The sequence below is a fragment of the Methylobacterium sp. E-065 genome (genome assembly GCF_022829605.1).
Classification (GTDB): Bacteria; Pseudomonadota; Alphaproteobacteria; order Rhizobiales; family Beijerinckiaceae; genus Methylobacterium.
In genome coordinates this window covers 1-47393 of the sequence record NZ_JAKSYD010000220.1, presented here as the reverse complement: position 1 = coordinate 47393, position 47393 = coordinate 1, and the positions used below count along the sequence as shown (strand labels likewise).

Here is a 47393-nt window from a genome sequence, read left to right as displayed (position 1 = left end):
GCTGATCAGCGCATCCGGCGTGATCGATTTGCGGATCTGAGCGGGGGTCTGCTTGTCGACCATAGGGGCGGCCGGAGCGGCACCCTGGCTGAGACCGGCCAGCGCGGTGTGAACGCCGGAGAGCAGGTCCGGCAGATCGCCCATTCCAACGCCTTTTGACACTTCGGCCGCGAGCACCGCATCGCTGCAACACGTCCTCACCCACTTGCCGCGCCTCGACGGCGTGGCGGTGATCGTCGTCCTTCAGCATCGGGACGCGCTCGACGAGGACGGGTTTCGGCGGTCGCTGACGGCGGCCGGCATCGATCTGGCGGAGGTCCTGAACGATGCTCCGATCGAGGGCGGCCGCGTCTACCTCATAGGCGTCGATCTCGTCGTGACCGTCGAGATGGGACGCTTTCGTACCCAACCGGCGGATAAGATCGGAGGCCGAGGTGTCATCGATAGCTTCCTGGTCTCGCTCGCGCACGACGAGGAACGGCGCAGCATCGCGGTCGCTTTCGCCGGCACCGGCGGGGATGGGACGCTCGGTTTCAAGGTCATCAAGGAAGCGGGCGGCCTGACGCTCGCCGAGGAGACCCATGAGACGAGAGCGGGAGAACTCGCTTCCAGCGACAGCCCGGCGGCCCTGGCCGACGCCATCCTGCCATCCGATGATCTCGTCGCGCGCGTATCGACCGCTACGCACCAGCTCGCCGCTCAGGGCGACGTCGCCCCGGATGCATCCAAGCCCGCGCTCAAGGCGATCGCAGGGGCGCTGCGCAACAGGACCGGCCACGACTTCCATGGCTACAAGCCCGGGACTTTCTTGCGCCGGGTCCAGCGCCGGATGCAGGTCCTCTCGCTGGCGAAGATCGAGGATTACGTTGATACTCTGCGTGAGCACCCCGAGGAGGCGCAGGAGCTTTTCAACGATCTGCTGATCGGCGTTACCCAGTTCTTCCGCGACCCGAAAGAGTTCGAGCTCCTTGAACGCGAGGTGATCCCGAAGCTCTTCGCCGACAAGACGCGCGACGACCAGATCCGGGTCTGGGTGATCGGTTGCTCGACCGGTGAGGAAGCCTACTCGCTGGCGATTCTGCTGCGCGAGCACATGGCCACCCTCGACCACACGCCTCAGGTCCAGATCTTCGCGACCGACCTCGACGGACGGGCGCTGGCCTCGGCGCGAGCCGCGCGGTTCGCGAACACGATCAGCGAGGCGATGTCGGCGGAGCGGTTGGCCCGATGGTTCGTAAAGGAGGGCAACACCTACTGTCTCGTCAAGGAGCTGCGCGAAATGTGCATCTTCTCGCAGCATTCGATCATCAAGGACCCGCCGTTCTCACGGCTCGATCTGATCTCATGCCGCAACCTGCTGATCTATCTCGACGCCGATCTGCAAGGACGGGTCATCCCCCTGTTTCACTTTGCCCTGAAGCCTGACGGAACCTTGTTCCTCGGAAATTCCGAGAACGTCTCGCGCCACATCGATCTGTTCGCCCCGATCGACAGCCGCTCGCGCATCTTCCGCCGTCGAGAGACTGGCACGCGCATCCTGCCGGATTTCCCGTTCGTGACGCCGAACCGTCAGATCGGGGCCGCGGGTCGCACTGAGGAACGAGCTCGACCGAATGGGATGGCGCTGACACGACGTGCCGAGCGGTTGGCGGAGCGTTACGCGCCGGCCTACGTGATCACCGATGCTGCGTACAACGTGCTGCACTTCTCCGGGCGGACCGGCCGCTACATCGACCCGGCCGGTGGCGCCGCCAGCCTGAACCTGCTGCAGCTCGCCCATCCGGATCTGCGGCTCGACCTACGATCGGCGCTGGTCAAAGCTGAGGAAACTGCTCAGACCGTGCAGGTTGACGGCTTGCAAGTCGGCCAGAACGGGTCCCGCCTCGCGGTCGACCTCGTCGTTGAGCCCATGCGCGACGATCCGAATGCGCGCGGTTACTTCGTGCTGTTCAAGGATGGTTTCGTATCGGCCGCCGAGCGCGCCGACGGCGCAGATGCTGCGGCCGGGCTTGAGCACACCCGACGCCTCGAAGCCGAGCTGGGGGTCACACGCGAGCGCCTGCAGGCCACCATCGAGGAGTTGGAGAGCACCAACGAGGAGCTGAAATCCTCGAACGAGGAGTACCAATCGCTCAATGAGGAGTTGCAATCGACCAACGAGGAGCTGCAGACTTCGAAGGAGGAGCAGCAATCCGTCAACGAGGAACTGACCACGGTCAATGGCGAGCTCGGCCATCGGGTCCAAGAGCTGGGCCGCGCCAACAGCGACCTGAAGAACTTCCTGGAGAGCACGCAGATCGCAACGATCTTCCTCGATAACGAGCTGCGGATCACCAATCACACGCCTGCCGTCACCGAGATCTTCCACCTTATCGAGACCGACGCGGGCCGGCCGATCAGCCACATCAAGTCGCGCATCGCCTATGAGGAGCTGCAGGACGACGCGCGGCGTGTGTTGCGCACCCTGAGCGTGGTCGAGCGCGAGATCACCAACTCGACGACGGGCGCGCAGTACCTCGTTCGGGTCTTACCCTACCGTAGCGTCGACAACTTCATCGCTGGCGTCGTGATCACGTTCGTCGACATCACGGAGCGCAAGCGCGCCGAGGAGCGACAGCGTGCGAGCGAGCGCCGGCTCCTCGCCCTGGTCGAGGGCATCCCGCAATTGGTCTGGCGGGCGGCCGAGGATGGACGCTGGACCTGGGCGAGCCCGCAATGGTCCGCCTACACCGGTCAAAGCGAGGCGCACAGCCGAAACCACGGCTGGCTTGATGCCTTGCATCCCAATGATCGTGCGCTCGCTGTCGAGGCTTGGCGCGAGGCCACGTCGACTGGTGTTCTGCAGATGGAAGGCCGCCTGCGCAACGCCGTCGACGGTGGCTACCGCTGGTTCCAGACGCGCGCGATGCCGGTGCGCGGCGAGCGCGGCGAAGTGGTCGAGTGGCTTGGTACATCGACCGACATCGACGATCTGCGCAGGATGCAGGAGCAGCAGCGGGTTCTGGTTGCGGAGTTGCAGCACCGCACCCGGAATTTGATCAACGTCGTGCACTCGATCGCGCAGCAGACCCTAGCGGCGAGCGACACGCTGGATGCGTTCGGGGTGGCGTTCAACGAGCGGTTGGCCGCACTCTCGCGCGTACAGGGACTGCTTTCGCGCGCGGGCGATGAGCCGATCATGTTGAGTTCCCTGATCCGGAACGAACTCGACGCGCTCGGCGCCTCCGATCTGCAGGAGCGCGTCGTGTTGGAAGGTCCCGACGTCCGTATCCGCAAGGCGACGGTGCAGACGTTCGCGCTTGCTCTGCACGAGTTGGCCACCAACGCGCGCAAGTACGGCGCGCTCTCCAATTCGCACGGCCAACTCAGCGTGACGTGGTGGACGCACGAGAGCGATGGGCAGGAACCACGGCTCACGCTCGAATGGGTCGAGACCGGCATTGAGCGACAGCACGCGACGGGAAGCGGGGGCCTGAAGAACGGTTATGGACGTGAGCTGATCGAGAAGGCGCTGCCGTACGCGCTCGACGCCATGACGCGCTACGAACTCGGAGAGACCGAGGTACGTTGTCTGATCGAGCTCCCGTTGGCTTAAAGCTTGATTCGAAGGGACAGATCACGATGGCCACACCGAGCCATGAAATCGACGCGCTGTCCGGCCATACGGTGCTCCTCGTTGAGGACGACTACTTCATCGCCACCGAGATGCGACGAATGTTGTCGAGGAGCGGCGCAGAGGTTCTCGGTCCCGTAGCGAGCGTCGACAGGGCCTTGGCGTTGATTTCCTCCAATTCCGCGATTGATGCGGCCGTGCTCGACGTCAACCTGCGGGATGTCATGGTCTTTCCGGTGGCGGACGCCCTGACCACGCGCGGTGTGCCGTTTATCTTCGCCACCGGTTATGAGGGCACGATCATCCCCAAGCGCTACGCGCACGTTCAGCGCTGTGAGAAGCCGGTGGAGATGGATACGCTCGCGCGGGTGCTGTCGACCCAAGTCAGCTGCGCTTGAAATGCTTGCGCATACGCAAAGGAGCAACGCCTCCGCGCTTGTATGTCGCGCATTAATTTCGCGGGTCGCACAAGCGTGATCTGTTTTGTTCAGTAAATCGAGATGCTTATTGGGCATACTTTATCTGAGTACCGGCACCTCGGATGGCTGCTTTCGCTGCTGAAAATACGAGCGCTCTCCCCTCCGACAAGATCCCTCACCCCTGCCCGTGGGCTATCCGCGCGAGGTAGTCTTCATGCTGGCGCTGGATGTCCTTAAAGGTAACGAGGAGGGTCTCGGCATCGTGGAACGGCCAACCATTTGTCTTAAAACGAGCGACTAACGCACGTTGCCTCTCGATATGCTTGGCACCTTCCTCGACGTGCCGCCTAACCATCTCACGTTCGGTCTCGCGCTTACACATCGCGGCCCTCCAAATGGCGCGTTACGACGTACAAGTGTCAGTTCGCCGTTCAACCTGCCAAGGCTGAAAGCTTATCAGTCTAGCTCATGTTCAAGGATCATACCCGCCCGCTATGACATTGTCGCGCCTGTGTGCGAGTTGTCGAAAAGGGTAAATTCGTTCGCATGATCACCGTCGATGCCCTCGAGGACGAAGGCTTCACGGTGTTGGAGGCCGCGCCTACCGATGACGCATGGCCGCTCATCGCACGCCACGGCGACATCGGGGTGTGATCCACCGACGTAGCTGTGCCTGGGCAGACGGATGATCCCGCAGTCGTCGCGCGGTTCGCCGAGCATTGGTCAACCATTCGCGAGATCCTAATCTCTGAGCGCTAGGGTCTCAGCATCCGCTGGATCGCGGTTAACGGACAATGCATTCGGTCCCGTACCATCATTATTATTCGATCAGAGCAGTAGTTCATGCAATCTGGTCAAGTTGAATACTCGGATCCGAGATTTGGCAAGAAAGTGAGGTGACTTACAATCACTATGGTTGCGATCGACATCCGGCCATTCGCCTATTACGGATGTCGGGTCGGACAGCAACTCGGACGCTATCTGCGCCGCATCCAGACCGGCATCGTGCGATCGAGGCAGATCCGGCAACGAACCCAAAAGGAGTCGATATGCGATGCGATGCCTGCTCCAACTTGGCCTTGGGTGCTGCCGTCGGATACGGCTATGGCGACCCCTCCAGTGATGGTTACGCTCCGGCTGGGTACTATGCGAGCCCGTTTGGCGACGGCCGCGGCTACTATGGCCGGGGTTACTACGGCTACTGAGATCGGCCTACGGGTGCCGTACACGCACCCGTAACCGCATTGCGGCATCATACTGACGGGCCACGTTGCGTACCGGCCCACGCTGGTGAGATCGGATGCTCCCCTGCCCCGTGATCAGATCGGGGTGGGGCCGAGCGGCCCTTAGATCAGCGCCTGAGGGTGCGGTGTCGGCGTACCGGTGTACGTCTCGGGCTTGAGCGGGCAACCAGTGTGTGATCGGCGGTGCTGCAGCTTGAGACTGCCCGCGCCGGAATAGATCCCGGCGATGATGATTTGCCCCTGACAGGCGGGGCAACGCTTTTGCGCCATCATGTACCGACTACGGGCCTCCGCGAAGGTGGCGGCCTGCCACGCGCCATCCACCTTTACTTCGCACGCCTGCTGACTGATCGTTGGCATGCCTATTCCACTCGGTGTTGCGACATCGGTCTGCAATCAAGCGGATAGGTTGGAGCGGATATAGTTAACGAGGCGTTGCTTTACCTACCATAATCCGGTCGAGCGACAGTAGGTTCGACCATCTCGCGTCCTACGCCTGGCCGAAGTGACGCATCACCAGAGTAGCCTCACTCGACAGTTTGGCCTCGGCAGAGCGGAGTCTCGACCGCCCTCCTATCAAGGCGATCCCGACCAAAACGTATGACCCGGCAAGGGCCACGAAAGCGCACCACCAGAACAAGGCATCGAACATGGCTGAAGGCGGGCCTCCGATTGTAAGCGGATCCTCAACGGACATGGTGAATGCTTCGTTAAGGCCGCCCTTGGCCCAACCTGTGAGGGTCGATATCGGCTCTGGCGCCGACTGATCGCCACTCGCCGACAAGAAGAGCTACGGGCGCTGGTCGGCTATGCACAACCGGCTTGCAACCGCCCGTGACACTCAATCATTGGAGGAACAGAGCCGTAGTGACACTCCAAAGGTCCACCATGTTGCTGATCTCGTCCCTAGTGGCGGGCACGTTCATGCTCGCCACGTCGTTCTCGCTCATCGCTGTGCTGACGGACTAGGCCACCGCGGCAAGCCGTCCGGTACCGCGCTCGCGACGACCGCATCTCCGCCTGTTATAGCGTTGGCACCCACTGCTGATCCACCTGAGGTGGTCGCGACCCACACGGTGCTTGTTGCAGGCGGGCATGTGGCGACAGATGGGTGTGGACCAGTCCCCTGTACCTTGCTCGTGAGGCCTCGGCCGGGCAGCGGCGTGAGCAGCGGCGCATGCGGGGGCGGGGGAACTGGACACCCCGCCGCGCCGGCCCACGGCGTTTAAAGGCGATACGAGGCTATCCAGCTGGGCGCCAGGATGTCGCCAGCGTCTGTTATGATCCACGGCCTGGCATCGCCCGTATCCATCGCCTCGGTCGCGGCAGCGAGTGCCGCGCGCAAGGTCGGAAAGCGATGCCCTTGTGCGGTGTGAGCTGGGGCGCGGCTGGACCAGAGGGTCAGTTCAGCGGGTTTGTTGAGGTCGGCTAGCGTCATGAGTGCGTGTTCCGCTCGATAGGAGCGGGGCCTGTGTTGAGCGTGCCAGGGAAGGGCTGCGGACTGTAGGTGAAGGCGCCCGGCCTATGGCGCGATTACGTGTGCGCGTGTCCTGTCGAAGATGGGCATAAGCTGATGCGATCTCAAGCCGTCCAGGGCCGAGGCCGCGGCACTACGATCTCGACAGTTTGGCCGGTGAGCGGGTTGAGGATCAGCATGGCCGCTGGTCTCCGGTGGGTGTGCCAGTACAACGACGGCCAGGGGCGAGGAGATTAGGGCGTTCGGTGCAATTGCGCACATCTGGTAAATAGTCCGTTTACCCTGGCTTCCCGTTGGATCAGCGCCGCAGCGCCTCGATCCAGGCCGCCACGGGATCCACCACGAACGACACGTATGCGGCCCACGTCCGAGCCCAGCCGTTCATGGGGGTGTCGGCATCGTTGGGGCGGGCAGCCATCAGGGCGGACACGTAGCGGTCCTCGTGTGGCTTGCACTCATCGAGCGCGTTGCGCTCCCGGCCAGCCCGGCTGCCACGGTCCTGCTGGCCGTCGTACGCCTGGCGCACGCAGACGTGCCACGCCTGTTCCAGCGCTGGCAGATCGGCCGGCTCAGCCGCCAGGGCCGAGACTGGCCCGAGAGTCACCAGCGCGATCACGCCGGTTATGTGCACCTGCCGGTTCACCGGATTGCGCCGGTGGTCTGCACGATCTCTGTTGCCGGCAGCGTAGCCATCTCGCCCGCGGCCTGCTGCAGTTGCTGACGGACTATGCTGTCAGCCAACGCCACAAGGCCGATGAGCAGCAGCCCGATGAAGGCGCTACGGACCAGGATCGAGCGGTTGAGCATGGAGGGCGCCTTGATGACGTTGGCACCATAGCTGAGCCGTTCGGGACTGGCTGCTACACTGCTGCAACAGCCAGTACGGAAAGCGAACAGCGCCTGCTGCAAAGGGGCCGCTCTGTCCTACTCGCAGACGCGCGCACGCCGAATGTGTTCGACGCCGTAGGGATCGATGAAGCCGCGGCGCTCGATGTGGCAGACCTCCTCGACGTACACCGGCGGTGGCGCGCGATAGACCGGGCGGCCCAGGCAGTAGCCATCATTGGCCGAGGCAATTGCGTCACCGACCGCAAGGCCGCCAATCGCGCCCTGTGCCGCCGCACCACCCACCCCAATGCCACCGCCAGCCTGAGCGGCAGGCAGTGTGCCACACAGCGGGAGACCGACCAGGGCCACCGCGCCGTTGGACCTCAGCAGAGGCTTCCGCATACGGACCTCCGATATCGCTCGCAGGTCACCACAGGCACGTAAACGCAGGATTTCTGCCGCTCGGAGGAGATGCCGGATCTGACAGCTACGCGTAGGGGCTGCCGAAAAGGTCCCAAAGCGCCTGCCGCCGAAACAGCGTGCGCCGGCGTCGTCTCTGATGCTCTGGCCGGTCGTGAACACTGGTACAAGGCGTCAGGTCTGAGAACTGCGGTAGATCGCACAGGTACTAAGAGGCGATGCTCGCGCCGTATCAGCACCCTGGCGCATCGCGCTGCCCGTCGCGAAGAATGCGCTGCAGCGCAGTATCGATTGTAATCTTCGCCGTAGGATCAGTATTACTTCTCCGGCGTTCGCCACATTGGTGCTGAATACCGCTGGGAGAACGCCATGGGTCTGACCGCTTTTGTTGTTTTCGTCGTGCCGTGGATGGTGCTTGCGGCTTGGCTGTTCACCCTACCCAGCGCAATCCGCTTGGGTGCGCCGTCCACACCTTGGCGGCAGCTCTACCGCTTTCCCGATACGTCCCGCGATCAGCACCCCAATCGGCAACAAGAGGTCAACAGCTACAAACGTGGTGCCCACGTCGGATCGGGGCTGACCGGCGGGGACAAGCACGAGCCAGTTTCCAAGCCTACGGCTGGAGTGCTGGGCACGAGCGTGGAGGCGACCGAGCCAGACGACAAGATTTAACTGATCGCTTATCGCAGAGTAGCGAGGCCCTGCGTCGGCCCCGATGAGCTCGACGCGGGTTGACTCCCCTGTAACCTGTAGAAGGCTTGCCCATGCCACAGATGTTCGATTGGATCTTCTTCGCGATCGTGATCCCATTCCCGGCATTCCTGCTCTGGGATTTCTATCGGAACCGCGACGCATCCAGGAACGTCCGGCAGCACTAGCTGTTCAATCTTGGAGGCGCGTTTCAACACGACAAGCGGAGGGAGACCGCCATCGCCGCCGGTCACCTGCATGCCCGCATCGAGGCGACACAGGACGAGCGGGATGCGTGGCGAAAGGAGGCTGAGCGGCTGCAGATGGGATCCATACGATCCGCTTGATGCAAACTGTTCTCGTAGCTGTTGAGCGGCGCAACGGTTCGCTAACCGACAGCCCCCAGCATCTCCGCCATGCCCAAGCGAACACTTCGAACCCTAAAAGGCGCGTTCTGGATCGTCGTTCTAGGCGTCTGCTGCTTCTCGGCAGCTATGCTGGTGGAAGCCAATCGCCCCGCAGAACCAGCCGTGGCGCACCTGCCGTCTGCGGATCCTGTCACGACCGCAGCTATCAATCGTGCTCCTATCCGGTGGTGTGGTGCTGCCTCTTGGTGCCGCTAAACCGAGGATCAAGCAGCGCCGATCTCGATCATCGGCCGACTATCACTCTACCCATTACCCCCGTTACTCCTAGCCATCACGTGATCGGAGCGCTTGCGCTTCCCGATTAAAAGCGCCTACCGGAACCGTTTGATCTGATTGCGTGCAATGAGGCTGGTGAAGGCTTCGTAGATGCCTGCACGGCGCTCGCAGCGCACGGGCAGCCGGCGGTAGCGGTTGAACCAAGCGTGCGTGCGCTCCACCACCCATCGGTGCCGGCCCAGCCGCTCGCTGCTCTCGATGCCCGGGCGTGCGATGCGTGGCATGATCCCCCGCGCTCGGTACTCGTGGCGTCGGCGCCGGGCGTCGTAGGCTTTATCGGCATGCAGCTTGTCTGGACGCCGTCGCGGCCGCCCGCGCCGACCACTCCGCAGGGGCGGGATGGCATCGAGAGTAGCCGCCATCATGACGCTCTCGTGCCGGTTGGCCCCGCTAGGCAGAAGCCGAGCGGCGTGCCGCGCGCGTCGGTGACGAGGTGGCGCTTCGTATCCGCCTTGCCCCAGTCCGTCGGGTTCGGGCCGGTGGCAGCCCCCCCCATTTGCGGGGACAGAGGCGCTGTCCAGGCAAGCCCGGCGCCAGTCGATCTGTCCGGCTGCGTGCAGGCGGCTCCACACACCCGCCGCCTGCCAATCCCGCAGCAAGCGCCAGCAGCTTATGTCCGAGCCGCAGCCCATCTCGGCCGGCAGCATCCCCCAGGGTAGCCCCGAGCATAACACGAACAGGATACCCGTCAGTGCGGCGCGGTTCGCGATCGGGCTACCCCCACCTGCCGGACGAGGTCGAGACGGCAGGGGGAGCGGAGCGATCTTATCCCAGAGGTATCATTGCGGAGAAGCGGTCTGGCCATGCCAAACCAACGCGGCACATCCAGCGCAGTGCCGTTCTGTTAGGCGCTCTCAGACGCACGCGTTCTACGCGGCATGTTTGATGCCATCCGCCATGGGGGCCGGCACTCCTGCGCCATGTTGCTTGAGCGGCCGGTTGCCCGATAGGCGGCGAAGCAGCACGTAAAAGACTGGAGTAAGGAACAGGCCGAAGGCCGTAACGCCGATCATCCCGGAAAAGACCGCTACGCCCATGGCGCTGCGCATCTCCGATCCGGCCCCAGTGGCGGTGACAAGCGGTAGCACGCCCATGATGAAGGCCATCGAGGTCATCAAGATCGGGCGCAGCCGCAGGCGACTGGCCTCAATGGCCGCCTGGACCGGGCTCCGACCGGCAAATTCCAGTTCGCGGGCGAATTCCACGATCAGGATGGCGTTCTTCGCCGAGAGTCCGACCAGCACGATCAGACCGATCTGGGTGAAGACGTTGTTGTCTCCCGCCGAGAGCCAGACCCCGAACATCGCCGCGAGCAATCCCATCGGCACGATCAGCAGGATGGCGAGCGGCAGGGCAAGGCTCTCGTACTGGGCGGCAAGCACGAGGAACACGAGGAGGAGTGCCAGCGGGAAGACCCAGACGCCCGAATTGCCCGCGATGAACTCCTGATAGGTCAGGTCGGTCCACTCGAAGGCGAAGCCCCGTGGCAGCGTCTCGGCGGCGATGCGGGCCGCCGCGTCCTGGGCCTGACCCGAGGAGTAGCCGGGGGCGGCGCCCGCGTTGATGTCGGCGGACAGGAAGCCGTTGTAGCGCATGGCCCGCTCCGGCCCCGCCGTCTGGCGGACGCGCAGTAGGGCCGAGAGCGGCACCATCTCGCCTGATCCAGCGCGGACCTTCAACTGGCCGATATCGTCCTGGCGAGCACGGAACGGCGCGTCGGCCTGGACGCGGACCGAGTAGGTCCGGCCGAACTTGTTGAAGTCGTTGACGTAGAGCGAGCCCAGATAGATCTGCAGCGTGTCGAACACATCCGTCACCGGGATGCGGAGTTGGCGCGCCTTTGTCCGGTCTATATCGGCAAAGAGCTGCGGGACGTTCATCTGGAAGCTGGAGAACAGACCGACCAGCTCGGGCGCCTTTGCGGCCTTCGCCATGAACGCCTTGGTCGCCTCGTTGAGGGCCTCGTAGCCGAGGCCGGCGCGATCTTCGATCTGAAGCTTGAAGCCGCCGATCGTGCCTAGGCCGTTCACCGGCGGGGGCGGAAACATGACGATAAAGGCGTCGGGAATTGCGGCGTACTTCTTGTTCAGGGATTGTGCGATGGCCGCCCCGTTCAGATCCGGCCCCTTCCGTTCGTCGAACGACTTCAGAGTTGAGAACACGATCCCCGAGTTCGAGCTGTTGGTGAAGCCGTTGATCGAGAGGCCGGGGAAGGCCACCGCGCTTTCAACGCCGGGCTCCTTCAAGGCAATCTCGCTCATCCGACGGATCACCTCCTCGGTTCGGTCGAGGGTGGCGCCGTCGGGAAGCTGCGCGAAGCCGACGAGGTACTGCTTGTCCTGGCCGGGCACGAAGCCGCCGGGGATCTGGCGGAATAGCGCCACCGTCACGCCCACGAGGACCAGGTAGACGACCAGCATCGCGCCCTTGCGTGAGACAACGCCGCCGACGCCTCGCCCATAACCGTCGGAGGCAGCCCCGAAGGCGCGGTTGAAGCGGCGGAAGAACCATCCGAGCAGGGCGTCGAGGACCCGGGTCAGTCGGTCCTTCGGGGCGTGGTGATCCCTCAGGAGCAGCGCCGAGAGGGCCGGCGACAGGGTCAGCGAGTTGATCGCGGAGATCACAGTCGAGATCGCGATGGTCAGAGCGAACTGCTTGTAGAACTGGCCGGTCAGCCCGCTGATGAAGGCCAGCGGCACGAAGACAGCGACCAACACGAGGGCGATGGCGATGATCGGCCCCGAGACCTCGCGCATGGCCTGGTAGCTCGCCTCCCTCGGAGACAAGCCCGCCTCGATATTGCGCTCGACGTTCTCGACCACGACGATGGCGTCGTCCACGACGATGCCGATGGCGAGGACGAGGCCGAACAGGCTCAGCGCGTTGATCGAGAAGCCGAAGACATGCATCACCGCGAATGTACCGACGATGGAGACCGGCACGGCGAGCAGCGGGATGATCGAGGCCCGCCACGTCTGCAGGAACAGGATCACCACGAGGACGACGAGGGCGATGGCCTCGAGCAGCGTGTGGATCACCGCCTCGATCGAGGCGCGTACGAACTGCGTGGGGTCGTAGACGATCTGGTAATCGACCCCCTCCGGCATGTTGGTCTTGATCTCGGCCATGGTCCGGCGAACCGCGTCCGAGATCTGGATCGCGTTCGAGCCCGGCGATTGCGAGATCGGGATCGCCACGGCCGACTTGTTGTCGAGGAGCGAACGCAGGGCATAGTCCGAGGCGCCGAGCTCGACCCGGGCGATGTCGCGCAGCCGCGTGATCTCGCCGTTCTCCCCGGTCTTCACGACGATGTCGCCGAACTGCTCCTCGCCGGTGAGCCGGCCCTCGGCGTTGAGGGACAGTTGAAGGTCGAGGCCGGGCACAGCGGGCGACGCACCGATGACGCCCGCCGCCGCCTCGACGTTCTGCGCCTGAATCTCGCGCACCACATCGCCCGCTGAGAGGCCGTGCTCGGCGACCTTCTGCGGATCGAGCCAGATCCGCATCGCGTAGTCGCCCGAGCCAAACAGCTGCACTTGGCCGACGCCGTCGAGGCGGGCCAGCCGGTCCCTGATGTTGAGCACCGCGTAGTTGCGCAGGTACGTCATGTCGTAGCGCCCGTTGGGCGAAACGAGATGCACCACCATCGTGAGATCAGGAGACGACTTCACCGTGACGATGCCGAGCTGGCGCACGATGGCCGGCAGGCGCGGCTCGGCCTGCGAAACCCGGTTCTGGACGAGCTGCTGCGCCTTGTCGGGATCGGTGCCGAGTCGGAACGTGACGGTCAGCGTCATGATGCCGTCGGTCGTGGCTTGGCTCGACATGTAGAGCATGCCCTCGACGCCGTTGATCTGCTCCTCGATCGGAGTGGCCACGGTTTCGACGATGACCTTGGGATTGGCGCCGGGGAAGGTCGCCCGCACCACGACGGAGGGCGGCACCACGTCCGGATACTCGGAGATCGGCATCGCGAAGAGCGAGATGAGGCCGCCGATGAAGATGAGAACCGAGAGCACGCCCGCGAAGATCGGGCGGTCGATGAAGAACTTGGACAGGTTCATGGCGCCCTCGGGGATCAGGCACAGGGGGACCGGGCGGCCACCCATGGGGCGGTCGCGGGGAGGCATCCGGGGGAGTGGGGGCGCTCGGACGCGGTCAGCGCTCGGCGAACCGGCGCGGGGTGCCTGGACGAAGGCCCATCGCCACCGGCTCGGGGCGCAGGAGCATGCCGGGGCGCAGCCGCTGCAGGCCGTTGACGACGATGCGCTCGCCGCCAGACAGCCCCGAGGTGACGACGCGCAGGCCATCGACCGCGCGCCCGAGGGCGATGGCGCGGAACTCGGCGCGGTTGTCCGGCCCGACGACGAGGACGAACTTTTTGTCCTGATCGGTGCCCACGGCGCGCTCATCCACGAGGAGCAGAGGTTCGGGTCTGGCCTGGCCCAGCCGCATCCGTGCGAATTGGCCGGGGATGAGGTGGCCGTCGCCATTGGCGAAGGTGGCCCGCACCCGGACGGTGCCGCTTCGGGCATCCACCTTGTTGTCGATGAACTGCAGGTGCCCCCGGGCTCGGGTGCCCTCCACCGTCTCCATCTCAACGGGGATGCGGTCGAGCTTACCACGTCCGCCTGCCGGCCCGACAATGGAGGAGAGGGCCTTCAGGACGACGCCCTCGTCCGCGTCGAAGCTCGCGTAGACGGGATCGACGGAGACGAGGGTCGTGAGCACCGCGGCTCCCGCACCCGTTGCCACGAGATTGCCCGGCGTGATCTCCCGACGGCCGACGCGGCCGCTTACCGCCGCCCGAACCTGCGTGAAGCTCAGGTTCAGCCGCGCCGCCTCCAAAGCCGCCTTTGCCGCATCGAGGCTGGCCTTCGCCTCCTTGAAGGCGTTGGCGCGGACATCGAGGTCACGGGCCGTAACGATCTGCTGGTCAGAGAGCCTGCGCCCACGCTCCCAGTCGCTCGACGTGAGGGCGACCCGCGCCTCGGCCCCAGCCACCTGGGCCTCCAGGCGCTGAACCTCCGCCGCGTAGGGCGCCGGATCGATGGTCACGAGAAGGTCGCCGGCCGCCACCAGTTCGCCCTCCACGAAGTGCGTCGCCTGGATCGCGCCGCCGACCCGGGCCCGCACGTCGATGCGCTCGACGGCCTCGAGGCGGCCCGAGAACTCGTCCCACAGGATCACGTCGCGGGGCTGGATGGTGGCGACCGGAACCGCCACCGCCTGTTCGGCCTCGGGCGTCGCGGCGACCGCCGGGCCGTCCGGAGCGAGCGTGGCAGGGGCCAGCCGGTAGGCCACACCCGCCAGCAGGGCGAGGGCCAAGCCGATCCCGACACTGCGCCGGACGGGAGAGTGTGTTCGAGAAGCGTCGCGACGGGGGTCCACAGGCGACTCCGACATCTGTATAGTTCGCTACACATGTCGGCATGGACGCGGCGCGTCAAGTGACTTATCTACCACTCGATACAAAAGCTGGAGCCGGCAGACAATGGTGATGGGGCGGCCCCGGTCATTCGACACGGACAAGGCCCTCGACGAGGCGATGGAGGTGTTCTGGCGCCACGGCTACGACGGCGCGAGCCTCACGATGCTGACCCGAGCGATGGGCATCAAGGCGCCGAGCCTCTACGCGGCCTTCGGCAGCAAGGAGGGGCTCCTACGGGCGGCCCTCGACCGGTATGCCCTGCGCCGGTCCGAGCACATGCGCTACGTGTTAGCGGGAACGAGTGCCCGCGAGGTTGCAGAACGGTTCCTGAATAGCATCGCCGAGAGCCACACCGATCCTGCCAACCCACCCGGGTGCCTATTGGTGCAAGGTGGGCTCGCCTGCGGCGAGGGTTCGGAGAACATCCCCTTCGAATTGGCTTCTCGGCGCGCGTTGACCGAGACCGAACTGCGTGAGCGATTCATCCGGGCCCAAGATGATGGAGACCTTGCAGAAGCCTCCGACCCAGCCGCGCTAGCACGGTTCCTTTCGACGGTTGCCTCGGGCATGGGTGTCCTGGCCTCGTCTGGCGCTGATCGAGACGCTCTGCGCGAAGTCGCACGCGTATCGCTCAGCGCATTTCCGGATCCAAGCACTCGTGTATCAACCAAATCATGAATTTGGACGACTATAGAAGTTATCGGGAGAACGCAGAGCAGCACCAATGGGGTCGCGATCGGTTCGTGTCCCGTCGGGTTATAGTTTTTTGCAAATGGCGGCATGATGGCACATGAAAGCCGTCGCGTCCGCCCCACAGCATCAACCGTAAGACCCTGAATCAAAGAGTTGAGCCCGCAGGAGGCTGTCTGCTTTTCTTGGGGAGGTCTTTAAAGCGGACACGCTGCTTCACGGCCAGCTTCGGTTATGAATGCGGGCTCCTCTGGACGGCAGGGTTGGGTGGATTTCCGCGGGTCTGATTCGGGGAGGCAGATACATCGAAGTGGATGTAGCCGCGGGGACCGCTCGCGGCCCTGTACAGACACTCTGTAGGTCCGCTTCAAGTCATCCTTGGGCGTAAAAATCTATGCTCGCTTGCGGTCTCAAATCTCGCGTTATGGTGCACGATCAGGGCCGCCAACCGCGCTGGCTACCTCACCCTTCCCAAATCATCCGCGACGAACGTCTTCAGTCGTTACCAGCGATAGCGAAGAGTCGCGAGGATCGTCTGCCTGTTTCCGTAGAAGCAGCCGGTCGCAGCGATGCACGTCGTGACGTAAGTTTTGTCGAAGAGGTTCGTCGCGTTGAGCGCAAGATCGACGCCCTTCAGTTCGGGATGGCGATACCCAAAATCATAGCGGACAGCCGCATCGACGAGCGTGACCGCAGGTGTTCGGTAGAGGTTTGCGTTGTCGCCGACCGAGACGCCAACGTAGCGCACGCCTGCGCCCAGACCGAGGCCGGCCCAGTCCCCCGTTCGGATCGTGTAGTCGAGCCAGACCGAGGCCTGATGGCGGGGAACGAAGGGCAGTTCGTTCCCGACGATGCTGACACCTGCCGCGTTGGCGTTGGCCTTGGTGAACCGGCTGTTCATGGCAGCGTAGGAGGCGACCATGTCGAGGCTGTCGGTGAGGCTGGCCTTCGCCTCGAGTTCCAGCCCGCGGACCCTTGCTTCGCCAGCCTGGGTGTTGAACCGGAAGTCGAGGGCGTCCGGCGTCAGCACATTCTGCTGTTTGAGATCGAACACCGCACCGGTCAGCAAGAGGTTCGTACCTGTCGGCTGCACCTTGATACCGCCCTCGATCTGGTCTCCGGTGGTCGGAGCGAAGGGCGTGCCGAGGCGGTTGGTGCCGGAGGTGGGCTGGAACGACGTCGCGTAGCTCACGTAAGGGGCCAAGCCGCCCTCGAAGAGGTAGCTCAGGCCAACGCGGCCGGTAAAGGCGGCATCGTCCTGCTTCACCTGTGACAACGCGCCGGTCGACACCGCCCGGGTCCGAGTAGTGGCTTCGGCCCAGTCCTGGCGTCCGCTCAGCGTGAGACTGAAGCCGCCGACGCGGATCTCGTCCTGCGCGTACAGACCGGTCTGATTGCGCCCTTGTGTGATCCGCGTGCCGATCGGCGGCCGGGTGACGCTCCCGGCATAAACTGGGGCGAAGATGTCGATCGACGGGACGATCCGCAGGTTAGATTCGTCATAGCGTGCATCCTCACGCAGGTAATCCGCGCCGAACAGGAGCGTGTGGGCGAAAGGCCCCGTGAGGAAGCGCGCTTCCAGCTGATTGTCGACGTTGAAGAGGTTCGAGCGTTCCGGGAATGCCCAAGCATAACGGGACAGTGTTCGATCATCGGCCGCGAGGCCGATCGCCTGGACGCGCTGGGTGTCGGCTTCCACATGCGCAAATCGCAGGTTCTGGCGCACAGTCCAGACATCATCGAAGCGATGCTCGAAGGCGTAGCCGATAAAGCTTTGGTCGAGCTTGAACCGGTCGTAATTCGGCTCGCCGATGAAGAGTCTCGTGGGAATGCGCCCGCGCGGGTTCGTGTACAGGGTGCCGAGGGTCGGGAGGCCCTGGGGCGCTCCGCCGCCGGGCGAGTCGATGTGTAGGTACTGCGACAGGATCGTGAAGGACGTGTCGGCATCCGGTCGGAACGCGACGCTCGGTGCGATGAAGACCCGGTCTTCCTCCAGGTAATCCACCTGGGTTCCGGTGGTCCGAGTGAGCCCGGTCAGGCGATACAGGATCCGGCCGTCGGGATCGACGGGACCGGACAGGTCGAAGGCAGCCTGAGCACGTCCGAAGCTGCCAGTCTGGAGTTGGATCTCGTGCAAAGGCACGGCGCTCGGACGTTTGCTGACGAGGTTGAGCAGGCCACCCGGCGAGTTCTGCCCGTAGAGTCCCGATGATGGGCCCTTCAGCAACTCGATGCGCTCCAGGCCGTACGACTCGATGAGTGGCTGCGAGTAGCCCCGTGCGCCGAACGGCAAGCGCAGGCCATCGAGGTAGCGTCCGGGCACAAAGCCGCGGACGTAGAGCCAATCGTAGCGCAGGTCCGTGCCGTACTGCGTGAGCACGCCCGGCGTGTAGAGCAGCGCTTGGCGCACGTTCTGCGCCTGCCGATCCTCAATTTCCTTCCGGCCGACCACGTTGATCGCCTGCGGCGTTTCCAGGATCGACGTGCCGGTCTTCGTCGCCGTCGCGCTGCGTCTGGCGACGTAGCCATTGACTGGCCCGAGGGCTGTATCGGCTGTTACCTCCAAGGCGTCGAGGGCGACGGTGCCGTCTTGGAGACTATCGATCTCGGCCTGTGCGACGAGGCCGACGATGGTCGCCGAGCGCTTGGCCGTGAAGTGCGGCACCAGACCGGTGCCCGCAAGCAGTTGCCGCAAGCCTTCTCTAAGGTCGTAGCGCCCGGCGAGCGGTGTCGAGCGCAGGCGGCGGCTGGCGTTGCTGTCGTAGATCAGTTGCACGCCGCTGACGGTGCCATAAGACGCCAGAGCCTCGTCGAGGGGCTGCTCGGCAATCAGGAAGTCGAGGGACTCGTCCATATCCGGATTGGGCGATGCCACGCGGACGACCCGCGCCTCGACCTTCGCCCCGGTCAGACCCTCGGGGGCGATAGCCGCCGAAGTCTGCGTCGGCAGGGCCAACACGAGCGCCGCGACCCCACTCAATCCCATCGCCATCCGGTAGCCGTCTCCCGTCCGATGCCGCCCGCGTCCTTCCGCCATCGTCGTGCCCCACGTCATCTTGCGGCTTGTCTCCGCTGCCCGACGGGTCGTGATCGCCCGTCTGACTCCTCAGACGCGCGCCGGGCGGCGAGCCCGCAAAAAAAACGTCGTGCCCTTCTCGGTCCGACGCGACTGGGCGGCGCTCAGCGCAGGACGACGAGACGGTCGCCGAACCTGACCTCCGATAGGGCTAGGGCGGTGCGGATGCTGCCGAGAGCTTCCTCCGGTCGCGCGAGGTGGAACACGCCCGTCACCCGCCGGGCGGCCGTGGCCGAACTGGCGACGACGATCCGGCCCGGCCGGTACCGGTTGAGATCGTCCACGACCTGCGACAGCGGCGTATCGCGGAAGACGAGCAGGCCCCGCCTCCAAGCGGCCGTGGCGGCGACGTCGATGGCGTGGGGGCTGCGGGCATCCGGTCCGATCTCGACCTCCTGTCCGGCCGCGAGGCGCGTCGCAGGAATGCCCGGTGCGGCAACGACGGTGACTCGGCCGAACAGGCAGGCCACGTCGACATCCTGGCCGCCGACCCAGCCGGACAGGCCTCCGCGAGGCCTGCACCGAATGACAACCTCCGCCGGCTCGCTCGGCTCGGTGATGAGGCGCACCTCGCCCACGACCATCGTGAGAGGAGCACGGGTGGCTGGAACGGTGACGGCCGCCGAGCCGGCATGCAGAACGATGGCCTGCCGCATGTCGTCGAGCTGAGCGTCCAGGGCCGTCTCGGCATCCAGCTCGATGCGGATGCCGGCCGGCAGGGTCACCGTCCGGATTTCGCCTATGCCCGTCCGGTATGCAGCACGCAGGGTCGGCAACCGCAACACAAGCGTCGCGCCCGCGGCTGCGATGGAGGCCGTCGCGACCCCGCCGGCGGCCACTCGGCCGAGCATGCGCCGCCGGGTCATCCCGCGCGGCGCCTCCCGGGCAATTGCCGGCCCGGCCGTGGACGCAAGGGCGTCGCCCGCCCGCCGCCATAGTCCAGCGGCAGCTCGGAATGCGGCGTCGTGCTCGGGCGTGGAGCGCCAAGCGGCGAGGGCCTGGGCGTCATCCTGCGTCGCCGTTCCCGAGGTCAGGTGGACGACCCAGGCGTGCGCCTGCCGACGGACGCTGTGATCGTCGCCGTTTGTAGCCGTATGCTGTTGGTTCGGCTCGCTCATTCTTTACTCGCCGGTCGGCGGATGCGTTTCGCGCCATCGCACGGAAAGAGCATCCTGCAGCAAGACGTTTCGATGCACGGCATCCCGCAATCAATCCGGGATCCGGCTTGGTCGGAGACGGTCCGCACAATGATCAAGCGCCATACTGACCTCGGCCTCCACCGTTCGAAGTGATACGCCGAGGCGCGCGGCGATGGATGCGTGGCTCAAGCCTTCGATCCGGCTGAGGCGGAAGGCCTCGGCGCGCCGGGGCGGAAGTTCGCGCAGGGCCGCACCGAGCCTCTGCAGGTCGAGGCGGCCCTGTGCCTGCCGGTCTGGGCCCGGTCCCTCGTCGGCGACAGCCAGAAGATCGTCGATCTCGACGGGCATGAGCAGCCGGGACCGGCGCATCTGCGCCCTGTTGTGATCCACGGCCAAGTTCGCCGCGATCTGAAACAGGAAGGCGCGTTCGTTGTGAAGAACGATCTGGTCCTGCTCGGACCGCGCCACTCGGATGAAGGCCTCATGCATCAGGTCGGACGCCTCGTGTCGACCGACCTTTCGGCTCAGAAATCGCAGCAAGGCCTCGTAATGGCTGCGATAAAGACTCGCCAATCGGCTCGCAGGCCCATCAGGGGCGGGATCGACGGCAGGCATGGACCTCTGCCTGTGAGAGACGGCTGGGGTGACTTGGCTATGCCTTTGCGTATCGCGACGATAGACGTTGGAGCAAGAACATAAAAGTCACTCCCAAGATACATCGCACTAGTTTTAAATTTTTCTATTTAATAAAACTGCTGCCGACTTACGATTACCCCAGTCACAAGCGATGTTGTTCGATGCGGTGATGCGATCTCCAACGGAAGCGCGCAGACGGTCTTCTTACAGGTGGCTTTGGAGAGAACCGCAAGAAGATTTGGCAAAGGAATGGATGTCCGGTTGCCGCCATGGCGGTAAAGGCCGTCTCCCGGCCTAAGCAGACCAACTGGAGCTCGACGGCACGACCCTCACGCCTGCGCCACCGGCAACTCGCCGACCTGCGTCGTGTAGCGCGGCGTACGCATCGCGAACTTCGTGTTCCACTCGCGGCCGCTGAGCAGCCCCGCCCGCGCCGGTACCACGGCGCCCCGGCCCCAGCGCGCGTTGCATGCGTCCATCGCCGCGACCCGTCATCTTATCATAGGGAATCAGGAAAAAGACGTCGCGTGGTCGGAACGTGATCCGACCTCAGCCGGTGGTCCAAGTTCTTAGAGTCTGTTTGAGGCGGTTCTTTCCAAGCTGGGTTGTTGAGGCCGTCGGCAGCCGTGAGGCTGGTGACGGAGGCGAAGCGGGTGAAGGCTTCGGAGATGTCGGCGCATCGCTCGTAGCGGACGGGCAGGCGGCGGAAGCGGTTGAACCACGCGCGGGTGCGCTTGACGACCCCGCGATGGCGGCCGAGCCGCTCGCTGCTCTCGATGCCGCGGCGGGCGATGCGCGGCATGATCCCCCGCGCTCGGCACACCCCGGCGTCGGGGCTTGGCGTCGTAGGCCTTGTCGGCGTGCAGTTTGTCCGGGCGATGTCGCGGCCGGCCCCGCCGACCGTTGCGCAGGGCTGGGATGGCATCGAGGGTCGGTGCCATCATCACGCTGTCGTGCCGGTCGGCGCCGCTCAGGCCGAAGCCGAGCGGTGTACCGCGCGCATCGGTGACAAGGTGGTGCTTCGTGCCCGGCTTACCCGGGCCCGTCGCAGAGCCCCTTTTTCGCCGGGACAGGCTCGCTGTCCCGGGCTCGCCCGGCTCCAGTCGATCTCACCCGCCGCGTGCAGGCGCTCCAGCAGGACCTGATGCAGGCGCACCCACACCCCTGCCTCCCGCCAGTCGCGCAGGCGCCGCCAGCAACTCATCCCGCCGCCGCAGCCCATCTTGGCGGGCAGTATCTCCCAGGGCAGGCCCGAGCGCAGCACGAACAGGATCCCGGTCGGCGCCGCCTGGTTCTCGATCGGTCGTCGCCCGCCCTTCGGACGGGGCCGGGGCGGCGGAAGGAGCGGGGCGATCGCGTCCCAGAGATCAGCGGGAAGAAGCGGGCGTGCCATACCCACCAACGCCCGCCCAAACGATCCGTGGCCGTTCTGTCAGGCGCTCCAAGCCCGTCCATCCAAGCATCCGCAAGCCCGGACCCGCGCGGAACCGATCGAGCTAATCGGTCATACTTGCACTTACTTCTCTCGTTTCATTCGTCCAAGAAATGTTCGACGTAATAAATTCGCTCTTCGCGTGCACGGCATCATTATGCGTTGGCTCTATACCCAGCTACTCCTGGATTCACTCGCTCGCCTCGACGGTAGTCGAGGCCGCTTCGCCGAGCGTGGGATCGAGCAGATTCGTTGCCGGTCCGCTCAACCGCCACGGCTTTGGGACGATTTCAGGGAACCAAGTCCAAGCCGGGTCGCAGGGGGCAGATGATACAAGACAGAACCGTTGCGTCGGGAAAACCGCCCGGGCCGCGTCGAGACCATAGGCGTCAAGCCCAGGTCGAGTGCTCGAAGCACCTCAAAAATCCATCGCTGCGGACAGCAGGACGGTGCGTGGCGTACCTTGGCTGAGGATGCCGCGGCCAGTCGAGGCCCAATAGTTCTTACCTGTCACGTTGACGACATTCGCGCGCAGCGTCAGCGGATGATCCTGGATCGTGGTGGCGTAGCGCAACCCGAGATCCAGTGTAGCCCAATCCGGGATTTTCTGGCTGTTGGCCAGATCGTAGTACTGCTTCGCGGTGTAGATCACCCGGCCCGTCAATGCCAGGCCAGGGATGAGATGTTGCGGCAGATCGTACTCGCCATAGAGGTTGAGCTGTACGTCCGGCACGCCGACCGCGACCCGGCCCACGTTGCGCGGATCCTGTGAGCGGACCTGCACGCCGTCGAGCAGGCTGACGCCACCGAGGAGGCGGATACCGGGTGTCGGCTCGCCGAACAGCGTGAGTTCGACGCCGCGGTTGCGCTGACGCCCGTCGACCGAGAACACGAGCGTGCGGGCGTCGAGGAAGCCGAAGGGCTGCTCGATCTCGAACGCCGCGAACCCGACACCGACGCTCCCGAAATCGTATTTTGCGCCCGCCTCGGTCTGGCGGGAGACCGCGGCCGAAAAGGCAGTGGAGGCGTTGACGGCGTTCACCGGCGGGGCCGGCGAGGTCAGTCCCTCGACGTAGTTGGCGTAGAGTGAGAGCCGCTCCCACGGTTTCACCACGAGTCCGATACCGGGCGAGAAGGCGCCGCTCTCGCTGGCGCCGGTGCGAAAGCCCGAAACCGGAGAGTAGGAATTCACGTCGAGGCTCTGCCAGCGGCCACCGAGGGTGAGCAACACGCGGTCGTCGAGAATCGACAGGGTGTCGGCGATGGCGATGCTGCGGTTGATGCGGCTCGAGGTGCGCGGCGTCGCGTTCGAGAGACCCGCGGTCGAGCGGGGCGCGACATAGACCGGATCGTACAGGTTCGACACGATGGTCGCGCCGACAGTCTGCGCCGGTGGCTGGGCGAGGTTCTGCCAGAACCCGACCGCGGCAAGGCCGAAGCTGTGCTTGACCGGCCCGGTCTCGACGGTGCCGCGCAGACCCGCCTCGGCCGTCTGGTTGACGATGTGGAACGGCAGATAGCTGACGGGATCGCGGTAATCGCCGCGTGTGTTGAAGATCGTCAAGACGCCGCCGAGGTATTCCTGCCGGAAGTTCGAGCGGCCGTAGGCACCGTACACGGTGAGGTCCGGGCTCAGATCGTGTTCGATGCGCGTGGCGATCTGCTGGCTGGCGCTGTCGCGGTCCTCCCAGGGCTGATGCTGGTTCAGGGTCAGATCAGGCGCGCGCGGAATGCGCACGCCCGCCGCGACGGCGCGGTTGCGGAGCGGGGCGGCGAAGTCGAGTTCCTGATAACCGAGGTCGAGGCTCGCACGGACGCGCTCGCCGCGATAGTCGAGGACGAGGGCGGCAACGCCGAAGTGGATGGTCTGATTGTCGATCGGCGTGTGGCCGTTGTTGAAGGCGCCGTTAAAACGAAGGCCCCATTCTTTCGCGTCACCGAACCGGCGGCCGATATCCACGGCTTTGTAGACCTGGGCATCGGATCCATAGCCGAGCGTTGCCCGGGTGAGCGGTTGGTCTTCGGCCCGCTTCGGGATCAGGTTGATGATGCCGCCGATATTGCCGAAGGGCGGGACGCCCGAGAGCAGCGTCGAGGGGCCACGGAGCACTTCCACGCGCTCGATCGGCTCGATCGCCGGATTGAAGGCGTCGGCGACGCCGAACAAGCCGTTGAAGCCGATGTCCTGGGCAAAGACCGGGAATCCGCGGATGAAGAAGCCCAGGATGCCGGAGAAGGCCGGCACGTTGGTGCGGATAGAGGGGTCGTTGTTGACCACATCCTGCACGTTGCGCGCCTGCTGATCGCGAATAAGCTTTTCCGTGTAGCTGGTCGAGCTGAAGGGTTGATCGAAGACGTTGCGATTGCCGAGCAGACCGAGCCGCGAGCCTGAGCCGACGTCGCCGCCGGAAAAAGCCGGCGGCGGCGGCCCCACGACTGCGTTCCGGTTGGTCGGCAAAGGCTGACCGTTGCCACGCGCCTCCACCGAAATCTCGTCGAGCCGGATCTCCTCCCGCGCGACCGCTCCGGCAACGAGGCAGGGAACCGTCAGCGCAGCAAGACCGAGGCTCATCTCGACCCGCCGACGGGCTCCGAAGCGAAAGTGTCGGACGCGCGACATGCAAATACAACTCTGGTTTGATGTGCCGGAGAGACGGAACTCCGCAGCAACGACAGCATTCTCAGGATCTGATCCGAATGTCTCTGCAGGTGCAACACCTCAGCCTCGCAGTTTATCGCATGATCAGACTCTTGTTGCTCATACAGCACGCTCTAGAAATAGAACATCTCTAGATTATTCGTCTGGAGTTTGACTTTAACGATCATCGCGTCGGCACCTTCCACAGCCTCCGCTCGCCCCGCGGCGTTCGCCCAGGCCTGAGACGGCTCGGCCGCGGACGCGAACCTGACCCGCGCCTGGATGGTCAACGCGCTGGAAAACAGAACCAATTCTTCGAACAATTGAATTGTTTTACAAACAAAACTGCTGGCATACCGGGTATTTAGTCTAATTACATTTCTTTTGTTTGGCAATATCATCAAAAACATTTGCAAGAAGACGGCCATCGGATATGTCCGATGCGGATTGGCCCTGCATCTTCTGTGTGGGTGGCGGATGTTCAGACTCGCCTGCGCCGCCAGTGCTTTTCGACGGTCCAAGAGACTGTGGGACGTTACACATGCATTCATTGCTCGAAGTCCGCGTCGGCAACACACCGCTCGTACCTCTGGACAGGATGTTCCCTCCGGACATCGTCCCCGTCTTCGCCAAGCTGGAGATGCTCAACATCGGCGGCAGCGTGAAGGATCGCACCGCGCACTACATGGTCTCCCAAGCCATCGCGGCCGGGCGGCTCACACGACAGAGCCATCTGGTCGAGAGCTCATCGGGCAACCTCGCGATCGCGCTGGCGATGATCGCGCAACGCTGCGGCATTCCCTTCACGGCCGTTGTCGATCCCAATATTGCGCCGACGAACCGGCGGCTCATCGAAGCCTTCGGCGGGAAGATCGATTTGGTGAAGGAGAAGGACGCGGAGGGCGGCTACCTGCACACCCGGGTGCGACGGGTGGCGGAATTGTCCCGCATCCTCCCCGGCGCCGTCTGGCTCAACCAGTATGCCAACCCCGATAATTGGCGCGCGCACTATCACGGCATCGGCGCCGAGATCGTGCGCGACCTGCCGGTCGAGCCGACTCACGTCGTGGCAGCCGTCTCGACCTGCGGGACCTTGATGGGCCTCGCACGCCGCCTGCGTGAGCGCTGGCCCCGCATCGAGGTCGTGGCCGTCGATATCGATGGGTCCGTCATCTTCGGCGCGCCGGGCGGACGGCGGGACATTCCCGGCATCGGAGCCAGTCGCGTCCCGGAGCAGCTCGCCCTGCCCGAGGTCGATGCGGTGGTGTACGCGACGGACTGGGAATCCGCGCTCGGCTGCCGCAGGTTGGTGGAGACCCAGGGGATCCTCGCTGGCGGCTCCTCCGGCACCGTCGTCGCGGCGATCGCGAAGCTGATCCCGCACCTCGACCGAGGCGCGCGCATCGTGACGCTGCTTCCCGATCGGGGCGAGCGCTATCTCGATACGGTCTACGATCCGGATTGGCCCGCCGCCGACCGGCGCACGACCCAATCCTTCGAGACCTCCTATCGGCGCCTGCTGTCACGGCCCGAAGCCGCCTGACGCCAGCCTTCCGATGCCGTGCGTCCGCGCGAAGCGGACGCCGCCTCATGGTCGCGCGGCCTGACCGCCAGGTGGCGCTTTGTCGAACGACAACGCTAAGGATCACCGTCATGGGCTCGACCAGCCTGCGCTACCTGTCGCGCACCGATATCGCCGCGATCGGAGGAGAGCACTCCGACCTCTACATGGCAGCCGTCGAGGAGGGCTTCCGCCTGCACGCGGCGGGCGACTTCGTCCAACCGCTGAAGCCGTACCTGCGCAGCCCCCGCTCGACCCACATCGCCGATCGGATCATCGCCATGCCGGCCTGGATCGGCGGGGAGCGGCCAGCCGCCGGCCTCAAGTGGATCGGCTCGAAGCACGACAATCCGGCCGCGCGCGGCCTCGAACGGGCCAGTGCCCTGATCGTGCTCAACGATCCCGGGACCAACTATCCGATCGCGGTCTTGGAGGCGGGTCTCATCAGCGCTATGCGCACCGCGGCCGTCACCGGGATCGCGGTCCGCCATCTCGCGCGACCGGATTTCTCGGAGGTCGCGCTCATCGGCTGCGGCCCCATCGCGGCGCGGCAGGCCCAGACCCTGGCCGAGCAGTTCCCGGGCCTGACCCGGCTGCGCCTGTTCGATGTGCGCGAGAGCGCGGCCGAGGATCTCGCCGCGCGCCTACGCGACAGCTTTCCGCGCCTGAAGACCGTCATCGCGGCGAGCGCGGAGGCGGCGGTGCGCGAATGCCCCGTCGTCGTCACCTGCACGGTGACCGACCGACCCTACCTGCCCTTCCACTGGCTCAGCCTCGGAACGTTGCTCGCCAACGTCTCGATCATGGATGTCGAGCGTGACGTCTTCCTCAAGGCCGACAAGGTCGTCGTCGACGACTGGGATCAGTGCAACCGCGAGAAGAAGATCTTCAATCTCCTCGTCGAGGCCGGCGAATTCTCGCGCGAGAAACTGCACGCCGAGCTCGGTGAGGTCGTGGTCGGGCGCAAGCCCGGGCGGGAGAATGATCGCGAGATCATCTTGCTCAACCCGATGGGCATGGCGATCGACGACATCGCCTGCGCCCGTGCCGTCCTGCGCCGGGCGGAAGAGAGCGGAGCCGGCACCGTGCTGCCGTTGTTCTGAGGACTGGCCTCATGTCCTCATCGACGGTCGCCCCAGCGCCTCCCTTGGACCGCGCGCAGGACCTGTGCGCCGAGCTTTTCGATGCGCTCTGGATCGAGGATGTCGCCGGCTTCCGGAGCCGCTCGGCCCTCGGTGCGGGCCATCTCCGGGCCCGCGTGCGGCCGGACGGTTGGCGGGACGGTTTCAGGCTCGCCAGCGCGGCACGTTTCGAGACGGCCTCGACCCGCGCGGAACTCGACGCGTCGGCATTGCTGGCGCTCGTGCTCGACGGCCTGCCCGATCTCCCTCAAGCCATCCGCGCCCGGACCCTGGCCGAGATGACGCGGATCGGCGACGAGCTCCCCATGCGGGAGGCGTGGATCGACACGCTCCTGACGGAGACACATCCGGACGATTCGATCGTTTGGGAGCGCCTTGCGGCTTGGCGGGACCGGCCGTTCCATCCCCTGTCCCGCTCCCGGCACGGCCTCGACCGCGCGCAGGTTCTCGCCTACGGCACGGAGGCGGGCCGGTTCTTCGCCCTGTCCTGGTGCGCGCTCGCGCGCGATCACCTCGCTTGTGCGCCCGATGCCGGTCATCCGGAGCCGGCGACCGCCATCCTCGACCCGCAGCAACACACCCTGCTCGGGCAGGAGATGGCGAGACGCGGTCTCGCGGCCTCTCACGTCGCTCTGCCCATCCATCCCTGGCAGGCCGCCCATGTGCTCCCCAAGCCCTTCGGTCCCGAACTCGGCGACGGGCGCATCGTCGCCCTCGACTTCCGGGGGCCCCTCGTCGCCGCGACCTCGTCGCTCCGCACGGTCGCATTCCCCGCCCGGCCCGGCCTGCATCTGAAGCTGCCCCTCGACGTGCGCACGCTCGGCGTGCGCCGCCTGCTGCCGCCGCAATCGCTTCACAACGGTCTGCACGGTGCCGGCCTCCTGGCCGCCGGGCTCGCGCGCGATCCGTGGCTCTGCCGGTCCGTCGCGCTCGCGGATGAGACGGCCTTCTGGCATTTCGCCGAACGGGACGGCGACCTCTTCGCCGAGCGCCCGGCCCTCCTCGGCTGCGCCCTGCGCCACATCCCTGAGGGCGGCGCGGCGGTGATCCCCCTCGCGAGCCTGGCGGTCGCGCCGCGCGGCGGCGTGCCACCGGCCGCGCGGGCCGTGACGGGGGACGCGCCCGACCTCGCGGACCTGTTCTCGGAGATCGCCGGTCTCGTCCTCGGGACGGTTCTCCGAAGTGCCTGCCTCGGCTTCGTTCCGGAACTGCACGGCCAGAACGCCCTGCTGGCATTCGGGGCCGGGCGGCCCTGCCGCCTGATCCTGCGCGATCACGACACCGTGCGGTGTGTACCCGATTGGCTGGTCGAGAGCGGGCTGACCGTCCCCGCCTACCTGATCACCGATCCGCACCGGAACTCGTTGCTGCTGCCCCGTCCGGACGAACTCCTTGCCTACGCCCAGACGCTCGCGATCGATGTCGCCCTGCGCGCCATCGCCGAAGCCTTCGCGGCGGCGGGAACGGGCTTCACCCTCGATGCGGGCCGTCGGATCCTCGTGGCCACCGTCCGGGGCGTGCTCGCCGAGGCGGACGCACCCAGCGCGCGCAAGGCGCTCGTCGCCGCATGTCTTCTTGACCGTCCGACGGCGCCGTTCAAGGAGGTACTGACTCCGCTCCTCGCCGCCTCGACGCTCACCACCTCGATGCCGAGCCGGCTCGGACGCGCCGCAAACCCGCTCGTTCTGGGAGGGCGTTCGTGACGGCCGTGACGAGCCCGCGGATCGGGGTCGCCGGCCTCGCGGCCCTGGTGCTGCTGCAGCTCGCGGTGACGGCGGCACCGCTGGCCCTGCTCCCCTTTCTCGGCCTCCATATCGCGCGGATGGGTGCGGCGCCGACCTTCTGGACCGCCGCGGCGCTCGCCGCGCCCGCCGTAACCACCCTGGCCATGACGCCGGCCTGGACCGGGCTCGCGCGGCGGTTCTCGCTGCCGACGCTGACCGGCTGGACCGGAGGGCTGAGTGCGGCGAGCTGCGTGCTGATCGCGCTCGCCGCCGATCCGCTGATGCTGCTCGTCGCCCGCTTCGTCCAGGGCCTGGCGGGCGGCGGCGTCGTGCTGGCCCTCGCCTTCCGGGCGGCGAGCCGTACCCCCGGCCGCGGCTTCGCGCTGATGCAGCAGGCGGTCTCGGCGGGTTGCCTGCTCGGACCGCTCGCCGGCGGGCTCGCCTTCGAGCGCGGCTGTCTCGGCCCTCTGATGCTCGGCTGCGGCGGCCTCCTCCTGGCAGTGACGCTCGCCGCCGCGGCAGCCGGCCGCCGGTTGCGGGCCGAGCCCGACGGCGTGTCCCCGAACGATCGGCCCAGGCGCCGGGAGCTGTCCCTGCTCTGTGCCGGGATGTGCGGGAGCGCCGGGGCGTTCGCGTTCGTCGCCTTCTTCCCGGCCTGGGCGACCGCGCACGATCCCGCTGTCTACACCCCCGGTCTGATCGGCCTGCTGCACAGCCTGAGCTGGCTCGTCGCCCTGCTGGTCCTGCCCCTCTGGGCCCGTGGACTCGACGGCGCCTCGCCTGGGATTGCCCTGGGGCTGTCGCTGATCGGCTGCGGTCTGACCTTCGCGGCCGTGCCGCTCGGCACCGGCCTCGCCGGCATCGTCGCGCTTCGTCTCCTCCAGGGTGCGCTGTTCGCCGGTCAGGCGCCCGCGCTCTTCGCTGCCGTCGAGGCGCTCGGCCCGAGCCGCACCGTCGCGGTGGCCCGTGCGCGGGCCAGCCTGACGGTGGGTCAGCTCATCGGCCCCTTCGCGGCGGGGCTCGCCCTCGCCTCCCTCGGCCCGTCCGGCACCGTCTTCGCGGCAGCCGGACTCTCGCTCGCCGGCGCCGCTGCACTGGCTGCAGCGGCCCATCGTCCTCGGAGTGCCCGGTACCCGACACCATGAGGCGTTCGCCTGCCGCCCGCCCCTCGACGGATGCCGTCGCCGCCGTCCACGCCGCTCTCGCCGTCGAGCGCCTGCTCAACACGTGGTTGCGGGAATACGCTCCGGACATCGATCCGGCCGAAGGGGCGATCTGCGCGATCCCGCTCGGCGCGGAGACCGTGTCGGTGCCCTGCCTGCGCCGCTCGCCCGGCGGGTTCCACGCGTGGGGCGATCCAGTTCAGCTACGGACCGCCGAGGGTCGGCTCGTGAATCTGGACGATCCCGCCGCGCTGGCGCGCCGGATGCTCGACGCCGCGGCTCCCGAGGCGACGCCGGTGCGTGAGGCGACGAGGCGGCGCCTTCTCGACAGCCTCGGCCGCTCCCGCGCGCATGCCCGCGCCTGCGCCACCCGGCCATTCGACCGGGCACCCGTGGCATTGGAGCAAGGCCTCTGGCACGGCCACCCGTTCCATCCGCTGGCAAAAAGCGTCGATGGCTTCTCGGAAGCCGACACCGATCGCTACGCGTCCGAACGCGCGGCGTCGTTCCGCCTGCGCTGGCTGATCGCATCTCCCGATCTTGCCGCGGCCCTGTGGCGCGACCCGGGGAGCGAGCGACAGGTCGGCGCCGCCCTCGCGCTCCTGTCGGGGCTGCCCGACGCGCAGCTTGCGGGCCGCGTCCTGATCCCGTGCCATCCCTGGCAGGCGTCCCGGCTCGAGGCCGACCCGGATATCGCCGCCCTCGTCGCCGCGGGCCGCCTGACCCTCACGCCTCCCTCCGGCGACCCCGTGACGCCGACCTCCTCTGTGCGCACCGTCTTCGCACACCGGGAGAACCTGTTCCTCAAGCTGCCGATGGCGGCGCGCATCACCAATTTCGCCCGCACCAACAGCCGCGAGCACCTCGCCCGCAGCATGGCCGCCTCGCGGGCGCTCGCCTCCGTCCGGGACACCGTGTCCGCCTGCGGCCTGGACATCCTGGGCGAGCCGGGAGCCCTCCGGCTCGATCACGATGCGCTCGATGCGGTGACGGGCGTCCTGGTGCGGGAGGGGCCGGCGCGGCCCGCCTTCGTGGTCGCGGGCCTGCTCGAGCCCGCGCCGCGCGACGGGCTGCCGATCCTGACCGCGATGGGGTGTCCCCTGGCAACGGCCGTTGAGGCTGAACAATGGTTGCGCGCCTACACGCGGATTGCCCTCCTGCCACCGCTACGCCTGTTCGCCCGGACCGGCATCAGCCTCGAGGCACACGCGCAGAACAGCCTTCTCGTCCTTGAGGATGGCCAGCCGGCGCGCCTCGTCGTGCGCGACCTCGAAGGTGCCAGCATCGATTCCGGGCGCTTCGCGCGTCTCGCCCCTGGTCTCGATCTCGATCCGCGCGAGCTCGATCCGGCGGTGCTCTATGGCGCGCAGGAAGCGTGGGAACGCCTGCTCTACTACCTCGTCGTCAACCAAGTCGCCCATGTGGTCGCGACCGTCGCACGGGCGGCGCGCAGCGGCGAGGCACCCCTCTGGCGCGTCGTTGCCGAGACCCTCGCTGATGCGGTCGAGGATGACGCGACCGCAGAGCTCGTCTCGCGGCTTCTGCGCGCCCCGACCCTTCCGGCCAAGGCCAACCTCGCGAGTTGCCTCGCCGGTCGTGGAGAACGGCCCACCTACGTCGCGCTCGCCAATCCGCTGCGCCGCGCGGACGCCCGGACCGGACCGCGAGCCTGGGACGAAGCGGGCCAGCGCGTCGCCACGCAACTGCTCGGCGCCCTGCTGCACGAGCATCTTCTGCCCGAGGCCATGGTCGGTCTCGACGGCACCGACCGCCGCCTGGATGTCACGATCACCCCGTCGATCCGCCGGACGACCTATCGAGCCCGGGCGCGGCGCATGAGCGCCTACGGGCGCATCCTGGTCGAGCCCGGCAGCCTCGTCGAGGGTGGCGAGCCCGTCACCGACGCCTCGGCCTTCCTGGCGGACCTGCTGCCGGATCTGCCGGGCGAGGCGGACACGCACGGGCACTTCGCGGAGGAACTAGCGCGCACGCAGGGGAACCACGCCGCACCACTCGCACACGGAACGGGCGGCGGCCTCGCCGACCTCTCCTACGAGACGCTGGAAGGTGCCTTGCAGGATGGGCATCGCTACCATCCCTGCTTCAAATCCCGCATCGGCTTCACGCCGGCCGACAACCGCGCCTACGGCCCGGAATTCGGGCGCCCGATCCGTCCGCTCTGGATCGCGGCCCACCGCTCCATCGCCGTGGCCGGCTCGATCGCGGCGGGCGACCGGCAAGACGGGGACCTGATCGCGCAGAGCCTCGACCCGCGCACGCGATCGGCCTTCGAGGCCCGCCTCGAAGGCCGATCGGACGAGTTCTTCCTTTTGCCGGTCCACCCGTGGCAGTGGCGCCGCGTGGTCGAGGGCGGCACCGAGGAGCACCGGAATTCCGGGCGCCTCGTCCTCGTCGGTCCATCGCCGCATGCCTACGGCGCGCAGCAATCGATCCGTACGCTCGCGGATCGCACGGTACCCGAGGCCCCCTCGCTGAAGCTGGCGCTCTCGATCCGCAACACCTCGACGGCGCGCACGCTGGCTCCCCACACGGTGCTCAACGCTCCGATCATCAGCGCCTGGCTCGCTCGGATCGCCGCGGACGATGCCTATCTACGCGCGAGCGGCACCGTGCTCCTGGCCGAGCGCATGGGCGTCGCGGTCACCGCCCTTCCGAGCTGGGATCGGGCCGGCACGCTACGCGGGGCTCTCGCGGCGATCTGGCGAGATCCGGTGACGCCGCAATTGCGCGCCGGGGAACGGGCCGTGCCGTTCACGGCCGTGACGCATCGCGACGGGGAGAAACCTGTCGTCGCCGGCTGGATCGCACGGTACGGGATCGAGCCCTGGCTGGACCGGCTTCTTGCCGTTGCGATGCTCCCGGTCGTGCATCTCCTCCTGGCCAACGGCGTCGCGGTCGAGAGCCACCAGCAGAACATGGTGCTCTTCCACCAGGAAGGCTGGCCGAGCCGCGTCGCCCTCAAGGACTTCCACGACGGGATCCGTTTCATTCCTGAGCACCTGGACCGGCGGCCAGCCCTGACGCCGACGCCACCCGAACACACCCGCGTCAATGCCAACTCCTACGTCGAGGCCCGGGACGTCGAGGATGTGCGCGACTTCATGGTCGATGCCTTGTTTGGCGTGAACCTGGCCGAGATCGGCTACTGCCTCGACCGCTGGTTCGGCTATCCGGAGATCCGTTTCTGGGCGCGCGTGATCGCGGCCCTCGCGGAGCATTGCGCCCTGCATCCCGCCGCCCGGGCCGGCGCTCTGCGCTACCGTCTCGCCGCCGAGACGCTCGTCGTCGAGGATCTCGCCCGACGCTTCATCGATCCGGCGAACGCCCACGGCCGTCGCGTTGCCAACCCTCTGGCGCCGCTTGCACGGGCTCTGGCATGAGCGCCCGCCTGCGCTTGAAATCGCGGCTCGATGCCGGACAGGCGGCCGGCGGCCTGTTCATGTCGATCCCGGCGCCGGAGATCATCGAGATCGCGGCCGCCGCGCAGTTCGATTACGTGCTGATTGATCTGGAGCATACCCTGATCGACGGGGCCGCCTTGGAGCACATGCTCGCGGCAGCCGACCGGGCTGGCGTGAGCGCCCTCGTCCGGGTGCCGGATGCGGGCTCCGAGAGGATCCTGCAATGCCTCGATGCGGGCGCGGCCGGGATCGTCATCCCCCGAGTGTCCACGCGCGCGCAGGCGGACGCCGGGGTGCGCCGGGCTCGCCACGCACCCCGCGGCTGTCGCGGTCTCAACGCCGGGCGGCTCGGGCGCTACGGGGCCTGCGACCTGGCCCGCATGCCGGCGCGCCTTGACGGCGAGACGCTGGTGATCGCGATGATCGAGGATCCCACCGGCCTGGAGGCGGTATCCGGCATCGCCGGTCTTGGCGGCATCGACGGTCTTCTCTTCGGAGCGGCGGACTATTCTCAGGCGATCGGCCTGCCCTGGCAGACCTCCGCACCCACGGTGACGGCGGCCGGTTCGGTCGTGGCGCGCGCGTGCCGCGCCGCCGGCATCCACGCCTTCGCCATTCCGCGCGCCAGTGCCGATGTGCCCCGGCTGCTGGCCGAGGGCGTACGCGGCTTCATCGCGGCCAACGATCGCGGTCTCCTGCACTGCGCTTTGAGCGATGCCGATCGCGCGTGGCGCGCTCCAGCTGGACCTGCATGATGACCCTGTTCAGACCATCAGCCGCGCACGTCGCCCTCGCCGCCCAAGCGGAAAAACCGGTCTGTGCTTTCCTGCACGATCTCGGCGCGCTTCGCGATCAGGTTCGCAGCCTCACCGCGCCGCTCCCGCCCGGCACCGAGTTCTTCTACGAGGTCAAGGCCAACAACGATCCCCGTGTGCTCCGCGCCCTCGCGCCCTGGGTCAGCGGCTTCGAGGTCGCCTCCGCGGGCGAGGTGCTGCGGATACGGGACTCCGTCGGACCGTCAGCCCGGATCGTGATGGGCGGACCGGCCCGTACGGAGGACGATGTCCGGCTGATCCTCGCCCAGGGCGTGGAGCGGCTGCACGTCGAAAGCCTGCACGTCATGCGGCTGGCGAACGCGGTGGCGGCGCGGGCCGGCGCAATCCTCCCGATCCTGCTCCGTGTCAACCTTGCCGGGCCGGTGCCGGGTACCACCCTGACGATGGGCGGCAGCGCCACCCAGTTCGGCATCGAGCAAGGATCGATCGCCGATGCGATCGCGATGCTGGACGCGTGCCCGTCCTTGCGTTTCGAGGGCTTCCACTTCCACACCGTTTCGAACAACCGGGACGCAGCCGGTCACGCGGCGCTCTGTGCGGCCGAACTGCGGTTCGCGCGGGACTGGTCCAGGGCGCACGGCGTCGATCTTCGCATCGTCAATCTCGGCGGTGGCTGGGGGGTCGATTACGCCGATCTCGGTTGGCGCTTCAACGTGGCAGCTTTCGCGCGCGCTCTCGGCCCAGAACTCGCGCAGGGCCCGCGCATCCAGTTCGAGTGCGGGCGCATCGTGGCGGCCTACCACGCGGCCTATCTCTGCGAGATTCTCGACCTGAAGCGGACGCATGGCCGCGCCTTCGCGCTCCTGCGCGGCGGCACGCATCACTTCCGCCTGCCGAGTTCATGGTCGCACAATCATCCCTTCAGGATCATTCCTCGAGATCCGTGGCCCCATCCCTGGCAAAGGCCGGAATTCATCGACACGGACATCACGCTCGCCGGCGAGTTGTGCACGCCGAAGGACGTGCTCGCGCGAAATGTGGCAGTCGATCGGGTGCGCGTGGGCGATCTCGTCTGCTTCCAAATGGCTGGAGCCTATGGCTGGGACATCTCCCATCACGACTTCCTCTGCCATGCGCATCCGGAGCGGCTCTTTCTCAATGAAGGTAGGATGGTGCCGGCATGAGCATCGCGAAGATTGAACTCGTTTCCCCGTCCCGACTGCGTCCGACGGAGGAGACCGCTCCGACCCGGGTCGGTGAGGTGATCGAACTCATCCTGGATCGACAAGCGTGGACCCAGCCTATCTGTGTGGAGTGCAACACGCTTGCCGTCTTGGACGGTCATCACCGCCTAAATGCTGCGATTCAACTCGGCTTCGCTCGTGTACCAGTACAGTTTTTCGACTATTCCACGGTGCAACTTGGTTCGTGGCGCCCTGAAATTACACCGACACGTGATGATGTCCTTCGTCGCGCGCTTAACGGCTTTCTTTATCCACCCAAGACGACGCGGCACAGTTTCAGCCCAGTCGAAAACGCGATAGTGAATTTTAGACGGCTCATCCATAACTAAGCAATTTATCTAAATGCAGACTGATTAATTTGCATAGAACCGTCTATCGATAGCGACAAATTTTGCAAAAGGATTATGACACTAAATGCCAGCCGATCGGGATCATCCTTCATCCTGACAGACGGCAAACTCAACATCCAATGATGGAGAGTTGTGCGCCGTGATGGTCGCCTCCGATTCTGGCAAAACCATACCGGTGAGTTTTAGGCTTGCGCCGCATTGGACGGCTGGGGTTCACGCCGCGTTGTTGGGCTGATTCATTGCGCGCCGCCATAGAAGCAGCGGGCGCGCGACTGCACTTCTTTCCGCACCACGCGCCGGCCTTCAACCCGATCGAGATGGTTCTCTTCAAGCTTAAGGCGCTGCTGCGCAAAGCGGCCGAGCGCACTGTCGAAAGGTTTTGGTCGACCATAGGCCAGCTCATCGACACCATCACCCCCGGTGAGTGCGCCAGCCTCTCCGCCATCGCTGTATATAGTTCATATCAAAAAAACAATGTTGTAAAACATCTTAAATCTGGCCACAATGCATAATAATGTTAAAATAATGTCAATTAAAGACTTCAAGACTGCCGATTATGATGCATATGACACTTGAAACTCCATCGTCTAGAAGCATGATCAAAAATGTGTCACAGGAATTTCGCGAATCGGCATTTGCTAGGGTGAAAACCGAATCAAGCCGTTGCGGGGGGCTGTGGTTTTGTGATTCAAGGCCGCCGTTTTCAGAGTGGAGGCTGCGATGGCGGACCTGTTCTGGCTCTCGGATGAGCAGTGGGCGGTGATGGCCCCGTTCATGCCCAAGGATCAGCCCGGACCGGAGCGGAAGGACGACCGGCAGATCATCTCCCGCATCCTGCACGTGCTCACGTCGGGCTGCCGCTGGCGCGATTGCCCGGCCGCCTACGGCCCGCGCACCACGGTCTACAACCGCTTCAACCGCTGGTCGCGGCGCGGCTTCTGGACGGCGATGTCGGCGGCGCTGGTCAAGGCCGGATGGGCCGGCGACGCAGCCGCCCTCGACAGCAGCTACGTCCGGGCCCACCGCTCCGCCCATGGCGGTAAAGGGAGGCGCGGACACTGGCCATCGGGCGCTCGCGCGGCGGCCAGACGACCAAGATCCACGCGCTCACCGATGTCCTCGGCCGTCCCGGCGTCCTGCTGCTGACGCCCGGCAACGCCAGCGATGTGACGACCGCACCTGCGGTGCTGGCCGAGGCGCCCGGCCGGATCCGGCGCCTGGCTGCCGACAAGGGCTACGACGCCGATTGGCTGCGCGCTGCTCTACGCGAGAGGGGCATCGCGCCGATCATCCCGGGCAAGCGCGGCCGTAAGACAAGGATCCGCCACGACAAACGCCGCTACCGGGAGCGCTGGCGCATCGAGGCGACCTTCAACCGCCTCAAGGACTTCCGTCGCATCGCCACCCGATACGACAAGCTCGCCCGCAACGACGCCTCAGCCGTCGCCCTGGCTGCCAGCGTCGCCTTCTGGTGCTGATCGAGTCCAGGCCTTAGGTAGAGAACTCATACAACCATTTGCGCTCGCTTGCGTTTTCTTCCTGAGTTTGAGGTTTCCAGCGCAGGAGGATCGCGATGGCACGGTTGTTCTGGCTCTCGGATGAAGCCTGGGCGCGGATCGAGCCGCACCTGCCGCACGGCCAACCCGGCAAGCCTCGGGTGGACGACCGGCGGGTGATCAGCGGCATCCTGCATGTCCTGAAGGTCGGCTGCCGCTGGCAGGATACGCCCTCCGCCTACGGGCCCCACACGACGATCTACAACCGCTACAACAGGTGGTCGCAGCGCGGGATCTGGCAGCGGCTGTTTGCCAAGATCGCAGCCGCAGGCCCTGTTCCAGACGAGTTGATGCTCGATGCCACGCACGTGAAGGCCCACCGCTCGGCATCGGGCGGAAAAGGGGGGCCTGGAGCCAGGCCATCGGGCGCTCGCGCGGCGGCTTCACGAGCAAAATCCATTGCTTGGCCGATGGTCGTGGCCGACCGGTTGCGTTCGCCTTGACGCCCGGCAACGTGGCCGACATCAGCATGGCGCTGCCCCTGGTGCAGGCCGTGGTGCCGCCCAAGCGCCTGATCGCCGACAAGGCCTACGATGCGCAGAGCCTGAGAGATTGGCTCAAGAGCCACCGGGTGATCGCCACCATCCCGTCCACGGCCACCCGAACCGTCCCCTACAAGCACAGCCGGATCGCCTATCGGCGGCGCAATCGGATCGAGCGCCTGTTTGGTCATCTCAAGAACTGGCGGCGCGTGGCGACCCGCTACGACCGCTTGGCCTGCAACTACCTCGCCGCCGTCGCGCTCGTTTCCTGTGTCATCGCATGGACCTGAATGAGTCCCCTACCTAGCACAGGCCGAGCGTCCCCGCGCAGGCGGCCGACTTGGGACGGTGCCCCGTGGTTGAAGGTTTCGCCTTACAGCCGCACAAGGTTGCGCATCGCTCGTACCGCGACGTGTGCCGGGGACCCGCATGACCGACGATGCCATCGCCATTCCCGAGCGCAAGCGCGGCGCGGGGGCGAAGATCGTCTACGACCTGCTGCGCGACGAGATCCTGAACCTCAAGCTCGCGCCGGGCAGCCCTATCGACGAGGTGCAGCTCGGTGAGCGGTTCAGCATGTCGCGCACCCCGATCCGTGAGGCGTTGGTGCGGCTGGCCGAAGAGGGCCTCGTCAGCACCCTGCCGAACCGCTCGACCATGGTCGCACAGATCGATTTCCTCAACCTGCGCAATTACTTCGACGCGCTGTCGCTGATGTACCGGGTGACGACCCGGCTCGCCGCACGGCATCACCGTCCGGCCGACTTGCGCGGGATCCGTGCCGTGCAGGCCGATTATGCCACGGCGGTGCAGTCGCAGGACGCCCTCGCGATGATCGCCATCAACGCCGCGTTTCACATTGCCATCGCCGAGGCGGCCCGAAATCCGTACTTCACCGGCCTGTCAAAGCGCCTGCTCGGCGAAGGGCGGCGCATCCTGCGCCTCTACTACGACTCCTATGACGACCAGTTGCCGATGCATCTCGTCGTTGAACACGAGGAGCTGATCCAGGCCATCGCCGACCGGGACATCGAGGCCGCCGACCGGTTGGCCAAGGCCCATGCGGAGCAGATCGCCCAGCAGGTGCAGACGCTGCTGACACGAGTGGGGGATACCAGCATCGTCCTGTGACACCGCCACGCGTTTCTTGTCGACAAATAAAATGCAAGATGGCATAGGTGGCCTCTCCGGTCGGCGGGGCCGTCGCGCTCACGCTTCTTCCGAGTGACCGGCTCCAGGAGTTCGCGATGAAGGCCCCGATCTTTTCCGGCGTGATCCCTGCGCTGATGACCCCCTGCAAGGCGGATCGCAGCCCCGATTTCGACGCCCTCGTCCGCATGGGCCAGAGCCTCATCGCCGCCGGCATGTCGGCGGTGGTCTATTGCGGCTCGATGGGCGATTGGCCCCTCCTGACCGATGACCAGCGCATGGAGGGCGTCGCGCGCCTCGCCGCCGCGGGCGTGCCCGTCATCGTCGGCACCGGCGCGGTCAACACGGCCGTGGCCGTCGCCCACGCTGCCCATGCCGAGAAGGTCGGCGCCAAAGGGCTGATGGTGATCCCGCGGGTTCTGTCGCGCGGCTCCTCGCCTGCAGCGCAGCAGGCCCACTTCAAGGCGATCCTCGCCGCGGCGCCGGGCCTGCCGGCGGTGATCTACAACAGCCCGTATTACGGCTTCGCCACCCGGGCGGACCTCTTCTTCGCGCTGCGTGCGGACCATCCGAACCTGGTCGGGTTCAAGGAGTTCGGCGGACCGGCGGACCTGCGCTATGCCGCCGAGACGATCACCAGCCGCGACGACGACGTATCGCTGATGATCGGCGTCGATACGGCGGTGTTCCACGGATACGTCAATTGCGGTGCGACGGGCGCCATCACCGGCATCGGCAACGTCCTGCCGCGGGAGGTGCTGCACCTTTGTGCCCTCGCTCAGGCGGCGGCCCAAGGTGATGTGACGGCCCGCCGACGGGCGCTCGAGCTCGAAGCAGCGCTCGCGGTCCTGTCCTCGTTCGACGAGGGTCCGGACCTCGTCCTCTACTTCAAGCACATGATGGTGCTGAAGGGCCACGCGGAGTACCGCCTCCACTTCAACGAGACCGATACGCTCAGCGATAGCCAGCGCGGCTACGTCGAGGCTCAGCTGCGCCTGTTCGAGGCTTGGTACTCGGCCTGGAGCCGGGAGACGGCCGCCTAGGCCCTCCCCCGAACATCCCGAGCTTCGGACCCAAACGCGTCGTCCGCCAGACGGGTGTTAGTCCGCGGTGCCGGAAGACGTGCCAAGGCCGCAGCCGCCGCCTCATCGGGAGCGGCGGCTGTATTCGTCCCTGCGCCTCAATCGCCCCGCTCACCGGCCTCGGCCAGGAGCCGTTCGAGGAGGGCCACTTCGGCGCCGCTCAAAACGATACCGGTGCGTTCGGCCTCAGCACGCGCCCGGAAGCGGCGCTCCGAGGGGAGGCGCGCGCCCTGGTCGAGGATGGCCTCGAAAAGCCGTTCGCCCCGGGCGAACGGATCCCCCGCCCGATGCCCGGCAAACGCCTCGGGCGAGAAGGCCAGAATCACCTCGCCATGCCTGGGCGAAAGGGCCGTCGTGCCAAGATGCGCCAGGGCCTCGGGACTGATGAGGTCGCCGATCATGATTCCAGCGAGCAACTCGATCATGGTGCTGATCGCCGAACCCTTGTGCCCGCCGAAGGGCAGCATCGCCCCGGCGAGGGCCTCCTCCGGCACCGTGGTCGGCGCGCCGGCGGCGTCGAGCGCCCATCCCTCCGGCAGCGATTCACCGGCGCGCCGCCGGAGCTCGATCTCCCCCCGGGCCGCGACGGACGTGGCGAAATCGAACACGTAGGGGAGGCCGCCAGGGCGCGGCCATCCGAACGCGAGGCGGTTCGTGCCGAGCAGCGCCGTGCGCCCCCCGGCCGGAGCCACGGTGGCATAGCTCGGGCACAGCGCGAGACCGGCCAGACCGCAGGCCGCGACCGCCTTGACCTCGGGCCACAGAGCCGCGAAATGCGTACCCTCGTTGATCACCAGCGCGGCGAGTCCGAAGGCGCGGGCCCGCTCGGCCAGGAGCGGTAGACCCAACGCGAAGGCGGGATTGGAGAAGCCCCCGCGGGCGTCGACCCTGACGATCGCCGTACCGTCATCCGCACTGACCTCGGGCAGCGCATCCCCCAGGACCTTTTTGGCACGCAGCGTGCGCAGCACACCCTCGATCCGGTAGATCCCGTGGGATTTGCAGGCGTCCCGCTCGGCAGCGGCGATCACGCCGGCGATGGCCTCCGCCTGAACGGCATTCAGACCGTGAGCCCGGAAGATCGCCCCGATTCGCTGGGCGAGGGCTTCGGTCGTGAGTGTGGCACCGTCGGTCATGACATCGAGCCTCGTTTGGGCGTCCGCATCCCGGACAAGATGTGCCTGTTGAGGGGCAATCATCTCTTTAGGTTGCAAAAACTGTCGTTGCACACTTTATGTATTTTTGTTTTATGAGAAAGCCATAACCCGAGACGGCCGAGCGAGCCGGAAGTGATACGGGAGATGACATGAGATCAGGTTCGCTCATTCCGACCCTTCTGGCCACCGCATTGCTCGTCATCCCGGCCCAGGCCGACAAGATCGATGACATTATTGCCTCGGGTAAACTGCGTTGCGCTGTCGTTCTCGATTTCAAGCCGATGGGTTCGCGCGATGCGCAGAACAAGCCGTTTGGTTTTGATGTCGATTATTGTAACGATCTGGCAAAAGCACTCGGCGTGAAGGCGGAAATCGTCGAGACACCGTTCCCCGAGCGGATCCCGGCATTGATGTCCGGCCGCGTCGATCTCGGCGTGGCGTCCACCTCCGATACGCTCGAGCGCGCCAGGACCGTCGGGATGTCGATCCCCTATTTCGCCTTCGAGATGGTCGTGGCGACCAACGGCAAGGCGGGCATCTCGTCCTTCGAGACCCTGAAGGGCAAGACCGTCGGTGCGCCGGCCGGCACCTACGAGGCGATTGCCCTCGAGAAGCAGGTGAAGGCGTGGGGCGTCGGCGAGTTCCGCCCCTACCAGACCCAGGCCGATGTCTATCTCGCGCTCAGCCAGGGTCAGATCGACGCCACGGTATCGCCGGCGACGTCGGTGCAGGCAACCATCCAATCGGGGAAGTTCCCCGGTATTACCCTCGCCGGCAAGGCTCCGTTCGACATCGACTACGTGTCGCTGTTCGCCAGCCGGGAAGAATACGGCCTGATCAACTTCCTCAATCTCTTCATCAATCAACAGGTACGCACCGGACGCTACGCCGAACTTTACAAGAAGTGGGTCGGCGGCGAGGCCCCGAACCTGCTGGTCCCCGGCGTCTACCGTTGATCATGGCGAGGGCGCCGGCCTTCGGATCGGCTGCGCCCTGCCGTCATCGTTCGCGCGAGGACGTGGGATGTTCAATTACAGTTTCCGATGGAACCAAGCCCTCGCGGCCCTGCCGCAGATGCTCGACGGCGCCCGCGTGACGCTCGGCATCGCGCTGCAGTCGATGGCGATCGGCCTCGTCCTGGCCGTCGTCCTCACCCTGTGCCGCCGGTCCGGGAACTGGTTCGCGGCGGCCATCGCCACGGGGTGGGTCGAGATCGCGCGGAACACGCCCGGCCTGTTCCAGATCTACATGGCTCATTTCGGGCTCGGCGCCTTCGGCATCCATCTCAGCCCGTTCACGGCCCTGCTCTCCGGTATCGCATTCAACAACGCCGGCTATCTCGCTGAGAACTTCCGCGGCGCCCTCACGGCGATCCCGGAGACGCAGACCCGGGCCGCGCGCTCGCTCGGCCTGAGTGGCGGCCAAACCTTCCAGCTGATCGTGCTGCCGCAGATGCTGCGGATCGCCTTCCTGCCGACCACGAACCAGATGGTCTGGGCCATCCTGATGACGTCGCTCGGCGTCACGGTCGGCATGAATGCCGATCTTGCCGGGGTCACGCAGGAGCTGAACGCGCGCTCCTTCCGGACCTTCGAGTTCTTCGCGATTGCGGCGGTGATCTATTACCTGATCACCAAGGCGGTCACCCTCGCGGCCCGGCTCGTCGCCTGGCGCCTGTTCATCTACTGAGGAGGCGGTCCATGCCGACGACCGCCCTCACCCTGGCCGACCTCGCCTTCCTCGCGCAGGGGGCTGGATTGACCCTCGCAATCACCGCGGTCGCGGTCGCCTGCGGCACCGTCCTCGGAATCCTCTGCGGCATCCTGCGGGTCCAGTTCGGTCCGTTCTGGACGGCGCCGCTGACCTTCCTGCTCGACGTGTTCCGCTCGGTGCCGCTGCTGATCCGGCTGGTGCTCGCCAACGCCGCCCAATCGATCGCGAAGCTCGGTTGGGGGCCGTTCACGACCTCCTGCATCGTGCTGTCCCTCTACACGGCCGCGTATTGCACCGAGATCGTGCGGGGGGCGATCGTCGCCGTACCGCAGCCCTTGCGCCGGGCCTCCCGCTCCCTGGGGCTGTCCTGGCGGCAGGACATGACCTTCGTCGTCGCGCCGCTGGCCACGCGGGTGGCCCTGCCCTCCTGGATCGGCCTCACGCTCGGCGTGATGAAGGATTCCGCCCTGGTCCTGTGGCTCGGCCTGATCGAACTGCTGCGCGCCTCGCAGATCCTGGTCACCCGCCTCCAGGAGCCGTTGCTCATCCTGATGATCTGCGGCGGGATCTACTTCCTCTTGTCATTCCCCATCGCCCGGCTCGGCGGACTTCTCGAAAAGCGCTGGTCTCCCCGATGATCGAGATACAGAACGTCCGCAAATCCTTCGGGTCCCTGGAGGTCCTGAAGGGGATCGACCTCACCGTCCACAAGGGTGAAGTCGTGACGATCATCGGCGGCTCGGGATCGGGCAAGTCGACCCTCCTCACCTGCATCAATGGACTGGAACCGATCGCGTCCGGCCGGATCGTGGTCGACGGCATCGATGTCCACGGCAAGGGCACCAATCTCGACGCCCTGCGCTCCAAGATCGGTATCGTGTTCCAGCAATGGAACGCGTTTCCGCATTACACGGGGCTGGAGAACGTGATGCTGGCGCCGCGCAAGGTCCTCGGGCTGACGCGGCAGGCCGCTGAGGAGATCGCGCTCAAGCACCTCACCGCCGTCGGCCTTGCCGACAAGCTCACGGTCTACCCGACCCGGTTGTCGGGCGGCCAGCAGCAGCGGATGGCCATCGCCCGCGCCCTGGCGATGTCGCCGGAATATATGCTGTTCGACGAGGTGACCTCGGCCCTCGACCCGATGCTGGTCGGAGAGGTGCTCGACACGCTGCGGATGCTCGCCTCCCAGGGGATGACGATGATCTGCGTCACCCACGAGATGAAGTTCGCCCGGGAGGTGTCCGACCGGGTCGCCTTCTTCCATCGGGGGGTGATGGCCGAGATCGCGCCGCCGGACGCGCTGTTCGGCGCGCCGCGTGAGCCGGAGACCCGCGCCTTCCTCGCGGCGACCCACTGAGATGGGCACGGCGTCACAGGACGGGCGCGTCGTGGTGATCGGCGCGGGGGTCATCGGCCTCTCGGCCGGGCTGGCGCTCCAGGCGCGGGGATTCCCGGTGACGGTGCTGGACCGGGAGGGACCGGCAGCAGGCGCCTCGGCCGGCAATGCCGGCGCCTTCGCCTTCTCCGACATCCTGCCCCTGGCCTCGCCCGGCATCCTGCGCAAGGCGCCGCGCTGGCTGATCGATCCCCTCGGGCCCTTGAGCGTACCGCCGGCCTACGCGCCCCTCCTCCTGCCGTGGATGCTCCGCTTCGGCCGGGCCTGCGCCCCCGGGCGGGTCGCGGCCTCGACGGAGGCCCAAACCGCCCTGATGGATCTCTCGAAGGCGGAACTCGAGCCGTTCCTTGCCTTGAGCGGCACGGCTGCGATGCTGCGCCGGGAGGGCAATCTCCAGGTCTACGAAAGCGAGGCCGAGTTCGCGGCCTCGCTTCCGGGCTGGGAGGCGCGGGCCGGGCACGGCATCGCGTTCAATCACCTGACGGCGGAAGAGATGGCCGCTCTTCAGCCCGGCCTCGCCCCGCGGTTCGTCCGGGGCACCTTCACGCCGGACTGGTACGCGATCTCCGACCCGAAGGACTACACCGTCGCCCTCGCCGACCGGCTGCGGGCGGCCGGCGGGACGATCGCGCGGGCCGCCGTGACCGGGCTTCGCCCCGACGGCGACGCGGTCGTCATCGAGACCGATGCGGGTATGCGCCGGGCCGCCTCGGTCGTGCTCGCGGCGGGCGCCTTCTCGCACCGCATCGCTCGGACACTGGGCGAGCGGATCCCCCTCGAGACCGAGCGCGGCTACAACACCACCCTGCCCGCCGGTGCCCTGGACCTGCGCACCCAGATCACCTTCGGCGGCCATGGCTTCGTCGTCACCCGCCTGACGGACGGCATCCGCGTCGGTGGCGCCGTGGAGTTCGGCGGGTTGGAGCGGCCTCCGAATTTCCGCCGGGCCCAGGCGATGCTGGCCAAGGCGCGTGCCTTCCTGCCCGATCTGAAACCCGAAGGCGGCCGCCCGTGGATGGGGTTCCGCCCCTCCCTGCCCGACAGCCTGCCGGTCATCGGCCCGGCGCGTGCGACACCCCGCGTGGTCTACGCCTTCGGCCACGGCCATCTCGGGCTGACCCAATCGGCGGGCACGGCCCGCCTCGTCGCCGACCTGCTGACCGGCCGATCACCCCCCATCGACATCGCCCCGTTCTCGCCACGCCGCTTCTGACCGAGACTCGCCCATGGCCAACCACACGTTCTCCTGCCTCGACGGGCATACCTGCGGGAACCCGGTCCGCCTCGTGACGGGGGGCGGCCCGCGCCTCGACGGGGCGACGATGCTGGAGCGGCGGGCCCACTTCCTGCGCGATTACGACTGGGTACGCACCGGCCTGATGTTCGAGCCCCGCGGACACGACATGATGTCGGGCTCGATCCTCTACCCGCCGACCCGGGCCGACTGCGACGTCGCCGTCCTGTTCATCGAGACGTCGGGCTGCCTGCCGATGTGCGGTCACGGGACGATCGGCACCGTCACCATGGCGGTCGAGAACGGGCTGGTGACGCCTCGCACGCCCGGCCGCCTGTCCCTCGACACCCCGGCGGGCAAGGTGGAGATCACCTACCGCCAGGAGGGGCGCTTCGTGGAGGAGGTCCGGCTGACCAACGTGCCGGGCTTCCTGTTCGCCGAAGGGCTGACGGCGGAGGTGGATGGGCTCGGCGAGATCGTGATCGATGTCGCCTACGGGGGCAACTTCTACGCCATCGTGGAGCCGCAGCGGAACTTCCGGGACCTCGCCGACCACACGGCCGGAGAGTTGGTCGGATGGTCTCCGAAGCTGCGCGCTGCACTCAACGCCAAGTACACGTTCGTGCATCCGGAGCACCCGGAGATCTGCGGCCTCAGCCACATTCTCTGGACGGGCGCCCCCCGGGATCCGCAGGCCGATGCCCGCAACGCCGTCTTCTACGGCGACAAGGCGATCGACCGTAGCCCCTGCGGGACGGGAACCTCCGCGCGGATGGCGCAGCTTGCCGCCAAGGGGAAACTCGCCGTGGGCGACGATTTCGTGCACGAGTCGATCATCGGCTCGCTGTTCAAGGGGCGGGTCGAAGCGGTAGCGAGCGTGGCGGACCGTTCCGCCATCGTTTCCTCGATCGCCGGCTGGGCGCGCCAGACCGGAATCAACACGATCTTCATCGACGACCGCGATCCCTTCGCGCACGGTTTCGTCGTGACCTGATCACGGGCCGCAGGCCTCGCCGGACCTCCGGCGGCCGCTTGCGCCGTGTCGATGAGAGCGCCCGCTCGAACCACAACGGCGCAGCAACCCGGGAGGGTCACTGCGCCGCTGGATCGGGCTGCCGAGGGGGCACTGCAGCCCACGACCACGCTATGTGCGATCGGCTGTTTTGGACGGTGCGCTGAAGCACAGACCTGATCAAACTGCCCGCCGGGCGATAGGCGTGACGGCGCCTCGCCTCACGACAAAGAAACACCCCGGGAGCGGGTGCCCCCAGGGTGTCGCCGATTGCGCGGCCCGTGTGATCGGGCTGGAAACGCGAAGGGCAGCCCATCGGCTGCTCTTCGACGGCGGTGAACGGTGGGGAGGACCAACGCCCCCTCGCCCGCCGCCGCGTTCTCCCGGCAGGATGGCCGGGAGCAGCGCGACCGGATCTCAGTACGAGCCGAACTTGTAGTTCAGGCCGGCGCGGACGACGGCGAACTCGTCGGAGCGGCGGCCGACGCCGCTGGTGACGACCGGGAAGTTGTTGGCGGCGTTGATGACGAACGCGCCCTGGTTGCGGGTGTTGCGGGCGAGGTGGACGTCGAGGCCTTCGACCTTGAGCGTCACGGCCGCGGAGCGGAAGCAGTTCAGGAACGAGTCGGTCGGGAGCGCGGACGCGATGCCGTCGCCGACCGCGTATCCGGCGCGGAAGCTTTCGTTGCCGGCGTAGCCGACGATCGCACGGTCAGCGATGCCCGAGCCGTCGGCGAAGACGTCGGTGCCGTACCCAAGGGTGGCGTCGACAGCGTACCCAGAGCTGACGCCC

At 66.4% G+C, this 47393-nt stretch carries 35 protein-coding genes and 6 pseudogenes; 23 read left to right on the top strand and 18 right to left on the bottom strand.

Going from position 1 to position 47393, the window contains the following annotated elements; all coding sequences use genetic code 11:
• Positions 1-144 (bottom strand): annotated as a pseudogene (locus MKK84_RS25960) (MucR family transcriptional regulator); the annotation flags it as partial.
• A gap of 61 nt (positions 145-205) precedes the next feature.
• Between MKK84_RS25960 and MKK84_RS25955 the strand changes: the two are divergent.
• Together MKK84_RS25955 and MKK84_RS25950 are read left to right on the top strand one after the other, a co-directional pair.
• Positions 206-3595: a CheR family methyltransferase gene (locus tag MKK84_RS25955; RefSeq protein WP_243924903.1), complete on the top strand. Its 3390-nt coding sequence runs from the start codon at positions 206-208 to the stop codon at positions 3593-3595.
• 26 nt (positions 3596-3621) lie between these two features.
• Positions 3622-4011, top strand: coding sequence for a response regulator (locus MKK84_RS25950; RefSeq protein ID WP_243924902.1), 390 nt, complete (start codon positions 3622-3624; stop codon positions 4009-4011).
• A 1367-nt stretch (positions 4012-5378) separates the two neighbouring features.
• On the opposite strand, the gene MKK84_RS25945 is transcribed toward MKK84_RS25950, so the two are convergent.
• From MKK84_RS25945 to MKK84_RS25925, 4 genes are all read right to left on the bottom strand, one after another.
• Positions 5379-5636 (bottom strand): hypothetical protein, encoded by a 258-nt coding sequence (locus MKK84_RS25945; protein WP_243924901.1) that lies wholly within the window; start codon positions 5634-5636, stop codon positions 5379-5381.
• 1415 nt (positions 5637-7051) lie between these two features.
• Positions 7052-7384, bottom strand: a complete 333-nt coding sequence (locus tag MKK84_RS25935; RefSeq protein WP_243924899.1) for a hypothetical protein — start codon at positions 7382-7384, stop codon at positions 7052-7054.
• An 8-nt stretch (positions 7385-7392) separates the two neighbouring features.
• A complete protein-coding gene (locus MKK84_RS25930; RefSeq protein ID WP_243924898.1) occupies positions 7393-7662 on the bottom strand; it encodes a hypothetical protein in 270 nt (89 codons plus the stop codon).
• Positions 7663-7677: 15 nt separating this feature from the next.
• The gene (locus tag MKK84_RS25925) at positions 7678-7983 is read right to left on the bottom strand and encodes a hypothetical protein (RefSeq protein ID WP_243924897.1); all 306 of its coding nucleotides are present in this window, start codon (positions 7981-7983) and stop codon (positions 7678-7680) included.
• Between the two features lie 387 nt (positions 7984-8370).
• On the opposite strand from MKK84_RS25925, the gene MKK84_RS25920 reads away from it, so the two are divergent.
• Positions 8371-8673: a hypothetical protein gene (locus tag MKK84_RS25920; RefSeq protein WP_243924896.1), complete on the top strand. Its 303-nt coding sequence runs from the start codon at positions 8371-8373 to the stop codon at positions 8671-8673.
• A 757-nt stretch (positions 8674-9430) separates the two neighbouring features.
• On the opposite strand, the gene MKK84_RS25915 is transcribed toward MKK84_RS25920, so the two are convergent.
• From MKK84_RS25915 to MKK84_RS25905, 3 genes are all read right to left on the bottom strand, one after another.
• Entirely contained in the window at positions 9431-10144 is a 714-nt protein-coding gene (locus tag MKK84_RS25915) for an IS5 family transposase (protein WP_243924906.1), read from the bottom strand.
• 120 nt (positions 10145-10264) lie between these two features.
• Positions 10265-13459 carry an efflux RND transporter permease subunit gene (locus MKK84_RS25910; RefSeq protein WP_243924905.1) on the bottom strand — a complete coding sequence of 1065 codons (3195 nt, stop codon included), beginning with the start codon at positions 13457-13459 and terminating at the stop codon, positions 10265-10267.
• 94 nt (positions 13460-13553) lie between these two features.
• The gene (locus MKK84_RS25905; protein WP_243924895.1) at positions 13554-14801 is read right to left on the bottom strand and encodes an efflux RND transporter periplasmic adaptor subunit; all 1248 of its coding nucleotides are present in this window, start codon (positions 14799-14801) and stop codon (positions 13554-13556) included.
• An 88-nt stretch (positions 14802-14889) separates the two neighbouring features.
• Between MKK84_RS25905 and MKK84_RS25900 the strand changes: the two genes are divergently transcribed.
• Positions 14890-15504, top strand: coding sequence for a TetR/AcrR family transcriptional regulator (locus tag MKK84_RS25900; RefSeq protein ID WP_243924894.1), 615 nt, complete (start codon positions 14890-14892; stop codon positions 15502-15504).
• A gap of 514 nt (positions 15505-16018) precedes the next feature.
• Here the strand turns inward: MKK84_RS25900 and MKK84_RS25895 are convergent.
• The 8 genes and pseudogenes from MKK84_RS25895 to MKK84_RS25865 form a co-directional block, all read right to left on the bottom strand.
• The gene (locus tag MKK84_RS25895; protein ID WP_243924893.1) at positions 16019-18571 is read right to left on the bottom strand and encodes a TonB-dependent siderophore receptor; all 2553 of its coding nucleotides are present in this window, start codon (positions 18569-18571) and stop codon (positions 16019-16021) included.
• Positions 18572-18696: 125 nt separating this feature from the next.
• Entirely contained in the window at positions 18697-19710 is a 1014-nt protein-coding gene (locus MKK84_RS25890; protein WP_243924892.1) for a FecR family protein, read from the bottom strand.
• Between the two features lie 90 nt (positions 19711-19800).
• Positions 19801-20346: an RNA polymerase sigma factor gene (locus MKK84_RS25885; protein ID WP_243924891.1), complete on the bottom strand. Its 546-nt coding sequence runs from the start codon at positions 20344-20346 to the stop codon at positions 19801-19803.
• Positions 20347-20696: 350 nt separating this feature from the next.
• Positions 20697-20855: pseudogene (locus tag MKK84_RS25880) on the bottom strand (DUF4113 domain-containing protein); the annotation flags it as partial.
• Positions 20856-20936: 81 nt separating this feature from the next.
• Entirely contained in the window at positions 20937-21440 is a 504-nt protein-coding gene (locus tag MKK84_RS36010) for a transposase (RefSeq protein WP_409566547.1), read from the bottom strand.
• Entirely contained in the window at positions 21338-21760 is a 423-nt protein-coding gene (locus MKK84_RS36005) for a transposase (protein WP_409566546.1), read from the bottom strand. The genes MKK84_RS36010 and MKK84_RS36005 overlap by 103 nt, the downstream gene beginning before the upstream one ends.
• A gap of 457 nt (positions 21761-22217) precedes the next feature.
• Complete coding sequence (locus tag MKK84_RS25870; RefSeq protein ID WP_243924890.1) at positions 22218-24371, bottom strand: TonB-dependent receptor; 2154 nt, start codon at positions 24369-24371, stop codon at positions 22218-22220.
• 200 nt (positions 24372-24571) lie between these two features.
• A complete protein-coding gene (locus tag MKK84_RS25865) occupies positions 24572-24865 on the bottom strand; it encodes a hypothetical protein (protein WP_243924889.1) in 294 nt (97 codons plus the stop codon).
• Between the two features lie 113 nt (positions 24866-24978).
• On the opposite strand from MKK84_RS25865, the gene sbnA reads away from it, so the two are divergent.
• The 13 genes and pseudogenes from sbnA to MKK84_RS25800 all read left to right on the top strand — a co-directional run bounded on the left by sbnA (position 24979) and on the right by MKK84_RS25800 (position 40049).
• On the top strand, positions 24979-25980 hold the full coding sequence (sbnA, locus tag MKK84_RS25860) for a 2,3-diaminopropionate biosynthesis protein SbnA (protein ID WP_243924888.1): 1002 nt from the start codon (positions 24979-24981) through the stop codon (positions 25978-25980).
• A gap of 110 nt (positions 25981-26090) precedes the next feature.
• Positions 26091-27101, top strand: a complete 1011-nt coding sequence (sbnB, locus tag MKK84_RS25855) for a 2,3-diaminopropionate biosynthesis protein SbnB (RefSeq protein WP_243924887.1) — start codon at positions 26091-26093, stop codon at positions 27099-27101.
• A gap of 11 nt (positions 27102-27112) precedes the next feature.
• On the top strand, positions 27113-28843 hold the full coding sequence (locus tag MKK84_RS25850; RefSeq protein WP_243924886.1) for an IucA/IucC family protein: 1731 nt from the start codon (positions 27113-27115) through the stop codon (positions 28841-28843).
• On the top strand, positions 28840-30009 hold the full coding sequence (locus tag MKK84_RS25845) for a hypothetical protein (protein WP_243924885.1): 1170 nt from the start codon (positions 28840-28842) through the stop codon (positions 30007-30009). The genes MKK84_RS25850 and MKK84_RS25845 overlap by 4 nt, the downstream gene beginning before the upstream one ends.
• Entirely contained in the window at positions 30006-33428 is a 3423-nt protein-coding gene (locus tag MKK84_RS25840) for an IucA/IucC family protein (RefSeq protein WP_243924884.1), read from the top strand. The genes MKK84_RS25845 and MKK84_RS25840 overlap by 4 nt, the downstream gene beginning before the upstream one ends.
• Positions 33425-34204, top strand: a complete 780-nt coding sequence (locus tag MKK84_RS25835) for an HpcH/HpaI aldolase family protein (protein WP_243924883.1) — start codon at positions 33425-33427, stop codon at positions 34202-34204. The genes MKK84_RS25840 and MKK84_RS25835 overlap by 4 nt, the downstream gene beginning before the upstream one ends.
• On the top strand, positions 34177-35409 hold the full coding sequence (locus MKK84_RS25830; RefSeq protein ID WP_243924882.1) for a type III PLP-dependent enzyme: 1233 nt from the start codon (positions 34177-34179) through the stop codon (positions 35407-35409). Before MKK84_RS25835 ends, MKK84_RS25830 begins: the two co-directional genes overlap by 28 nt.
• Positions 35406-35798, top strand: a complete 393-nt coding sequence (locus MKK84_RS25825; protein WP_243924881.1) for a ParB N-terminal domain-containing protein — start codon at positions 35406-35408, stop codon at positions 35796-35798. Before MKK84_RS25830 ends, MKK84_RS25825 begins: the two co-directional genes overlap by 4 nt.
• Positions 35799-36055: 257 nt before the next feature.
• Positions 36056-36331, top strand: a pseudogene (locus MKK84_RS25820) (transposase); the annotation flags it as partial.
• A 208-nt stretch (positions 36332-36539) separates the two neighbouring features.
• Positions 36540-37297: pseudogene (locus MKK84_RS25815) on the top strand (IS5 family transposase).
• 95 nt (positions 37298-37392) lie between these two features.
• A pseudogene (locus MKK84_RS25810) lies at positions 37393-38147 on the top strand (IS5 family transposase).
• Between the two features lie 139 nt (positions 38148-38286).
• Complete coding sequence (locus tag MKK84_RS25805; protein WP_243924879.1) at positions 38287-38988, top strand: GntR family transcriptional regulator; 702 nt, start codon at positions 38287-38289, stop codon at positions 38986-38988.
• Positions 38989-39104: 116 nt separating this feature from the next.
• A complete protein-coding gene (locus MKK84_RS25800) occupies positions 39105-40049 on the top strand; it encodes a dihydrodipicolinate synthase family protein (protein ID WP_243924878.1) in 945 nt (314 codons plus the stop codon).
• A 137-nt stretch (positions 40050-40186) separates the two neighbouring features.
• Here MKK84_RS25800 and MKK84_RS25795 read toward each other — a convergent pair whose 3' ends face one another.
• A complete protein-coding gene (locus MKK84_RS25795) occupies positions 40187-41224 on the bottom strand; it encodes an Ldh family oxidoreductase (RefSeq protein WP_243924877.1) in 1038 nt (345 codons plus the stop codon).
• A gap of 170 nt (positions 41225-41394) precedes the next feature.
• Between MKK84_RS25795 and MKK84_RS25790 the strand changes: the two genes are divergently transcribed.
• The 6 genes from MKK84_RS25790 to MKK84_RS25765 all read left to right on the top strand — a co-directional run bounded on the left by MKK84_RS25790 (position 41395) and on the right by MKK84_RS25765 (position 46582).
• Positions 41395-42201, top strand: coding sequence for a transporter substrate-binding domain-containing protein (locus MKK84_RS25790; RefSeq protein WP_243924876.1), 807 nt, complete (start codon positions 41395-41397; stop codon positions 42199-42201).
• Between the two features lie 67 nt (positions 42202-42268).
• Positions 42269-42934, top strand: coding sequence for an amino acid ABC transporter permease (locus MKK84_RS25785; RefSeq protein ID WP_243924875.1), 666 nt, complete (start codon positions 42269-42271; stop codon positions 42932-42934).
• An 11-nt stretch (positions 42935-42945) separates the two neighbouring features.
• A complete protein-coding gene (locus MKK84_RS25780) occupies positions 42946-43596 on the top strand; it encodes an amino acid ABC transporter permease (RefSeq protein ID WP_243924874.1) in 651 nt (216 codons plus the stop codon).
• Positions 43593-44315 carry an amino acid ABC transporter ATP-binding protein gene (locus MKK84_RS25775; RefSeq protein WP_243924873.1) on the top strand — a complete coding sequence of 241 codons (723 nt, stop codon included), beginning with the start codon at positions 43593-43595 and terminating at the stop codon, positions 44313-44315. The genes MKK84_RS25780 and MKK84_RS25775 overlap by 4 nt, the downstream gene beginning before the upstream one ends.
• Before the next feature lies 1 nt (position 44316).
• Positions 44317-45567 (top strand): NAD(P)/FAD-dependent oxidoreductase, encoded by a 1251-nt coding sequence (locus MKK84_RS25770; protein ID WP_243924872.1) that lies wholly within the window; start codon positions 44317-44319, stop codon positions 45565-45567.
• Between the two features lie 13 nt (positions 45568-45580).
• The gene (locus tag MKK84_RS25765) at positions 45581-46582 is read left to right on the top strand and encodes a 4-hydroxyproline epimerase (protein WP_243924871.1); all 1002 of its coding nucleotides are present in this window, start codon (positions 45581-45583) and stop codon (positions 46580-46582) included.
• 435 nt (positions 46583-47017) lie between these two features.
• Here MKK84_RS25765 and MKK84_RS25760 read toward each other — a convergent pair.
• A pseudogene (locus MKK84_RS25760) lies at positions 47018-47393 on the bottom strand (porin family protein); the annotation flags it as partial.

What these genes read in the sequence shown, in the direction of transcription:
- MKK84_RS25805 (WP_243924879.1), top strand. Translation starts at nt 38,287, where the DNA reads ATGACCGACGATGCCATCGCCATTCCCGAGCGCAAGCGCGGCGCGGGG.
- MKK84_RS25905 (WP_243924895.1), bottom strand. Translation starts at nt 14,801, where the DNA reads ATGTCGGAGTCGCCTGTGGACCCCCGTCGCGACGCTTCTCGAACACAC.
- sbnA (WP_243924888.1), top strand. Translation starts at nt 24,979, where the DNA reads ATGCATTCATTGCTCGAAGTCCGCGTCGGCAACACACCGCTCGTACCT.
- MKK84_RS25900 (WP_243924894.1), top strand. Translation starts at nt 14,890, where the DNA reads ATGGTGATGGGGCGGCCCCGGTCATTCGACACGGACAAGGCCCTCGAC.
- MKK84_RS25785 (WP_243924875.1), top strand. Translation starts at nt 42,269, where the DNA reads ATGTTCAATTACAGTTTCCGATGGAACCAAGCCCTCGCGGCCCTGCCG.
- MKK84_RS25800 (WP_243924878.1), top strand. Translation starts at nt 39,105, where the DNA reads ATGAAGGCCCCGATCTTTTCCGGCGTGATCCCTGCGCTGATGACCCCC.
- MKK84_RS25885 (WP_243924891.1), bottom strand. Translation starts at nt 20,346, where the DNA reads ATGCCTGCCGTCGATCCCGCCCCTGATGGGCCTGCGAGCCGATTGGCG.
- MKK84_RS25865 (WP_243924889.1), bottom strand. Translation starts at nt 24,865, where the DNA reads ATGGCCGTCTTCTTGCAAATGTTTTTGATGATATTGCCAAACAAAAGA.
- MKK84_RS25870 (WP_243924890.1), bottom strand. Translation starts at nt 24,371, where the DNA reads ATGAGCCTCGGTCTTGCTGCGCTGACGGTTCCCTGCCTCGTTGCCGGA.
- MKK84_RS25945 (WP_243924901.1), bottom strand. Translation starts at nt 5,636, where the DNA reads ATGCCAACGATCAGTCAGCAGGCGTGCGAAGTAAAGGTGGATGGCGCG.
- MKK84_RS25840 (WP_243924884.1), top strand. Translation starts at nt 30,006, where the DNA reads ATGAGGCGTTCGCCTGCCGCCCGCCCCTCGACGGATGCCGTCGCCGCC.
- MKK84_RS25895 (WP_243924893.1), bottom strand. Translation starts at nt 18,571, where the DNA reads ATGACGTGGGGCACGACGATGGCGGAAGGACGCGGGCGGCATCGGACG.
- MKK84_RS25825 (WP_243924881.1), top strand. Translation starts at nt 35,406, where the DNA reads ATGAGCATCGCGAAGATTGAACTCGTTTCCCCGTCCCGACTGCGTCCG.
- MKK84_RS25920 (WP_243924896.1), top strand. Translation starts at nt 8,371, where the DNA reads ATGGGTCTGACCGCTTTTGTTGTTTTCGTCGTGCCGTGGATGGTGCTT.
- MKK84_RS25770 (WP_243924872.1), top strand. Translation starts at nt 44,317, where the DNA reads ATGGGCACGGCGTCACAGGACGGGCGCGTCGTGGTGATCGGCGCGGGG.
- MKK84_RS25950 (WP_243924902.1), top strand. Translation starts at nt 3,622, where the DNA reads ATGGCCACACCGAGCCATGAAATCGACGCGCTGTCCGGCCATACGGTG.
- MKK84_RS36005 (WP_409566546.1), bottom strand. Translation starts at nt 21,760, where the DNA reads ATGGCACGCCCGCTTCTTCCCGCTGATCTCTGGGACGCGATCGCCCCG.
- MKK84_RS25780 (WP_243924874.1), top strand. Translation starts at nt 42,946, where the DNA reads ATGCCGACGACCGCCCTCACCCTGGCCGACCTCGCCTTCCTCGCGCAG.
- MKK84_RS25925 (WP_243924897.1), bottom strand. Translation starts at nt 7,983, where the DNA reads ATGCGGAAGCCTCTGCTGAGGTCCAACGGCGCGGTGGCCCTGGTCGGT.
- MKK84_RS25790 (WP_243924876.1), top strand. Translation starts at nt 41,395, where the DNA reads ATGAGATCAGGTTCGCTCATTCCGACCCTTCTGGCCACCGCATTGCTC.
- MKK84_RS25835 (WP_243924883.1), top strand. Translation starts at nt 33,425, where the DNA reads ATGAGCGCCCGCCTGCGCTTGAAATCGCGGCTCGATGCCGGACAGGCG.
- MKK84_RS25765 (WP_243924871.1), top strand. Translation starts at nt 45,581, where the DNA reads ATGGCCAACCACACGTTCTCCTGCCTCGACGGGCATACCTGCGGGAAC.
- MKK84_RS25890 (WP_243924892.1), bottom strand. Translation starts at nt 19,710, where the DNA reads ATGAGCGAGCCGAACCAACAGCATACGGCTACAAACGGCGACGATCAC.
- MKK84_RS25850 (WP_243924886.1), top strand. Translation starts at nt 27,113, where the DNA reads ATGTCCTCATCGACGGTCGCCCCAGCGCCTCCCTTGGACCGCGCGCAG.
- MKK84_RS25775 (WP_243924873.1), top strand. Translation starts at nt 43,593, where the DNA reads ATGATCGAGATACAGAACGTCCGCAAATCCTTCGGGTCCCTGGAGGTC.
- MKK84_RS25910 (WP_243924905.1), bottom strand. Translation starts at nt 13,459, where the DNA reads ATGAACCTGTCCAAGTTCTTCATCGACCGCCCGATCTTCGCGGGCGTG.
- sbnB (WP_243924887.1), top strand. Translation starts at nt 26,091, where the DNA reads ATGGGCTCGACCAGCCTGCGCTACCTGTCGCGCACCGATATCGCCGCG.
- MKK84_RS25795 (WP_243924877.1), bottom strand. Translation starts at nt 41,224, where the DNA reads ATGACCGACGGTGCCACACTCACGACCGAAGCCCTCGCCCAGCGAATC.